Origin of the sequence: Acinetobacter amyesii (assembly GCF_023499985.1) — a bacterium.
Classification (GTDB): Bacteria; Pseudomonadota; Gammaproteobacteria; order Pseudomonadales; family Moraxellaceae; genus Acinetobacter; species Acinetobacter amyesii.
Genome location: NZ_JAMCOU010000025.1, coordinates 1 through 57,671 on the forward strand (window position 1 = coordinate 1; position 57,671 = coordinate 57,671).

The 57,671-nt window shown below is 39.6% G+C and carries 56 protein-coding genes (1 of these 56 running past the window's edge); 23 read left to right on the top strand and 33 right to left on the bottom strand.

The genetic code is table 11. The annotated features are described in order from the left end of the window. Positions 1–539: uracil-DNA glycosylase family protein (locus tag M5F03_RS06180; RefSeq protein ID WP_249707457.1), on the bottom strand; the 539-nt coding region annotated here is incomplete at its 3' end. Between the two features lie 39 nt (positions 540–578). Further along, positions 579–1,295, bottom strand: coding sequence for an SGNH/GDSL hydrolase family protein (locus M5F03_RS06185; RefSeq protein WP_249707459.1), 717 nt, complete (start codon positions 1,293–1,295; stop codon positions 579–581). A 227-nt stretch (positions 1,296–1,522) separates the two neighbouring features. On the opposite strand from M5F03_RS06185, the gene M5F03_RS06190 reads away from it, so the two are divergent. After that, positions 1,523–2,887: an alpha/beta hydrolase-fold protein gene (locus M5F03_RS06190; protein ID WP_249707461.1), complete on the top strand. Its 1,365-nt coding sequence runs from the start codon at positions 1,523–1,525 to the stop codon at positions 2,885–2,887. 64 nt (positions 2,888–2,951) lie between these two features. Here the strand turns inward: M5F03_RS06190 and M5F03_RS06195 are convergent, their stop codons facing one another. The 5 genes from M5F03_RS06195 to M5F03_RS06215 all read right to left on the bottom strand — a co-directional run bounded on the left by M5F03_RS06195 (position 2,952) and on the right by M5F03_RS06215 (position 8,224). After that, on the bottom strand, positions 2,952–3,998 hold the full coding sequence (locus tag M5F03_RS06195) for a fatty acid desaturase (RefSeq protein WP_180023621.1): 1,047 nt from the start codon (positions 3,996–3,998) through the stop codon (positions 2,952–2,954). A 294-nt stretch (positions 3,999–4,292) separates the two neighbouring features. Further along, entirely contained in the window at positions 4,293–5,036 is a 744-nt protein-coding gene (locus M5F03_RS06200) for an SDR family oxidoreductase (RefSeq protein WP_078193819.1), read from the bottom strand. 19 nt (positions 5,037–5,055) lie between these two features. Beyond that, the gene (locus M5F03_RS06205) at positions 5,056–5,754 is read right to left on the bottom strand and encodes a histidine phosphatase family protein (protein WP_249707471.1); all 699 of its coding nucleotides are present in this window, start codon (positions 5,752–5,754) and stop codon (positions 5,056–5,058) included. Continuing rightward, positions 5,751–6,872, bottom strand: coding sequence for a phosphotransferase family protein (locus M5F03_RS06210; RefSeq protein WP_249707481.1), 1,122 nt, complete (start codon positions 6,870–6,872; stop codon positions 5,751–5,753). Before M5F03_RS06210 ends, M5F03_RS06205 begins: the two co-directional genes overlap by 4 nt. Before the next feature lie 110 nt (positions 6,873–6,982). Further along, the gene (locus tag M5F03_RS06215) at positions 6,983–8,224 is read right to left on the bottom strand and encodes an acyl-CoA dehydrogenase family protein (RefSeq protein ID WP_249707483.1); all 1,242 of its coding nucleotides are present in this window, start codon (positions 8,222–8,224) and stop codon (positions 6,983–6,985) included. A 93-nt stretch (positions 8,225–8,317) separates the two neighbouring features. On the opposite strand from M5F03_RS06215, the gene M5F03_RS06220 reads away from it, so the two are divergent. The 5 genes from M5F03_RS06220 to M5F03_RS06240 all read left to right on the top strand — a co-directional run bounded on the left by M5F03_RS06220 (position 8,318) and on the right by M5F03_RS06240 (position 12,740). Further along, positions 8,318–9,235 carry a LysR family transcriptional regulator gene (locus M5F03_RS06220; protein WP_249707485.1) on the top strand — a complete coding sequence of 306 codons (918 nt, stop codon included), beginning with the start codon at positions 8,318–8,320 and terminating at the stop codon, positions 9,233–9,235. 217 nt (positions 9,236–9,452) lie between these two features. Further along, the gene (locus tag M5F03_RS06225) at positions 9,453–10,007 is read left to right on the top strand and encodes a thermonuclease family protein (protein WP_078190973.1); all 555 of its coding nucleotides are present in this window, start codon (positions 9,453–9,455) and stop codon (positions 10,005–10,007) included. 139 nt (positions 10,008–10,146) lie between these two features. After that, positions 10,147–10,920: a DUF805 domain-containing protein gene (locus M5F03_RS06230; RefSeq protein ID WP_249707487.1), complete on the top strand. Its 774-nt coding sequence runs from the start codon at positions 10,147–10,149 to the stop codon at positions 10,918–10,920. 190 nt (positions 10,921–11,110) lie between these two features. Then, entirely contained in the window at positions 11,111–11,557 is a 447-nt protein-coding gene (locus tag M5F03_RS06235; protein ID WP_249707489.1) for a MarR family winged helix-turn-helix transcriptional regulator, read from the top strand. Next, positions 11,541–12,740 (top strand): MFS transporter, encoded by a 1,200-nt coding sequence (locus M5F03_RS06240; RefSeq protein ID WP_372491127.1) that lies wholly within the window; start codon positions 11,541–11,543, stop codon positions 12,738–12,740. Before M5F03_RS06235 ends, M5F03_RS06240 begins: the two co-directional genes overlap by 17 nt. 7 nt (positions 12,741–12,747) lie before the next feature. Here M5F03_RS06240 and M5F03_RS06245 read toward each other — a convergent pair whose 3' ends face one another. Continuing rightward, a complete protein-coding gene (locus M5F03_RS06245) occupies positions 12,748–13,734 on the bottom strand; it encodes a GlxA family transcriptional regulator (RefSeq protein WP_249707493.1) in 987 nt (328 codons plus the stop codon). A 122-nt stretch (positions 13,735–13,856) separates the two neighbouring features. On the opposite strand from M5F03_RS06245, the gene M5F03_RS06250 reads away from it, so the two are divergent. Beyond that, a complete protein-coding gene (locus M5F03_RS06250) occupies positions 13,857–15,644 on the top strand; it encodes an acyl-CoA dehydrogenase (RefSeq protein WP_249707495.1) in 1,788 nt (595 codons plus the stop codon). Positions 15,645–15,799: 155 nt separating this feature from the next. Here M5F03_RS06250 and M5F03_RS06255 read toward each other — a convergent pair whose 3' ends face one another. The 5 genes from M5F03_RS06255 to M5F03_RS06275 form a co-directional block, all read right to left on the bottom strand. Continuing rightward, positions 15,800–16,402, bottom strand: coding sequence for a nitroreductase family protein (locus tag M5F03_RS06255; RefSeq protein ID WP_249707497.1), 603 nt, complete (start codon positions 16,400–16,402; stop codon positions 15,800–15,802). A 203-nt stretch (positions 16,403–16,605) separates the two neighbouring features. After that, the gene (locus M5F03_RS06260; RefSeq protein ID WP_111884342.1) at positions 16,606–17,097 is read right to left on the bottom strand and encodes a hypothetical protein; all 492 of its coding nucleotides are present in this window, start codon (positions 17,095–17,097) and stop codon (positions 16,606–16,608) included. Between the two features lie 361 nt (positions 17,098–17,458). Further along, positions 17,459–18,853, bottom strand: coding sequence for a class II fumarate hydratase (fumC, locus tag M5F03_RS06265; RefSeq protein WP_180110934.1), 1,395 nt, complete (start codon positions 18,851–18,853; stop codon positions 17,459–17,461). Between the two features lie 199 nt (positions 18,854–19,052). Further along, the gene (locus tag M5F03_RS06270) at positions 19,053–20,060 is read right to left on the bottom strand and encodes an SDR family NAD(P)-dependent oxidoreductase (protein WP_249707499.1); all 1,008 of its coding nucleotides are present in this window, start codon (positions 20,058–20,060) and stop codon (positions 19,053–19,055) included. A gap of 515 nt (positions 20,061–20,575) precedes the next feature. Then, complete coding sequence (locus M5F03_RS06275; RefSeq protein ID WP_249707501.1) at positions 20,576–21,172, bottom strand: phosphatase PAP2 family protein; 597 nt, start codon at positions 21,170–21,172, stop codon at positions 20,576–20,578. Positions 21,173–21,484: 312 nt separating this feature from the next. Between M5F03_RS06275 and tusD the strand changes: the two genes are divergently transcribed. From tusD to M5F03_RS06295, 4 genes are read left to right on the top strand one after another with little or no spacing between them, the layout of a single operon-like run. Beyond that, positions 21,485–21,853: a sulfurtransferase complex subunit TusD gene (gene tusD / locus M5F03_RS06280; protein WP_180127681.1), complete on the top strand. Its 369-nt coding sequence runs from the start codon at positions 21,485–21,487 to the stop codon at positions 21,851–21,853. 45 nt (positions 21,854–21,898) lie between these two features. Further along, positions 21,899–22,249, top strand: a complete 351-nt coding sequence (locus M5F03_RS06285; protein ID WP_078193833.1) for a hypothetical protein — start codon at positions 21,899–21,901, stop codon at positions 22,247–22,249. A gap of 13 nt (positions 22,250–22,262) precedes the next feature. Then, positions 22,263–22,550 carry a DsrH/TusB family sulfur metabolism protein gene (locus tag M5F03_RS06290; protein WP_180127683.1) on the top strand — a complete coding sequence of 96 codons (288 nt, stop codon included), beginning with the start codon at positions 22,263–22,265 and terminating at the stop codon, positions 22,548–22,550. A gap of 48 nt (positions 22,551–22,598) precedes the next feature. Then, on the top strand, positions 22,599–22,910 hold the full coding sequence (locus tag M5F03_RS06295; RefSeq protein ID WP_111884335.1) for a TusE/DsrC/DsvC family sulfur relay protein: 312 nt from the start codon (positions 22,599–22,601) through the stop codon (positions 22,908–22,910). A gap of 82 nt (positions 22,911–22,992) precedes the next feature. Here the strand turns inward: M5F03_RS06295 and M5F03_RS06300 are convergent, their stop codons facing one another. Together M5F03_RS06300 and M5F03_RS06305 are read right to left on the bottom strand one after the other, a co-directional pair. Then, positions 22,993–23,472, bottom strand: a complete 480-nt coding sequence (locus M5F03_RS06300; RefSeq protein ID WP_078191046.1) for a winged helix-turn-helix transcriptional regulator — start codon at positions 23,470–23,472, stop codon at positions 22,993–22,995. Positions 23,473–23,621: 149 nt separating this feature from the next. Beyond that, a complete protein-coding gene (locus tag M5F03_RS06305) occupies positions 23,622–24,521 on the bottom strand; it encodes a LysR family transcriptional regulator (protein ID WP_249707503.1) in 900 nt (299 codons plus the stop codon). A gap of 97 nt (positions 24,522–24,618) precedes the next feature. On the opposite strand from M5F03_RS06305, the gene M5F03_RS06310 reads away from it, so the two are divergent. Both M5F03_RS06310 and M5F03_RS06315 read left to right on the top strand, forming a co-directional pair. Further along, positions 24,619–25,071, top strand: coding sequence for a CidA/LrgA family protein (locus M5F03_RS06310; protein ID WP_168378650.1), 453 nt, complete (start codon positions 24,619–24,621; stop codon positions 25,069–25,071). Next, positions 25,068–25,778, top strand: a complete 711-nt coding sequence (locus M5F03_RS06315; protein WP_180078902.1) for an LrgB family protein — start codon at positions 25,068–25,070, stop codon at positions 25,776–25,778. Before M5F03_RS06310 ends, M5F03_RS06315 begins: the two co-directional genes overlap by 4 nt. Before the next feature lie 67 nt (positions 25,779–25,845). Here the strand turns inward: M5F03_RS06315 and M5F03_RS06320 are convergent, their stop codons facing one another. From M5F03_RS06320 to M5F03_RS06390, 15 genes are all read right to left on the bottom strand, one after another. Continuing rightward, positions 25,846–26,592, bottom strand: coding sequence for an adenosylcobinamide-GDP ribazoletransferase (locus M5F03_RS06320; RefSeq protein WP_249707505.1), 747 nt, complete (start codon positions 26,590–26,592; stop codon positions 25,846–25,848). Further along, positions 26,589–27,212: a histidine phosphatase family protein gene (locus M5F03_RS06325; RefSeq protein WP_249707507.1), complete on the bottom strand. Its 624-nt coding sequence runs from the start codon at positions 27,210–27,212 to the stop codon at positions 26,589–26,591. Before M5F03_RS06325 ends, M5F03_RS06320 begins: the two co-directional genes overlap by 4 nt. After that, entirely contained in the window at positions 27,213–28,265 is a 1,053-nt protein-coding gene (gene cobT / locus M5F03_RS06330; RefSeq protein WP_249707509.1) for a nicotinate-nucleotide--dimethylbenzimidazole phosphoribosyltransferase, read from the bottom strand. Further along, positions 28,262–28,783 (bottom strand): bifunctional adenosylcobinamide kinase/adenosylcobinamide-phosphate guanylyltransferase, encoded by a 522-nt coding sequence (gene cobU, locus M5F03_RS06335; protein WP_249707511.1) that lies wholly within the window; start codon positions 28,781–28,783, stop codon positions 28,262–28,264. Before cobU ends, cobT begins: the two co-directional genes overlap by 4 nt. Continuing rightward, entirely contained in the window at positions 28,780–29,454 is a 675-nt protein-coding gene (locus M5F03_RS06340) for a 2'-5' RNA ligase family protein (protein ID WP_233945348.1), read from the bottom strand. The genes cobU and M5F03_RS06340 overlap by 4 nt, the downstream gene beginning before the upstream one ends. 190 nt (positions 29,455–29,644) lie before the next feature. Further along, positions 29,645–31,816 (bottom strand): bifunctional mannitol-1-phosphate dehydrogenase/phosphatase, encoded by a 2,172-nt coding sequence (mtlD, locus tag M5F03_RS06345; protein ID WP_249707516.1) that lies wholly within the window; start codon positions 31,814–31,816, stop codon positions 29,645–29,647. A gap of 235 nt (positions 31,817–32,051) precedes the next feature. Further along, the gene (locus tag M5F03_RS06350) at positions 32,052–33,272 is read right to left on the bottom strand and encodes an MFS transporter (protein WP_249707518.1); all 1,221 of its coding nucleotides are present in this window, start codon (positions 33,270–33,272) and stop codon (positions 32,052–32,054) included. Between the two features lie 111 nt (positions 33,273–33,383). After that, on the bottom strand, positions 33,384–35,651 hold the full coding sequence (locus M5F03_RS06355; protein ID WP_249707520.1) for a TonB-dependent receptor: 2,268 nt from the start codon (positions 35,649–35,651) through the stop codon (positions 33,384–33,386). 15 nt (positions 35,652–35,666) lie between these two features. Further along, positions 35,667–36,938, bottom strand: coding sequence for an MFS transporter (locus M5F03_RS06360; protein WP_249707571.1), 1,272 nt, complete (start codon positions 36,936–36,938; stop codon positions 35,667–35,669). Beyond that, positions 36,914–37,306: a hypothetical protein gene (locus M5F03_RS06365; RefSeq protein ID WP_078190999.1), complete on the bottom strand. Its 393-nt coding sequence runs from the start codon at positions 37,304–37,306 to the stop codon at positions 36,914–36,916. The genes M5F03_RS06360 and M5F03_RS06365 overlap by 25 nt, the downstream gene beginning before the upstream one ends. After that, complete coding sequence (locus M5F03_RS06370; RefSeq protein WP_180078913.1) at positions 37,303–37,935, bottom strand: GNAT family N-acetyltransferase; 633 nt, start codon at positions 37,933–37,935, stop codon at positions 37,303–37,305. The genes M5F03_RS06365 and M5F03_RS06370 overlap by 4 nt, the downstream gene beginning before the upstream one ends. A gap of 54 nt (positions 37,936–37,989) precedes the next feature. Further along, complete coding sequence (locus tag M5F03_RS06375; RefSeq protein WP_249707522.1) at positions 37,990–39,825, bottom strand: IucA/IucC family protein; 1,836 nt, start codon at positions 39,823–39,825, stop codon at positions 37,990–37,992. Next, on the bottom strand, positions 39,825–41,282 hold the full coding sequence (locus tag M5F03_RS06380; RefSeq protein ID WP_308199813.1) for a lysine N(6)-hydroxylase/L-ornithine N(5)-oxygenase family protein: 1,458 nt from the start codon (positions 41,280–41,282) through the stop codon (positions 39,825–39,827). Before M5F03_RS06380 ends, M5F03_RS06375 begins: the two co-directional genes overlap by 1 nt. Then, on the bottom strand, positions 41,275–43,059 hold the full coding sequence (locus M5F03_RS06385; RefSeq protein WP_249707524.1) for an IucA/IucC family protein: 1,785 nt from the start codon (positions 43,057–43,059) through the stop codon (positions 41,275–41,277). The genes M5F03_RS06380 and M5F03_RS06385 overlap by 8 nt, the downstream gene beginning before the upstream one ends. Positions 43,060–43,643: 584 nt before the next feature. Further along, complete coding sequence (locus M5F03_RS06390) at positions 43,644–43,913, bottom strand: hypothetical protein (RefSeq protein WP_180023592.1); 270 nt, start codon at positions 43,911–43,913, stop codon at positions 43,644–43,646. Positions 43,914–44,269: 356 nt separating this feature from the next. On the opposite strand from M5F03_RS06390, the gene M5F03_RS06395 reads away from it, so the two are divergent. Continuing rightward, positions 44,270–44,761, top strand: a complete 492-nt coding sequence (locus tag M5F03_RS06395; protein WP_180107185.1) for a hypothetical protein — start codon at positions 44,270–44,272, stop codon at positions 44,759–44,761. A 113-nt stretch (positions 44,762–44,874) separates the two neighbouring features. Here the strand turns inward: M5F03_RS06395 and ybaK are convergent, their stop codons facing one another. Then, positions 44,875–45,342, bottom strand: coding sequence for a Cys-tRNA(Pro) deacylase (ybaK, locus tag M5F03_RS06400; protein ID WP_180023982.1), 468 nt, complete (start codon positions 45,340–45,342; stop codon positions 44,875–44,877). Positions 45,343–45,496: 154 nt separating this feature from the next. Here ybaK and M5F03_RS06405 point away from each other — a divergent pair, with 154 nt between their 5' ends. The 7 genes from M5F03_RS06405 (at position 45,497) to M5F03_RS06435 (ending at position 52,370) form a co-directional block, all read left to right on the top strand. After that, positions 45,497–46,399, top strand: a complete 903-nt coding sequence (locus M5F03_RS06405) for an acyl-CoA thioesterase (protein WP_249707526.1) — start codon at positions 45,497–45,499, stop codon at positions 46,397–46,399. Positions 46,400–46,480: 81 nt separating this feature from the next. Then, positions 46,481–47,116, top strand: a complete 636-nt coding sequence (locus M5F03_RS06410; protein ID WP_249707528.1) for a CDP-alcohol phosphatidyltransferase family protein — start codon at positions 46,481–46,483, stop codon at positions 47,114–47,116. Between the two features lie 47 nt (positions 47,117–47,163). Then, complete coding sequence (locus M5F03_RS06415; protein WP_249707530.1) at positions 47,164–48,918, top strand: bifunctional alpha/beta hydrolase/class I SAM-dependent methyltransferase; 1,755 nt, start codon at positions 47,164–47,166, stop codon at positions 48,916–48,918. A gap of 18 nt (positions 48,919–48,936) precedes the next feature. Next, a complete protein-coding gene (locus M5F03_RS06420; protein ID WP_249707532.1) occupies positions 48,937–50,289 on the top strand; it encodes a phosphatase PAP2/dual specificity phosphatase family protein in 1,353 nt (450 codons plus the stop codon). Then, positions 50,286–50,714 (top strand): hypothetical protein, encoded by a 429-nt coding sequence (locus M5F03_RS06425; RefSeq protein WP_249707534.1) that lies wholly within the window; start codon positions 50,286–50,288, stop codon positions 50,712–50,714. The genes M5F03_RS06420 and M5F03_RS06425 overlap by 4 nt, the downstream gene beginning before the upstream one ends. Before the next feature lie 61 nt (positions 50,715–50,775). Next, positions 50,776–51,426, top strand: coding sequence for a lysophospholipid acyltransferase family protein (locus M5F03_RS06430; RefSeq protein WP_180035759.1), 651 nt, complete (start codon positions 50,776–50,778; stop codon positions 51,424–51,426). Continuing rightward, positions 51,426–52,370 (top strand): phosphatidate cytidylyltransferase, encoded by a 945-nt coding sequence (locus M5F03_RS06435; RefSeq protein WP_078191012.1) that lies wholly within the window; start codon positions 51,426–51,428, stop codon positions 52,368–52,370. The genes M5F03_RS06430 and M5F03_RS06435 overlap by 1 nt, the downstream gene beginning before the upstream one ends. A 461-nt stretch (positions 52,371–52,831) precedes the next feature. Here the strand turns inward: M5F03_RS06435 and M5F03_RS06440 are convergent, their stop codons facing one another. Then, positions 52,832–54,037, bottom strand: coding sequence for an alkane 1-monooxygenase (locus M5F03_RS06440; protein ID WP_249707536.1), 1,206 nt, complete (start codon positions 54,035–54,037; stop codon positions 52,832–52,834). 181 nt (positions 54,038–54,218) lie between these two features. On the opposite strand from M5F03_RS06440, the gene M5F03_RS06445 reads away from it, so the two are divergent. Continuing rightward, on the top strand, positions 54,219–55,169 hold the full coding sequence (locus M5F03_RS06445) for an AraC family transcriptional regulator (RefSeq protein ID WP_249707538.1): 951 nt from the start codon (positions 54,219–54,221) through the stop codon (positions 55,167–55,169). A 370-nt stretch (positions 55,170–55,539) separates the two neighbouring features. Here M5F03_RS06445 and lpxB read toward each other — a convergent pair whose 3' ends face one another. Continuing rightward, on the bottom strand, positions 55,540–56,712 hold the full coding sequence (gene lpxB, locus M5F03_RS06450) for a lipid-A-disaccharide synthase (RefSeq protein WP_249707540.1): 1,173 nt from the start codon (positions 56,710–56,712) through the stop codon (positions 55,540–55,542). Positions 56,713–57,465: 753 nt separating this feature from the next. On the opposite strand from lpxB, the gene M5F03_RS06455 reads away from it, so the two are divergent. Beyond that, positions 57,466–57,671, top strand: the beginning of a protein-coding gene (locus M5F03_RS06455) for a sulfite exporter TauE/SafE family protein (RefSeq protein ID WP_078193863.1). It continues 691 nt past the right edge of the window; the window shows 206 of its 897 coding nt (coding positions 1–206); the start codon lies at positions 57,466–57,468; its stop codon lies beyond the right edge, outside the window.

The window sequence follows — 57,671 nt, forward strand, 5'->3', positions numbered from 1 at the left end:
GTCCTAGATGAAGACGGCATACGGTATAAAGTCAAATCTCTGCCTGTAAATTCGGTACGAACAGCATGCCCAATGTGTGGTTTTTCCGTATTTTCTGGCATCGAGAGCATCAAAGTATCAGTCGCTTTGTCTCCCGTCGTCATAATACTGTGGCAATTCGGCATCTGTGTAAGCAGCTTCGCAATGTCGGTTGGCTGATAGATATGTAAAAACTTGTCTGATGCATTGCCTTTCAAACGAATCACTTGATAGGCCGTATCAAAAATGCCTATGCCTGTTTCATTTAAAAAATCTCGAATGAGCTGTTCTTTAAAAGTTTTGCCCTCTAGATTGAGAAAATGATTTTTATCCTGAAAAAAACATAGGCCAAAGATTTTCCACATGTCATTTTGGAAATTTGGATAGTAAAAATCCATTTTCCAACGTGTTTTGGGTGGCGGAAAACTCCCTAGCATCAAGAGTTTCCCATTTGATGGCAAAAATGGCGCTAAAGGATGCGTTTCGATTTGCGGACTCGCGTCGGAAATGTCTTTGCTCATGTAAATTTAACTTCGCCCAGTGGTTGAATCATAAAATGTCTATGAAAATTGTTCAGTGATGTGTTTTGCTATTTTTTCAGCCCATAACTGATAAATTTCTTTACTCGGGTGAAAGCCGTCTTTGGCCATTTGTAAATTTTTCTCACGATACTCGTGTAAATCGTATTGAATTAATCTCATATTCGCTTGAGTATTAACATAATTTTTTAAAATCGCATTCATCTTTTGCGAATATTGTCCAAACAACCATGACAATGGAAATGGTAAAGCTGGAAACGCATCCATTGGTGGCACACCTGAAATGATCAATAGCTGTGGATGAAACTTTTCCTCGACAGCTTGATATAAACGCTGCTGGAGCTTCAACCACTGCTCTGGCTGTTTTAATGTTGTAACATCATTTACTCCAACAGAGCTGATCACGACATCAAAGTTCTGCGTAGTGACATTGTCCAAAGCATTGATGATTTGCTGGCTATTATGCCCCGTTGTGGCTTCAAGGCAAAAGTGAACTTGATAATCAGGCGATAAAATTTTAAGCAATTGTCCTAATAGCGCATCCGACTGATGCTCGACGCCGACACCTGCTGCTGCTGAATCACCTAGTATTAATAGCGATAATGGTCTATTACCCTGACCACTCATCCCACAACGTTCTCCCATCGGTTCTGCTAAACGTGGGGTATTTTTTTTCACACGGTAACCTTGGATCAGTAATGCAGGTAACAGCAGCAGTGTTGATACTTTGAGTAGCATAATATTTAGCAATGATTGAGAGCTTGTCGACTGCATTATTTTAATTAGTTTAAAAAACAAAGCATTGACTCTATTGTTATTTTTCTACATTTTCTTTTTTTAAAAGCACCATTCTGCGGCATATTGCTAGTTTTTTATATTAATAATGATTATCATTTATCTGATTTCATTCTACCTATTTTATTATTTCAATGAAAAAACTTTCCCCACTTTTTTTAACTTGCTCTATGAGCGTTGCTGTTTCTTCTGCTTTTGCCCAAACTCAAAACTTACCCGCTTTAACCGATACAACAGAAAAAAAACATTTCCCCTATGCTGCTGCATGTGAAGATGTCAAAGCGCGAAGCCAAATATTATTAAACCTACAACATCAGTTAAATCAAAATCCAAAACAACATGCTCAAATTCTTGAAGATTTTTGGAAGCGTGTAGAGCTTATAGGTACACCAATCATTGAAAACTATGATGAACAACATAGCCGCATAGTTTTCTTATGGAAAGGTGCGCAGCATAATGTACGCCTTATTGGTGGCCCGAGTAATGACCATGAATGGTTAACACGCCTACCAAATACCGATATTTGGTTTAAAGAATCCATCATTGATCATCGTTATATTGGCAGTTATAGCTTTGCTGTCGACTTACCGAACTTAGAAGGTTATCTGTCAAATTATTGTCCGCATCTGAATCCTAAACTTAAAGAATCAAGAACGCAGCGTCGTGCTGTGATACAAGTACAACGCATTGATCCTTTCAACAAAAACACTTATCTCGCAAGTGATGACACATCAGGCTTGCGTAATGAAAATTTAGTGGCGCTTAAAGATGCCCCGCCTTTTATTGATCCAAAACAATATCCAAATGTGAACCCGCCCCAATTACAAGAGTTTGCTTTAGACAGCAAAATTTTGAATAACTCACGTAAAATCCAAATTTACCAATCTAAAGCTAAGAAAAATCAAAGCTATATCACCGCTATATTTTTTGATGGTCAGCAATATAACGAGTTGCTGAATGTTCCAAAGGCATTAGATATATTAGTTGAGCAAGGTCAGTTATCGCCAATTCAAGTCATATTTGTTTCTCCACCGAACGATCAGGAACGACCGAAAGAATTAACACCCAATGCAAAATTTTCAGCTTTTTTTAGTGATGAACTGATGCCTTGGATTCAAAAAAATGCACCTGCAAAAGTCGATTCGAAGAAAACGGTACTACTTGGGTCAAGTCTTGGCGGTTTAAGTTCAGCTTATTTAGCCTTAGAAAATCCAAATCAAATTAGTCATGTCGTACCGTTATCTGGATCATTTTGGTGGCAAAATGCGCCGACAGACCTCCCTAATGGCATGAGTAAAATCATTCGTGATAAAACCTCACAACCTAAACAGCATTGGTTTATTACTGCCAATAGTTATGAAAGCTCTCGAAATAATAATGAACTGAGTATTTTAGAGACTTCACCTATTGTTGCAGCCGATTTAAAAAATAAAGGTCATGATGTGCATTACCAATCATATATCGGCGGACATTCCTACGCGGTATGGCAAGTTGCCTTGCAAGATGCGCTCAAGCATTTTTTTGCACACAAGTAATTTATAAAAGTTTAGATCATAAAAAAGCCCTCAATTGAGGGCTTTTTTTGAAGCTATTACTGATTTAATTCCAGCGATTTATGCGTTTAAAGGTTCCAAAATCATTGAAACGTACACCAACCTCACGCATGACTTGGTGTGCAGTTTTTGCGGTTAGATGACGAATATAAAACGGCTCTTTGACCACAAAATGGTGGATGGCATGGGTCGAACCAAAGTTAAAGCAAAATAATTGCATTGGGAACAACCACCACGGATTTAACACCTGAGTTTGTTTAATGACATCGCGTGGGTCAATATCACCATAATAATGCATATTTGAGCTGATAAATTGTAAGCAGAAAGAACGTATAAAGTTCGGAATAATCCAAATCACAGCTAAAAAATTAATCGTTGGAATTAATTTCACTAAATTGACTGACCAACTAATACTTTGTCCTAACATTGGAGCAATACCATTCACCACATGATAAATGACAAATACATACCAAATGCCGTAATAAACAAAACTTAAAGGGAAAAATCCAGTCAATTGAGAGAACAATGCCGTTTTACGTTCTTTTTCAGGTTGTTTTTCAATGAATGTCCTAATCATCTTGAACATTTGAAATGGGCGCAAATAAACCGTCATCAATTGATCGCTAATGACCAATATACGACGTAAACCCCACGGCATGCCATTACTAATGCCCCGTTCTTCCAAGTCGTATTCTGAACCTGAATACTTATGATGATTGAGGTGCAAACGACGACGTGCCCAAGGACTAATAGTATTCGGACGTGCTAACCAAACCAAGGCCAACATGAGATGGTGAGCCCACGGCGTCTTTTTAAAATACATATAATGAATCAGGTCATGTTCTAATTCATGTGTCAGTGAAGCAAACATCGCCACTAAAATCACACAAGCCCATGCCGGTAAAATGCCAACAGCAAACGCCCAAGCTGAACCCAACATTCCCAGTAGCGCAAAAATAAGGATGGCTGCGCCTATAAAGTTTTGATGTTTTAAAATGGGATATTGCTGACGTAAGTCTTCACCAGCTTTCGTTACGACAGTTCTGACTTTGTTAATTCGCTGTTGATCTGTCATATCGGAAGACATAGACATAGTACAAACCTAAAAATTAATGAACAGTTGTACATTAAAGCAAATTAAAAAAAAGGAAATCGCTATTTTGAGAACAAATCATCGTCTGTTCAAATATTCAACATTTTATTTATTTTCAATATCTTATTTATAAATAATCTGAGTATTTACTCCATTTTTTCTTTGCAAAATCGGTTGCTTTTAATGTCTTTTCATCACAGGTTTTATGTATTCCTTTTTAACCTACAGAGGATGGCGAATATCATTTGAGAATAAAAAAGCCCCAATATTGGAGCTTTTTTATTATATAAAGAATTAACCTAATTTATTCACGATCTTCAACGGCAATACTTTCATCGCAAGACCTAAAGGCAACCACGGCCATTGTGGTACATAAGCTTTAACTGGTGCTTTCTCAATGGCTTTTGCTAAAAGATGTGAACCAGTTTTTTCATCGACTTCAAATGGTAGTTTTTTCGCACCTTCATTGATCTCCGTACGAATATAACCAGGGAAAATAGTCGTCACTTTAATTGGGGTATCAATCAGCTCTGCACGAATACCTTCAGCTAGAGCAGCAACGCCTGCTTTACTCGCACCATAAGCCGTTAAATGTTTAGGCATGCCGCGCATAGCACTCATCGAAGAAATCACCACCAAATGCCCTGCATTTTGGCTACGGAAAATTTCAACCGCAGCTTCACATTGCGCTAATGCAGAGATAAAGTTAGTTTCAACTGTGGCACGGTTAATTTCAAAATTGCCTTTACCAATACGACGACCTTCACCGACACCTGCGTTGACAATAACACGATCAATACTGCCAAAATCTGCTTTAAAGGCACGGAATACTTCAAACACTTGATCGTAATTTGTGACATCGAGGGTTTTCGCAATCACTTTGATGCCATATTGGCTTTCTAGTTCATTTTTTAGCGTTTCTAGACGCTCTAAACGACGTGCGCAAATGGCTAAGTTGTAGCCTTTTTGTGCAAACTCGCGTGCCATTCCTGCACCAATCCCTGAGCTTGCACCTGTAATTAAAATTGTTTTAGCCATGATAATTCCTTTGTTTATCTTAGATCCAAGTTAATAAATTTGGATCAACTGCTTTTATAAAATGATGTTCATTTAAACTGAGTAATTGCGGTTCATTTCCAACCAAACGCAGTGTTGTCATACTGGTATTGGCAATGGCCCAATTAAGTGCAAATGTTTTTTCAGGACTCAGCCCTAAAATTTTACCTACGGCAACCGAGATCACTCCACCTGAACTAAACACAACGGCATAACGCGGTTTGGTTTCAGCCAGTTGAGTGCATAACTTTTCTAGCGCTGTTTCGACTCGATTTTTAAAATGTGGCCAAGATTCATCGTATTCATGATGAAATTCTCCGCCTGTCCAACGCTCAATGGCACCTTCAAAAATTTTGGATAAATAAGCACGCGGGTTTTCATGCTTAGATACATCTTCTTTTAATAAATGCGGCTGGTTAAATCGAGGTTCATACTGAGCAAAAACTTGCTGATGATAAAATTCATTCCATGCGTTATCTGTATCAACTTGTGCTTCTGGAAAGCATTCAGCCAATGCAAGATTGGCTGTTTGTTGATGACGTTGCATGGAGCCTGCAACTACATAAGGACTTTCTTTTAAAATACGGTCAAAATACTGTCCCAGCACCTTAGCCTGTAGCTCACCATTGGGAGAAAGCTTGTCATAGCTTTCAGCGCCAAAAGAAGCCTGACCGTGCCGAATTAAATATATCGTGGTCATTTCCCTAAAATATCCTTCATTTTTTCAATATATTTTTGTGCCACGTCATTGGCTTCAAGTTTTTGCAAACCGATAAGTTTTAAGGCACGAATATGCAAAGCATGGATCACAATCCAAAAATCTTTAAATGCCGGATTATTGGTTTGTTTATGGTAGTAGCGGTAATAAATTTGCTGTGCAATTACTGCTAAACGGAAAATGCCGAACACTTCATAAAATGTCCAGTTGTCTGTTTGTAGACCAGTTTTTTCTAAGTAATATTCAACAACTTCTTTACGGCTAAACATGCCTTTCAAGTTGGTCGGCTGACGGCGTGTGGCTTTAAAAATTGCGTTATCGCCACTTTCAACCCAATACGCCAAAGCCGAACCTAAGTCCATCAATGGATCACCAAGCGTTGCCATTTCCCAATCCAATACGCCAATCACTTGGGTAGGATCATTTGGATCTAAAATCACGTTATCAAAACGCCAATCGTTATGAATTACACAGGTTTTAGAGTCAGCAGGAATATTGTCTTTGAGCCAATTACGGACATATTTAAAAGAAGGAACATTTAAGGTTTTGGCTTTTTCATAGCGTGCGTCCCAACCCTCCACTTGACGACGACAGTATCCGTCGCCCTTACCTATTTTTTCTAAAGCGGTACCTTCATAAGGCACTTGATGCAGTTCAATTAATTTGTTGATGACGTTGGTACATAACGCTCGAACTTGAGTTTCATCAAAATTAATTTCTTTGGGTAAGTTTGCACGTGGAATGATGCCTTCTACGCGCTTCATTACGTAGAAATCACAGCCAATCACTGATTCGTCCTGACATAGTGCCACCATTTCAGGGAGCACAGGATAAAATTCAGATAATGCTTTCTGTACGTTATATTCACGTGCCATATCATGTGCAGACTTGGCTTTGGTGCCTTTCGGTGGACGACGTAAGATTAAATCAGCATTGTCGTATTTTAAGCGATAAGTCCAATTTGATGCACCACCTGAATATTGAGTGACTTCTACAGGCCCTTCTATTTCAACGCCATGTTCAATCAACCAATTTCCTACAGCACGTACATCCAGTTCTTCACCCTCACGAACTGAACCGCCTACATCAATCACTGACATGCTTTTCTTCCTAAACTTGAATCTATCATGATGATAAAAATATAATTTTCTATAGTTTTATAGCATGGACAACTCGGGGTTGCCATGCCAAATATGTGACTACAACTTGTTTATTTTTTACGACGGCTGCTGTAACCGCGCTTCGCCAATTCTAATTTAGCAATCATGCCTTTATGTACTTCATCAGGGCCATCAGCTAGACGCAGTGAACGTGCTTGGGCAAAGAAACCCGTGAGCGGTGTATCTCGAGAAACCCCAGCACCACCGTGAATTTGAATCGCCATATCGACAACTTTTTCTAAGACACTCGGCGCAACTACTTTAATTGCAGAAATCTCGGTTAATGCAGCCATATTCCCTAGACTATCCATTTTATATGCTGCATAAAGGGTCAGTAAACGTGCCTGATCAATCGCAACACGTGCTTCTGCTACGCGTTCTAAATTGCCACCGAGTTTTAAAATTTCTTTACCAAACGCAGTACGGCTCATACCGCGGTCAATCATCAGTTCTAGCGATTTTTCAGCAGCACCAATACAACGCATACAATGATGAATACGGCCTGGGCCTAAACGACCTTGTGCAATTTCAAAACCTTGACCTCCACCGCCAATAAAGTTTGCAACAGGAACACGCACATTTGTGAAGCTAATTTCACCATGTCCATGTGGTGCATCGTAGTCGCCAAAGACCGGAAGCATACGTTCTATTTTGACTCCATCCGTATCTGCTGGAACTAAAACCATAGAATGCTGATGGTGACGGTCTTTGCTTTCATCTGGTGTATGTGCCATAAAAATAATAATTTTGGCATTTGGATCACCTAAACCTGAAGACCACCATTTACGTCCATTCAACACAATTTCGTCGCCTTCAACGACAGCTGTAGCTTCCATATTGGTGGCATCACTTGAAGCAACAGCAGGTTCTGTCATACAAAACACCGAACGGATTTTGCCGTCTAGTAATGGTGTTAACCACTGCTGCTTTTGTTGTTCCGTGCCATAGCGCCAAATCACTTCCATATTGCCGCTGTCTGGTGCATTGCAATTGAATACCGTGGGTGCAAGTAAACTACGGCCTGAAAGTTCTGCGATGTGTGCATATTCTTGTACAGATAAGCCTTGCCCAAGTTCAGGACAAGGTAAGAACATATTCCATAAGCCTGCAGCTTTGGCTTTATCCTTTAAAACCTCTAACTGTGCTGGCCATTGCCATTTGGTCCAATCACCACCTTGGTTCAACTCATGAACTTCTGCCCAAAACTCAGTTTCTACAGGCTCAATTTCATCTTTAATAAATTTTTTTGTTCTTTCAATATAATCTTGTGCACGTGCTGAAAGTTCAAACATGACAACATCCTTTAAATATTATGTTCTTTACGCTTTACAACACCATAACCTGAAATCTAATATGAACAAAATGATTTAATTCAATAGATAAACATGAATAGTATTCATAAAAACACCGTCATCGATATGGGTGTGTTTCACCGTATGGATATCAATTTATATCCACTTTATATCGCAATTTATGAACAAAAAAGCATTTCAAAAGCTGCAAAAATTTTGTGTATTACTCAGTCTGCAGCGAGTCATGCACTTCAACGTTTAAGACAACATTTACAAGATGACTTATTTGTACGTGCTGGGGCAAAAATGCTTCCGACACCATTTGCCGAGCAGATTTATCCTGTAATTAAAAATGCGCTTATTGCGATTCAAAGTATTTCTATCCAAAAACAACAATTTACTCCTTCAATGGTACAGAGCTTAAAAATTGCGGTACATGATGAAATTGAACCGATTATTTTTCCCAAGTTAGTTGAACATTTTCAACAGCAACAGTTTCAGATCCAATTTTCCAGTATTAAATTAGACCGCAAAACCATTGTGGCTGACCTTGCTGCACAGCAAATTGATTTTGCGATTGACCTTGAGCAAAACTTTGGTGAAAAAATAAATTTTCAAACTTTAGTAGAAGATCAATTCGTGGTTTGTAGTCAACATCCTAAGATGGATGAACATATTTACCTGTCTGCACCACACATTGGGGTTTCTTCACGACGTGCAGGAGTATTAGTCGAGGATATTTATTTAAACCGTAAAAAACACTCTAGAGAGATTTTTTTACGCTGTCAGCATTACTCTACTGCGCTACAAATTTTGGCACAGCAACCCAAGGCAATATTGACGATTCCACAAAATATTTTGACGCATTTACAGGTTGCTCCCGAACTGAATATTTTTGATGTACCTGTCTACTTACCGAAAATTAAACTAGGGATGTATTGGCATAATGATTTGGAATTAAATTCACGGCATGTTTTTTTGCGAAGCGAAATTTCTAAAATTTTTACTTAGGCTATTTTATGATGGTATATCAATTTGCTTAGGCTATTTAAATGGGTTTAGATTGAATTCTGGGTGATGAAACTTGCTGTATATTTATAGATCAAATGCTGATTATTTAAGGTATTTTTAACTGACCGTCGGTTTATTCGACAGCCATAAATCATGAGTTCTTATAAAATCTAAATTCCTGTTTTTATGCGATATGAGCTCGTTCATATCATTGTGTATGCTTTCAAATCTCTCCGCGAATTGGCTCATGGCGTTAGGTGCAGTATTGTGCCTGATCACAGTCTATGTTCTCTATAAAGTCACTATATTCTTAAAGGATTTTTTTCAACCTTTTAAGAAAGGAAAGTCTTACCTCTGCCGTGTATCTGATATTAGTGATGGCGACACCCTCACCTGCTATCGGATGAATCTGAGACGTTCTAAAACCAAACTTCGCTTTGCTTATGTTGATGCGCCAGAATCGACACAAGCCTACGGTAAAGAGTCTGCACGCCTGATCAAATCTATGGTTTACAAGAAATTTGTTCGCGTAAAAATCACTGATGTAGACCGTTATGGCCGCTGCGTTGGGGTCATTTATCGCTATCGTAAATGTATGAATGAAGAGATGGTAAAACGTGGGGCTGCGTGGGTATACGAAGAATACATCCGTGACCAAAAGCATTTGAACTATATGATGAATTTACAAAGCAAAGCACGTAAACAAAAGAAAGGTTTGTGGAAAGCCAGTCGTCCAATGCGCCCTAAAGAGTATCGTAAATTACATAAATAACAGACCACATTACAGCATGGCAAAGGAATATTTGATGACTTAGCCATGTCTAATATTTGACCTTTTTTTACTTCGCTATACAATAATGCTGCCCTTTTGGGCATAGAAAATAAATTAGATAATTAAAATTGGAATAATAATGACTGAACTTACTTCAAGCGAATTGAATCCGTTTCAACAAGATCAAAATATTCAGCCTCAAATTCAAAAAGCCGATCATCCCCTGTCTCCTGAAGGACGTTTTGGCCGCCTGTCTTATTTAGCGTGGTTATTTATCATTAGTATGATTTATACCTGCCTATTAGGCATCAGCGTCGCGCTGGGACTTTTTGCATTTTTCAATTCAGCAGAACGTAGTATTGAAGCACTTTTTAATTCATTCTTAGGACTCAGTGCGATCGCTCTGATTGTCGTTTCCATCGTTGCAATGTTTGTCGCAATGATCTGCATTACGATTCGTCGTTTACATGATCTAAATAAAAGTGGTTGGCTCTGTTTAATTTTTCTCATCCCACTGGTCGGTACCATCTTTAGCATTTATGTGATGGCTGCAAAAGGCACCGAAGGTGAAAATAAATTTGGTATTAAGCGTCCAACGGAACAAACAGAGAAAGTTATTGGGTCACTGTATCTGATCTTGATGATTGTTTATTTATTGGTCATGATCCCATTGATGTTCAATATGCAAAGTATGATGAACAATTTAGAACAAGCGCAATTACAAGAACAAGCGATGATGTCTGATAGTGAACCTGAATTAACGGATGAACAACTTGCGGCTTATTTAGAGCAAGCTGAATCAGAAGGTGAAGAACTTGCTTATGCAGATGGTGAAAGTGTAGAAATTTCAGAAAATGCAGACAGCTCAGCAGAAGATGCTGCAATTGCTGCTGCAGAAGCTTCTGTAGAATAAACTCGCATTGTTTAAGTTATCAATTCAACGATATGCATTGAACGATAAGCTTTAAATGAAATGTTATACAAGAAAACCTGTGTGCGCGCAGGTTTTTTTATACCTGTTTTTTATGCTTTGAGTTGTTCACTTGAATTGAAAATAAATTAGGCGTACAGTTGCGATAATTTAGTTACCCTAGTTAACTATCATGAATACCTCATTAGGTTTCCGCTCTTCACTTCTGCGCTGTGCGCGTCTCATAAGTGATGAAATCAACACGATTTTATTGCCCTATCAATTGAACTATTCGCTTTGGCAAGTCATGTTTGTCATCCGTGAAAAAACCGCTTGTACATCTATTGAAATGGCTGAATATTTAAACGTATCCAAGCCATCCATCACTAAGCGTGTCAAAATTCTTGCGCAGATGGATATTTTGAGTCACGTACAAACTGACGATAAACGTCAAAAGAAAATGAAGCTCAGCGAGACTGGACGTGAGTTATTTCAGCAATGTGCAAAAGACATAGATGCCTTTGAGCAGCGCCTGATCGCGCCATTAGCTAGCCAAGATATCCAACGCTCCATTCAAATTTTACACCGTGTCATGCAAGAACTTGAACAAAACACTGTAGGTGATGATCATGCACGATAAAGCACCACTTTGGACTCGAAATTTTATTTTAGTCAACGCCATTAACTTCCAATTGGTTTTAACCTTTTATCTCTTGGTTGTGGTGATCGTGGGCTATGCGGTGGCTGAATTAGGTGCGACAACTGCTCAAGCCGGTCTAGTTTCAGGCTTGTTCATTGTCGGCACATTGGTCGGGCGTTTATTGGTAGGCAAGTTCCTAGAACGCTTTGGACGTAAAACGACACTGATCGTTGGTTTAATTGGCTTTTTAGTCTTTTCTGGTTTTTACTTCATTCAGTTTGGCGTCGGCATGTTGCTTTTCATACGCTTTATGCATGGCTTTATGATGGGTATGGCATCAACAGTGCTGGGTACCTTAATTGCCCAAATCTTACCAGCGACACGTCGCGGTGAAGGCATTGGCTACTACAGCATGAGTAGTACTTTAGGTACAGCTATTGGGCCATTTCTTGCCATTTGGATGATGTTACACATTGGTTATCACGCGATTTTTATCGTTTCTACGATTATCGCATTGAGCTGCCTATTGGTTGCTTTGCTGATTCAAGTGCCCGATTTACCCAAAATCAATAAACCTTTCGATACTGTTGAAGCCGTCAAAAAACCGAGTTGGATTGCTCAATTTGTAGAACCTAAAGCATTACCGATATCATTCATCATGCTTTTCGCTTCAATCTGCTATTCAGGTGTTTTATCTTTCATTAACTTCTATGCCAAAGAAATCGATTTGGCTGAAACAGCCTCGTTTTTCTTTTTGATGTATGCCATTGCGATTTTAATTTCTCGCCCATTTACAGGCCCGTTGATGGATCGTAAAGGTGAAAATATTGTGATCTACCCTGCTTTTGTGATTATGGGCGTAGCATTGGTACTGCTCAGCATCACACAGAGTTCATGGATGCTTTTACTTTGTGCCGGCTTACTTGGACTTGGTTATGGCAATATTCAGTCGGTCTGCCAAACAGTTGCCGTGAAAAGTGCACCGCTTGAACGTATGGGCTTTGCCACTTCGACTTTCTTTATCTTTTTGGATGCCGGCTTAGGCTTTGGACCATACTTTATCGGTAAATTGCTCGACCATATTGGCTACTCACAATTGTATTTGTATAGCGCATTTGCTGCCTTTGCATGTATTGGTGCCTACTATATTTTACATGGTCGTTATGCCGTTCGAACCGCTTAAACTGTATTTAAACATCAAATCGTCGGCTGAAACGTCGACGATATTCTAAGGGGCTCAGCCCCGTTTTTTTTTGAAATAACCGTCGAAATGAGCTTGGGTCACTATAGCCAACATCTCGCATAATCAGATCTAAAGCATGTCCCGTTTCTTCTAAACGCTTTCGTGCAGCTTCAATCCGTATCGATTGTAAGTATTGATTCGGTGGAATATCCAAAGCCGCTTTAAAATGTCGAATCAATGTCCTCGTTGTCACATTAAACTGCGCCGCAAGTTCATCTAAGACTATATTTTCATGATAATGCTGTTCCAACCAATCTTGAACTTTTTGCACTAAACCATCCTGATGCGGTTTAGATATTTTCAATAATGAATAGGACAACTGACTGTCACGACGATAATCCAGTACAAATGATTTTGCCGTATGGATTGCCGTTTCAAAACCATAAAAACGTTCGATTAGGTGCAGTCCCAAATCAAACCATGCTAAGCCACCTCCAGCACAGTAAATATTTTGATCATGGCTAATGAGCTGATCTGCATTCAGTTTCACCAAAGGATAGCGTTCACTAAACATTTGCTGAAAGCCCCAATGCGTCGTTGCCTGCTTACCATCTAAAAGCCCTGCTTCCGCCAGAAAAAAATTACCCGTACAATTTCCTGCGATCAGTCCGCTCTGCAATTGCCGAGTTTTTAATAACTCGATCAGCGCTGAATTTTGCGCTAAAACATCTAAAATCGCCGCGCCTATCGTTGGAACAATGATGATATCTGCATCTGTTATTTCAGAAAATGCTAAATCTGCATAAAGCTTGATGCCATTAATACATTGCACAGCTTGACCATGTTGTGAGGCAATTTTAACCTGAAATAGCCGCTGCACATTTTGTTTTTGAATCCGGTTCCAACTGACTCCCGCCATTGCAAAGAGATCAACAACCCCAGTAATCGCAGAAGCCAAAGCACCATCAAATGCTAAAATTATGATTTTCTTCATTTAAAGTTCAAATTATCAAAATGTCATTTTTGACTTATTAAGTGTCATTATTGACAATTCTATATCTAAAAATCAACTGCTAGGCTTAAGCCATAAAATTCGACCCGATTAGAGATTGATCAATGGCGCAGTTAATCAATGACAAAGATTTAAATTTTTTGCTATTTGACGTGTTTAAAGCGCAAGACTTAACGCATTACCCACGTTTTGCTGAGCATGATGCTGAAACCTTCAAAAGCATCCTAGAAACTGCACAAGGTATTGCTCAAGACTTTTTTGCACCCCATAACGCAACAGCCGATCAAAACGAACCTACGTTTGATGGTCAACAGGTTAAAACTATTACAGAAGTCAAAACGGCATGGAAGCAATTTGCAGATGCCGGCCTACTTTGTGCGCAGCATGATTATGATGCAGGCGGTATGCAACTTCCGACTTTGATCAACATGGCTGCTAATGCCTATTTCATGTCAGCAAATCCATCGTCAGTGGCTTATTCATTTCTAACCGCTGCGGCTGCAAATGTAATTCAAGCTTTCGGTACGACTGAACAAAAAGATAGGTTTGTACCGCATATGTTCAGTGGTCGCTTTGCTGGAACGATGGCCATGACTGAACCTGATGTGGGTTCATCTTTGGGTGATTTGACCACAAAAGCCATACCACAAGCCGATGGTACTTACCTCATCAAAGGCCAAAAGATGTTTATTTCAGGAGGTGACCAAGACATCACTGAAAATATTGTCCATTTGGTCCTTGCTCGCATCCAAGATGCACCTCAGGGCGTGAAAGGTATATCGCTATTTATTGTTCCGAAGTTTAAAACCCTGAGCGATGGTTCACTTGCAGGCGCCAATGACGTTCAACTGGCTGGCTTATTACATAAAATGGGCTACCGAGGTACAACATCGACTGTGCTGAGCTTTGGTGAAAAAGATCAATGTACTGGCTATCTGATTGGTGAAGCAGGTGCTGGTCTTAAATATATGTTTAAGATGATGAATGAAGCACGAGTCGGTGTCGGCTTAGGTGCAGCCATGATTGGATACCGTGGCTATTTAGAGTCACTCGAATATGCCAAAAACCGTCCACAAGGTCGCTTAGTATCAGATAAAAATCCTGCCGCTAAACCTGTCAATATTATTCAACATACAGATGTTAAACGGATGCTTTTGGCACAAAAATCCTATGTGGAAGGCGCACTTGCATTATGCCTATTTGCTGCACGTTTAATTGATGAACATCAAGCCGCTAACAATGAAGACAGCGCGTTGTTATTAGATTTGATTATCCCTGTCGTCAAATCATTCCCTTCCGCCTATGGACCAAAAGCCAATGATTTAGCCATTCAAGTTTTAGGTGGTGCGGGCTATACCCGTGAATATCCACTTGAACAATGCTATCGCGACAATCGCTTAAATCCGATCCATGAAGGTACATTTGGGATTCAGTCTTTGGATTTATTGGGTCGTAAGCTTTGGCAGCACAACAGCAAAGGTTTGATGCTGTTATTACAACGTATGCAAAATACGATTGATCAAGCTCAACATCCAAAAACGGAAGCGCTTGCAGCGATTTTTTCAGCGCATTTAAACACGGTGAAGAAAACCACACAAAGTTTGGGACAAGTCCTCGCCCAAGGTCGTGTCGATCAGGCGCTGGGTAATTCTGCATTGTATCTAGACATGATGGGCAAAGTCATCATTTCATGGCTATGGCTTGAAATGGCCAATCAAGCCCTTGTGAAATTTGAACATTCAGATTTAGCTGAAGATCAACAATTCTTAGCCGGTAAATTACAAGCCGCGCAATATTTTATCCGCTGGGAATTACCTGAAATAGAACATCAAGCCAAGTTATTGCTAGAACTTGATGATACTTGCCTCAACATGCAAGAAAGTTGGTTCTAGCCACCCGTTTAGCTCAGTCCTCAATGGGCTAATCTGGACAAGATTTTCACGGATGAAAATCTTGTCCAACCCTATCTATTTCAATAAAAACTACAAAAAAAAAGGAACTTAGTTTTCGTTCCTTTTTTATCAGGATTGAGTGCTATACGCTGCAATTATTGGAAGACTTTAAAACGAGCAGCATCATCCATATAACCTTTTTCTTTCGCTTCACCTTCCACTGAACCAAAAACCAATTGAGCACGAAGTTTCCAATGCGCAGGAATGTCCCATTCAGCATGCACTTGTTCATCCACAATTGGGTTGTAATGCTGTAGTGATGCGCCTAAACCTTCGGTATGCAATGCGGTCCAAGTCGCAAATTGGGCAATGGCAGTTGAATGTTCGGCCCAAAGCGGAAAGTTTTCTGCATAAGAAGGAAACTGTGATTGTAGGCCACTGACCACATCCAAATCTTCAAAGAACAGAACTGTACCTAAACCTGCTGCAAAACTTGCCATTTTAACCGTCGTCTTCGCAGCATTTTCTTCATCTTTCGCATAAGATTTTAATTTGTCAGCGACTAAGCCCCAAAATTTTTCGCTTTCAGCATTAAATAAAATAACAGCACGAGAAGATTGTGAGTTGAATGAAGATGGGCTTTGTTTAATCGCTGTTTGGATCAAATCAGTTAAATATTCTGTGCTTTGGCTTACATTGTCCCCAATAGCATAAATAGTGCGACGTTTGCGAATCAGGTCAATAAACTGATTTGACATATAAAATGGTCCTTTAAAATAAAATGTGCAGATGATTCAGAAACATTTGGAATGATAAGTATCGCGACTTTCCAAATGTTGGAATGCTTCTCTTGCTTGATGGGTCACTATGAAACAGTCACTTGTCGAAGTAAATCTGAAGTTCTGCTGTACATATAAAAAATCCTCCTAAGCGGAGGATTTTTCGACTAACTTTTTGACGTTTAGAATTTTGCTTCTAGCACATTCGCTGACACTTTGTTTTTCCAAAGCTCACGTAAAGTCGGTAGATAGAATTTTTCACCTAACTCAACCAACTCTGCATCAATCAAACCATGAACTTCGTGCATGAATAAATAATCAAGTTCAACAGTTTGTAATTTTGACTGTGCTTTTTTATATTCTTTGCGCTTTTGCTGTGCTTTTTTTACCAAGTTATCTGCATAAGCACGGTCTTTATATTGCGCAATAGCATTCAAACGCAGTTCGATTACGCCCCAACCACTGAGTAGTAATTTGAATTTTTCAAAATCTGCCGTTGTTGATTCCCAGCTCATTTCTTCTAGATTTTCATTTTCAGGCAAAACTGGTAGCAAAAGCTCCATAACACTTGGGAAAATCTTTTTAAAATTCAAAACAAATTTAACAGGATGCTCGCCCGGATAGTCTTTAAATTGAACGTTCTTTTGAACATCTGTCAAATAGATGGTGAGCATTGGGGGAAATCCTTAAATAAAACACTGTCTTGCAAATATTTATTCAAACAAATGTCAAATAGCAACGAAAACAGAAAAAGAAAGGCATTTTAACAAGTGTGCCAATGAATTCAAAGCCCAATCCAATGAATTACTCGCTTCATACTCCGGCCTTGCTGCATTTTGTTCGTTGCCCTATTTTTAATAAACAGTCCTGTTTATATACATACATTTCAAGATGACTATGATTCAAAAAAATATGTGTTAGCCAGTATTTAGCGATAAAAAATAATTAAAAAGTTATCCAATAAAAAGAGAGGCTGAGTTGAGTCAGCCTCTCAAATTATTTTCAAACACTCTAATTGAATGATCTCAAAACTATTTATTTGGTATTGGGTGAAACCATTTGCTCAGGACGAACCACTTCATCAAATTGCTCTGCAGTGACTAAACCGAGTTCTACCGCAACTTGCTTTAGAGTTTTTCCTTCTTTATATGCAGTTTTAGCAACTTTTGCAGCATTTTCATAACCAATTACAGGGTTGAGCGCCGTAACTAACATTAATGAATCATGTAAGAAATGGTCGATTTTTTCACGGTTTGGCTCAATGCCTACTGCACAGTGGTCATTAAAACTATTACATGCATCGCCGAGGAGTTGAATAGATTGCAATAAGTTAAAGGCAATAACAGGCATAAACACGTTTAATTCAAAGTTACCCGATGCCCCCGCAACATTAATAGTTGTATCATTTCCAAGTACTTGAGCAACCACCATTGTCATGGCTTCACTTTGAGTTGGATTGACCTTACCAGGCATGATGCTTGAGCCTGGTTCATTTTCTGGAATGCGTAGCTCACCAAAACCACAGCGTGGGCCACTGGCTAACCAGCGCACGTCATTGGCGATTTTATTTAAACTTACAGCAAGTGTTTTTAACGCCCCCGATGCAAATACAGCAGCATCACGTCCTGCAAGTGCTTCAAATTTATTGGGTGCAGTTACAAATGGCAAACCCGTTTGCTTCGCAAGTTCTGCTGCTGCTTTTACAGCATATTCAGGATGTGCGTTGAGACCTGTACCCACCGCTGTTCCGCCTAGTGGTAATTCATACAGCCCTTCTAAAGCTTGATTTAAACGCTTCAAACCATGATCGAGCTGTGAAACATAGCCACTAAACTCTTGGCCTAATGTTAAAGGCGTTGCATCCTGTAAATGTGTACGGCCAATTTTAACAATATCTTTAAATTCTTTAGATTTCGCTTCTAAGGTATTACGAAGTTTCGTTACAGCAGGAATTAAAAGCTCATTGATTTGTAGGCTTGCAGCCACATGAATTGCAGTTGGGAATGAATCGTTGGTCGATTGAGCACGATTGACATGATCATTGGGATGGACAGGTTTTTGTGAGCCCAACGGATTACCCAGTTTTTGATTGGCAATATTGGCAATTACCTCATTACAGTTCATGTTACTTTGCGTACCAGAACCAGTTTGCCAAACTACCAGTGGGAATTGTGCATCCCATTGACCTGAGATCACTTCTTCGGCTGCATTGACGATATAACCAGAAAGTTCCTGAGGGATTTGACCCAATGCTGCGTTAGTAATCGCTGCTGATTTTTTCACGAGACCCATTGCACGAATCATTGGACGTGGTAAACGTTCACCACCAATTTTAAAGTTTTGCAAACTACGCTGTGTTTGTGCACCCCACATCGCATCGCTAGGTACTTCAACATCGCCCATTGTGTCATGTTCAATACGTGTTTGCATAAATGACCTCATATCCTTATCTATAAAACTTGAACGTCTATGCAGAATTAAACTCTGCTGATAAATACAGTTTAGGTAACTTGCCTAGATTTGTAAATAATAACCATTATCAATTATAAGTGGTTTATTTGATAATCTTTATCGTGTTTTTATAAAGAAAATCATGCACGACGATTACATTTACCCAATACAAGACGAGTTAATTCCCTCTTAATGTTTGTTGATAGAAGCGCCATTCATCTTCTAGCATTTTCTTTAAATCTTGTTCAGGCTGCCAATCAAAAGTACTTTTCGCTTTCTGTGTACTTGCCCCAAGCTGGTCATATTCATGGCTTGGATAAAAAGTAGATTCGACCGTCTTAATCTCCGCCTGTGTCACTTCTGAAAGCGTATCTAATAGTTGCTGTATCGAAACCAACTCACCTGAAATATTAAAGGCCTCACAGGCAAACTGTTGCTGTGACAACCATTGCAAACATTGCCATACCGCCTTACAACAGTCGAGTACATGCAAGAAACTCCGTTCCACAGTACCATCTTCAGTTTTGGCTTGTTTGCGAAGTTCGATAAAGTCTCGTTGTAAAGCCCCGACTTGCATCGCAAGCGGCACAATATTTTTTGGCAATGGCGCAACAAACTCACCTAAAACTGCATGTTCGAATGCACCTGCGACGTTTCCTAAACGCAAAATCGCAATTTTCCACTCATTATCAGTACGTGCCGTATCCCGTATAATTTCTTCCACCATTTGTTGAGATTTCACATAGGGATTTGGATAGGTAAAATTGATTTCTGTGTCTTCTGTTAATTCTGCCGACGACTGTCCATATACCGCTAAACTTGATAAATGGATCAGTGTTCGTACACCTGTTCGCTGCATAGCACGCAGCAAACTCATGATACAACTGACATTATCATTATAATATTCAAGTGGTTTAAGGACGGATTCTTCCAATGACTTAAAGCCTGCCGTATGAATGACAGCATCGACGTTATATTGTTCAAATACTTTATTGAGTGCGGGAGTATTGCGAATATCGAGTTTGACAAAAGGGACATACATGCCTGAAATAAATTCAAGTCGTTCAAGTGTTTGTAAATTTGCATTGGATAAATTATCCACAATAATGACTTCTTGACCTTGAGCCATTAAACTCAAGACTATATGTGAGCCTATAAAGCCTAAACCACCAGTCACTAAAATCATTGTTTAGATACTCCTTATAGTTATCAAGCTTTTACAAATCTTTGGCATCATCTTGGTGTCGTCACCAACTATCTACAGATCTAAATTTTGAAACTTCGCCTCAGCATTTTTCATGAGCCGAATAATCTGCAAGAGCATTCTAGTTTTATCTTACTGCTTTAGAATTTTGACTGTGTTGCAGTTATGGATATTAACTGTATTTGATTTACGACAAATGACCTCGCTAGCGATCCAATTTGAAGACATCACAATTATTCGTGGCATTTGAGTGAACGCGTTTAGAAGAAGATATTTAAAAATAGTCGCACGGCAAACATATTACACAGCAACAAAATATTAGAGATGATCTTATCGAATGAGCAAATTGAATTGAGCAGTCTGACTATTTTTTTGAGGTATAGGATCTGGATGTGAATGCCAGATGAATCATCAGAAATATTCATCTGGCAAGATGTTGCCAATGTAACTGTAACAGCAGCAAAAGTTTGAAATCGCAAATATCTAAGGAACTTAATTTAGCGGATATAGCCTTTTTTGATCATGGCTGAGAATAGGAACTCGTAAACTTTTAAGATCAGGCTCACCAAATATGACCCATATTTTCGCCATAAAGACAGTCCAACAAAATTAAGCAAAACAGCAATGATCAACGCGCCTGCCATATCCATTGGATAATGCACACCCAAATAGACTCTCGACCACGCCACAAGAAAAGCGAAAGCTAGAAATACATAGCCGACAGCTTTTTGCTTTGAAAAAATATAAGAAAATGCAATCGTACTAAAAAACAGCATGTGATCACTCGGGAATGATCCATTCGGTGAATGTTCTATAATCGTGCGTCCAACGTCCAAGACAAAGGGTCTAGGATAGTAAAAGAAACTTGAAATCACTTGGCTGATAAGAAAAGCGACGATAGTAAACACAGTAGCTTTAACGATTTGTTTTTTGGTGTCAAAATTGCCTTTAAACCAAGCCAAAAACATCAAAAGAATCACGATATAAAATAGATCATTGGCTATAAATATGGCGAAAGAAATGGTGAAATCCAAAGCATTGTCCGAAGCATTGATTGAATTAAATAAACTTAAATTAAATTTCTCTATATTCATGAGTTGGTTTAAAAAATGAAAAGATCATAGCACTCTGTAAAATCAAAAATTGCGTTTTATTCATATAAAGATTTTTCAGTATGTAACCGCACAGTTTATTTATGAAAAGTGATGGCTTGAGGCTGAATCCAAAATAAACCCAAGGTATACCTATAGCTATATTTGAAGAAAAATTGGCAATGACTTCGCCGCCTAAATAAGCAAAACTGTGCAAATATTCAGATCATTGAGTAAATCATTGTATACTAGCTTTTTCTTCTGAACTCAGAACAAACTGTCGATCTAGACCGTTTATTCATTTAGTGAATTTCGATGAGTACTCTATTACTAATTACCTCCTCACCTACTTCGATATTGGCTTGGCATGCTTTAGGTCTTGCACAAGCGTTGAAGCAGAAAGGCGAAAACTTTCGGGTTTTTTTCTATCAAGATGGTGTAAATGTCGCAAATGCCCTGCAATGGGTGCCAGATGATCAGCGCAAACTCAGCAGTGAATGGCAAAAACTAGGCATTCGTTTACCTGTTTGCGTAAGTGCAGCGCTCGCACGTGGGATCACAGATCAGGAAAATGCACACCGTCACAATATTCAGCAACATAATCTAGCTGAGCATTTTGAACTTGTGGGCTTAGGTGAACTTGCCGATGCCGTACAAACTGCAGACCGTTTATTGCAATTCTAAGTATTTTGATTGCCGCGCATTTGTAGCATTGAAAAGGAAAATTACGTGAAATCTGTACTGGTTGTTTTAACCCATGCAAATCTTGCAAGCTTACAAGTACATGAAAGTCTTTCTGCGACCATGGTGCTTGCAACCTTCGGCTGTGACGTTAAAGTGTTGCTCAAAGATGCTGCGCTGAGCTTACTTCAAGCCGAACAAGAGTTTAGTCAACTCAAGCATGCATTTAAACTCGCATCCAACATGGTTGATAGCTTTGAATTTTATGATCTCACCCCGATTTATATTGAACAAAAAAATTCACAGCATCCATTTGTGATCAACAGTGAACAAGAGCTTGAGTTTGTTCAATTTAATACCGAATTAATTCAACAATTTGATCATGTGTTGTATTGGTAAAAGAGGAATGATGATGTCAAATTCTACGCTGTATTTAGTCCAAGCCAGCTATGCCAATACCCTACAGCACATCCAGCAGTTAGCCAGTTTAATCAACCCTGAAGATGCGATCATCTTGATGGGTGAAGCAGTCTTACATATTGCACATGAACAAATACAGCAATTTGGCACATGTTATGTACTCGAAAATGATGCTGAAATTTTAGGTAAAACTATGAATTATAGTCATATGAAAGTGATCGACTATGCCGCTTTTGCTGATCTATGCCTAAAATTTAAACGATGTATTTCACTCAAATAATTTGAGTAAAAGCGATCCATTTCTACAATCTTCTCTTTTGGAATGAATATGAATCTTGAATTAGACCAAGATGGCCATTTGGTGGATTACACTATTTGGAATGAAGCTGTTGCCCAAGAACTGGCTAAAAGTTTAGAGCTTGAGTTAAGCCCTTGGCATTTTGAAGTTTTACAAGCTGTACGACAGTTTTATCAACAGTTTGGGCACTCACCGGCAACTCGCCCACTCATTAAATTTTTAATGAAAACGGTGAGCGCTGATATTAATAATGCGGTGTTACAAGACAAATTTAATACGGGCTTGGTCGCTCGACATTTAAGCCGTTTAGCGGGCATCCCTAAACCTGCAAATTGTTTGTGATTTTAAAGCAATCTAAATACCGCTTAGGCTATTTTGACTAAATAGATGCAAATCAGCATCTTGAAGAAAGCCATAAAACAGCTTAGGCAGGTTTTAATTGGTTGAGAGCGATGTAATAGGCTTGGGTAAATATCGGTTTGACCTGTTTGGCTTGGATCGGCTCGGCACAACATGAGCACACTAAAACCGGTTTAAATTTTTGCCCACATGCCTGATGTACATATTCAACTGGAGATCCCAAGCCCTGATCCATATATTGATCGGCCCAATGGGTCATAGCTAAAAGGATTGGATACAAGTCTAAGCCTTTTTGCGTCAGTCGATATTCAAAACGTTCCTGACGCTCGACATAAGCAACTTTGGTTAAAATACCTTCTTCAACCAAACGCTTTAATCGGTCAGATAACACATGACGCGTCACACCGAGATTTTGTTGAAAGTCATCAAAACGTCGAATGCCCATAAATGCATTACGGATAATCAACATGGTCCAACGATCCCCTAGCACTGAAAGTGCACGAGCGATTGAACACGGTTGTTGACCAATATCATCCCATTTCATTTTATGAACCATCAAAAATAACGACCAACACCCAATTTAATTCATGCCTGTTGATTTTGCAAAATCCTTTTCAATAATCTTTGATGTACAAATCATAAATCCACCATCGTTTCAACGCATTCATTTTATCTGCTTGATCTGTAAATGAACTAAAAATGTATTTTGTCTTTATTGTCCTCAATTATTTCTAGCCATGCACGCGTTGCGGGACTCATGGCAACAGTGGTATTCCAGGCCATACTGAGTTTCCAGTCTAGGTTTGGATTTTCTAATTCAGCCATATGGTATTTTGCCGCATCAAGTTGTTCACAATAAATTTTAGGCAGGAGTGCAATCCCGACATTTGAATCTACCATTTTGGCGATGAAGTCCCACTGGCTACTTTTACACACTACATTGGGCTCAAATCCGACGTAATTTGCCGCCTGTATAATGATGTCATTGAGTGTGAAGGTATCGTCATACAATAAAAAGGATTCTTCTTTTAATTCAATCAACGAAACGTTTTTTCGCTTACGCCACTGTGAGTTTTTTTTAGATAATAAACATAAAGGTGACTCCATCACTGGAATACCACTTAACACCGGTTTCAAGTGACCCAAAATAATTCCCACATCGACCTGTTTTTTTAAAATAGCACTTTCAATACCCGTTGCCCCTACCTCAAAAAAGCTCAATTCAATATTCGGGTATTTTTTATGAAACAGCGCGATTAACTGACTAAACATCACCGATGCCAATGGCGGTAAACCTAGAGTCAATTTACCTTGTTTTAAGGCACGAACTTGGGTGACTGTATCAAGCATCCGTTGTTGTTCATTCAATATCACTAAAGCATGCTGATAAATCTGCTCTCCCATATAGGTGAGCTGCGCTTCCCTTTTACGCCCTGCTTCACCTTTATGAAATAAAGGCACGCCGATCTCATCTTCTAACTGACGAATTAATTTACTAATGGTCGGCTGAGTGACAAAAAGCGCTTCTGCTGCATGACTAAAACTCTGTTTTTGTACGATGGTCACAAAGACTTTTAGGCTTTTAATGTCCATTATTATTCCATTCAAGCATAATTAATAATTAATTATTCATAATTATACAGGTTATGCACTTTTAAAATAGCGTCATCTCCTATTCTGCTGTCGTCTCATGGATACGTTTCCACAATCTACTTCCAAATTTACCCAGTTTCTCAAGACCTTAGCGCAGCTAAGTTTATTGATATTGATCTGGTGGATTGGCTCTTGCATTCAATCATGGTTTAACTTGCCGATCTCTGCTGGCGTGATTGGTTTATTGCTCCTTTTAGCCGCATTGTTGAGTGGTTTATTTAAAATGCAGTGGGTCAAACAAGGCTCAGATTTTATTTTGGCTGAACTGGTTCTATTCTTTATCCCCTGTGTAGTTGGATTAATTAAATATCAAGATTTATTACTCAGCTCTGGCTGGCAGTTAATTTTAGCCGTGGTACTGGGTACCGTCTGTGTCATGGTGTTTACAGCATTTACGGTTTATTGGGGCTTTAAACTCGAGGCAAAACTTAAAGCGAAATACCAAACTTCGTCAGATCATAATGTCAACACAGCAGGTAAAACCTTATGAACGATTTTGGGTTGAACAGCATCTCTGTATTGTTTTTCGTCCTGACCCTTGTCGGTTATATTTTGGCGAAAAAGCTACATCGTAAGTTACCGTATATGGTTCTTTCCCCTGCACTATTCGTCCCGTTTGTGCTGATAATACTCATGCTTTGCTTTCATATTTCATATGACACCTATATGCAAGAAAGCCAATGGATTGTATGGATGCTCGGCCCTGCCACTGTGGCCTTTGCTATTCCCATCTATGAATATCGACAAATTATCCGTCAGCATGCGCTGAGCATTAGTTTGGGCATCGTGATTGGTATGTTAGCAGGGATTATTAGTGCTTTTTATTTGGCACAGTTGTTTCAATTTGACCAAGAAACGTCTTATAGCTTAATGGCACGTTCCATTTCTACGCCCTTTGCCATGGAACTTACCTCGAATATTGGAGGTTCAGTAGAATTGGTGATTCTATTTACCATGATTACTGGGATTGCCGGCGTGGCTATGGCTGACCTAGTTTTGGCTGGGCTTAAATTGCATTCACGCTTTGCACAAGGTGCGGCTCTTGGCAATGCTGCACACGGATTTGGTACAAGTAAAGCATTATCACGTCATAAAGAAGAAGGTGTTGCAGCCTGCTTGAGCATGGTACTTGCTGGAGTATTTATGGTATTGCTTGGGCCATCGCTTATTCATTTAGTCATTTATCTGTTGGGATAAAATAAAAAGCCCAGTGCAGTATCTGGGCTTTTTTTAAATCAGGAGTTAAGTCATTTCACTGTAAAAACTAAGCAATTACATAATGTAGTGCTATGACAAACGCTAAAAGACTCGACACCTCTGTGATTTCAATCGCAGCACCAATTGTATCTCCAGTCACACCACCTATACGCTGAATAAATTTCCATCGCAAATACAATAAAGTACAAATAAATGTAAGAATACTGACCACTCCAAGCCAGCTAAAATACAAACATGCACTTAGGCAGAGTATAAAAACCATGTATGCCGACTTGCGTCGAATAGTTTCTGCTATCGATGAGCCTAAGCCTTTTTCACGAACATACTGAGTTGTTAAAAACAAAAATAAAGGGGCTAAACGACCCAACATTGGAAATACAATCAATGCCAAATACATTTGCTGTTGTAGCAAAACATAAAGTGCCGACCATTTGAGTAAGCAAATCACGACGAGGCTCAACACACCGATCGGCCCACATGCAGGGTCTTTCATGATGTTAAGTGTACGCTCGGCATCACCAAAGCCACCGACCCATGCATCTGCCGTATCGGCTAAACCATCTAGATGTAATCCACCTGTGAGCCAAATCCAGACTACAAGCAAAATACTAGTGAGTAAGACGATCGGCAGGCTGTGAAATATAAAAGCAAGCAAGGCGAGAATGCCACCGATCAGCAATCCCACCGCAGGATAAAACAGTAAAGACTGTCCATTTTGCTGTTTCGATGGCATCGCTTTAAGTTGAATAGGGAAAGTCGTGAGAAACTGTAGAGCAATCCAAAAAGGTGTCATTCACTTTGCCCCAAAAGACGAATATTTGTACGATTTTGAACAATGAATGAATTTAATTGTCCCAATTCGGCAGTCATTTTTAATAAATCATCTAAATGACTTTGCTGTGCCATACATTTTAATAATTTAATCACGCCACCATGGGAAACCAATAAAACGCGGTGCCAATGATGCTGTTGAGCCTGCAAGACTAGCTCATCTAGACCGCTTAATATCCGTTGTTGAAATTGCTGAAGACTTTCTGCATTCGGCGGCGTAAATGTGCTTGGACTTTGCCAAAACTGTGCGAGTAACTCTGGGGTGTTTTCATAGATATGCTTGGTTGATACCGCTTCCCAGTCGCCAAAATGAATTTCTTGAAACTTCGCATTTTCAAACATTGGACATTTGAGTTGTTGAGACAAATCTAAAGCAAATAAACGGCAGCGCTGTAAGTCAGAAGTAATGATGACATCCCAGCTCGCTAAACCGTGTGTATGTATGACGTTCAATACATCATCTATGGTCTGCTGCATCTGCTGCCAACCTTTTTGCGTCAAAGCATCATCTGTAGAGCCACGTAAGGTATGGCTTAGTTCAGTCTCACCATGACGCAATATATCTAAACGGAAATGTTCCATTTAAACTTTTTCACCAATCACAGCAGCTTGTGCAAAAGTCGCCATGTTGTTATGTAAACGACATGCCAAACGAATTAAACCCAATGCCGCACCGGCACCGCTGCCTTCACCTAAACGTAAATTCAACTTTAAGAGTGGTTCAGCTTCAAGGGCTTGAAGTAAACGCTGGTGCCCATATTCAGCCGATTGATGACCAAAAAGCATCCATTCACGTACAGCAGGATTTAAACGAACAGCGACCAAGGCAGAAACCGTACTAATAAATCCATCCACGACCATTGCTAGCCCCAATTGCGCACAGCGAATGTATGCTCCAACCATCGCGGCAATTTCTAAGCCACCAACAGCACATAGGGCTTTAAAGACATCTTGGCCGACATAGGCCTGATGTAAAGCTAAAGCTTGATCAATCACTTGTTTCTTATGTGCCAATTGTTCAGCACGAATACCTGTACCAACACCTGTCAGTTTTTCGGCCGGCTCATTAAATAAAAAACATGCAACAGCAGAGGCCGAGCAGGTATTGCCAATGCCCATTTCCCCTGCGACATAAATTGACGCACCTGCAGCGATAGCATCTTCAACACTTTTACGGCCAAGATTCATCGCTTCAATACATTGTGATTCGCTCATCGCAACAGTTTTAGCAAAATTTGCTGTACCCGCTGCAATACAGTAGCGCTCTACCCCTGCATATTCATAAGCTTCGCCTACAGAGCCACAGTCAATCACTTGTAGTTTGGCTTGATACTCACGTGCAATGACACTAATACATGCACCACCGGTCGTGAAGTTTTGTAGCATTTGGCGTGTGACAACTTGTGGGTAGGCCGAAATATTTTCTTCCATCACGCCATGATCACCTGCAAAGATGGTAATCCATGGGAAATCGATATTGGGCTGATCTGTGTTTTGTAATGATGCAAGTTGCACCGCTACATTTTCAAGTTCTGAAAGCGAGCCCGTAGGTTTAGTTAGCTGTAACTGGTGATTTACCGCCTGTTGCTTAGCTTCGATACTCGGATTTTGACAGGGTTCTTGCCACCAGTTCATGCTTTATCTCCTTTTAAGATCATTGGAAAACCTGCAACACAAAACACCACATGGTCAGCAATTTGACCAATTTGTTGATGTAAGCGCCCAGATTCATCGACGAATTTTCGACTGATTTGCCCCATGGGAACAACGCCCAGTCCAGTTTCGTTACTGACTATAATAATGTCTGACTTTAATGTTGGCAGCACCTTAAGTAATTTTTGGCATTGATGCTGTTGAAAGTCTGCTTGTTCATGCAGCAATAAATTACTCATCCACAGCGTTAAACAATCGATAAGAATGGTTTGATGCGCTTGGTCTATTTCAAATAAGCGGTCGGCTAAATACAAAGGTTCTTCAATCAGGCCCCAATGCTCAGGACGGTCGGCTTGATGATGCTGAATTCGCTCCTGCATTTCCTCATCATAGGCTTGTGCTGTAGCCACATAGATGACGGCTTGAGCACTTTCTTTGGCTTTTTGTTCTGCAAGTCGGCTCTTACCTGAACGTGCCCCACCCAAAATGAAATGAATCATGACTGTGCCATCTCTATATTTTGTCTAAACTGATGTTGATAATAAGGACTCAACACCCCTTGTAATACTTGAGCCTGATAATGACCAAAAGTCAGCTGCTCGCTTTCAAAATCAAAGCTGTGCTGTTCAATTTGTTGGATTCTTTCAAAAATATCATCGCTATTCCATGCCTGTTTATACAAGCCCAATGTGATATGCGGACAATATTCGATTGGTGCAATTTCATTCGAACTTAAATTCAAAGCTTGACGTAGATGGTCTAACTTACGCTCTACATCCACAATTTCAATAAACAGCGCGCTTTGAAAGCTATTGATCTGACCTGTACATAACCGAATATTAGATAGCGATAACTGTCGAAGTTGTTGTTGGTGCAGTGCCAATTCATCTGCTGAGAAATTATCATTCCATCGTTGTTCAGAATGATCGAATAATTGGGTTTTATTCAGCTCTTGAAAAAAACCACAAATAAACACGGTAATATGAAATTGGCGCGTATTCGGCGTGTATAAAAGATCTGAAAACTGCGCTCGAAGTGCTGTAAGATATGCCAATAATTCAGGATCCTGTATTTCTATATACCACAAAGCATAGTGATGACGACCTTGATGCCAATCGGGATAATCCTGATTGAGCGTAGGTACGACTTGCGTTGAAGGTTTTAGAAACACAGATAAATCACTTTAAATTCAATCTGCTTTATTAAAGCATGAATCAAAACAGACTTTGCCCAATTTTGATTTAGTAATATTCAGTTAGAACTGAAATTCATTCATCTAAAGCTTCTTTGTAAGAAAAAAATGCCGAGTCATACTCAGCATTTTGATTCAATATATATTGCGCACAGATAAGCATTATATTTTAGGCAAATTTCGCAGTATCTTTCTGATCTTGCGTTACAGCATGGTTTTTCCAAGATGTAAACTGCTCTGTGGACTGATCAGAAAAATGCTGCAACTGTATCATTACATTGGCCTCAATCTGTTCAATACGTTCCAGTTGTTCAAGCTCGTTGGTCTTTTTCAGTTCTGAAAATTGCAACCGGATAAAGTTGATAGCCTGATCCATCGAACATTGATTAACACTCACGGCATACATCAAACCATAGACAATACCTTGCTGTAGGTGCGTTGTCTCCAGTCCATATTTCACATTGGTCGCCAACGAGCCCAACACTCGTTCATTAATTGCAAGTTTACGTAAAGGATCTCGTGCCACACGCGCACACGGATCTTTATACGCATGTTCACAAGAGTTTATAAAGCTTTCTGCCAGTCGTGTTAAATCAAAAGCACGATTTGGTAAGCGCAGTGCTAAACCAGCCTTCACCTCGTCAATGAGTTCATGCATAAATTGATCAACACGATGATCTGCAAGTGCCACACCTATGGTTTGATGATTGAACAGTGCAGATTGCCAAGCCAACATGGCATGTACGCCATTCCATAAGCGATTTTTGATTAGCTGAATATCTTCAATATGATCGACCAAAATCATTTGACGCATTTTTTCTAACAAAGGACTGTTATTTTCTACATAGATCGGCATGTCAGATTCTGCGTTAAATAAAATTAAATCCATGCTTTGCAATATATGACTTGGGTGGAAATTTCGGCGCATATCCTCAACATATAAAGTGGCTTGACGTTCCTGATCAGGATTTAATTTCGTCGCATCTTCTAAGTCTAATTGAGCATCCACTTCAACTTCATCTAATTGAAATTGTTTGAAGATATTATATTTTATACGGAGCTGACGATATAAGTTTTGGTCACTTAACTTAGATACCATGCGGTTGACCACGGTATCGCAAAAATAGTGTTGTTGCATGATTTTCTCTGCAACAACCGCTCCAGCAAGCTCAGTTAAAGCCTGTTTTAAATGTGACATTAATAATTGTTTTGCTCCGACTTTGTTCAAAATGATCAGCATCGTTAGAGGTTCGATGGCTTTCTCATCATGTGTAATATGTCGTGCATACAGGCCTTGTGCAATGGTTTTGGCCTCTTCTGCAATCGCTTTTTCAGGCAAACAGATGGCAACCAAACTTGACTCTGTGTACATCTCTTGCATCTGCTGAATATTTTCAGCATCAATGACTGCCATGTTTTCAATGCGTTCGTCATAAGACAATTGACCATAGCGAATACAATAGGTACCAAATGCATTGACCGCAGAGCGATATAAAGGGTTACGTGTCGAAGCATAGATTTTTTTCGGGCGAGTATAACCATCCCAATGCGACAAAATTTGTGCTAAATAACCACCACCAATCGCCCCAAAACCATGAATACCGACAGTGAGCTGATTAAGGGTTTGTGGAAAAGCCTCTTGCACATGCGGCATCTCTAAATGCGCAGTGAACGGGTCAAGTTCCGTCAAACAGTCATACATACATTCATAATAATATTTGGCTTTGGACAGCATGTTTTGATTGGGCGATTTAATATCTTTAAACAGTACGGTAATACCGCCAGCCTCAAAGGCCGAAGTCACACCATTTTCCGAGTCTTCAAACATCAAACAATCAGCAGGATTTAAATTCAGCTTTGCGGCAGCACGCATGAATATTTCAGGATGTGGCTTACCATTTTCAACTTCATCGCCACAGACTAAGACATCAAAGAACTTATACACATTGGCATTGATGAGATATTCTTCTGCGATTGCACGGCGACTCGATGTTGCCACGGCCATCCTCAGTCCTGACTTGCGTAAGCGTTCTAATACTTGAACCAAGCCTTTTTTGATCGGTACACCAAACTGACGAACATGCTCCAGTTCTAATTCATCTGCGCGTTTGCGAATATCTGCGTATGGAATGTTTTCATCATATTCGGCTTGGGCCAATCGATGCGCGCTTTGTGCACTTAGCCCCAAACAATTCATCAGATATGATTCGGAAAACTCAACACCGGTCAATTCAAGAGATGCCTGTTTCAATGTTTGAAACCGTAAACGTTCAGTATCAAACATTGTTCCATCCATATCAAAAATGGCGCCCAAAACCAAATCATTATTAAATTTAAGCATTTAACCTCCGTTATTTTTTATGTGAAAAGAATAACGGAGAAAACTATTGATTCAGTACTTTGAGAATTAATGAAACAATTGTGATTATTTTTTAATCAAATCGCTTGCTCTAAACATCTTTTTTGTAAGATCAATCACCGATCAAGTAACATCATGTAATCAAAACCCACTATTGTCAGGATAGTCCTATCTTCACACCGACCTATTGAAGTAAGTATACAAGTCTCTGCATATTTCACTCAGTTACTCGCTTCACGGTTTGAATTTTGGTTTGAAATAAAAAGAATACGATTAAACCAAGCATCACTAAAAATAAAAAATAATACGGAAATTCTTTGTGCCATTGATATAAACCCGTACTAATCAGTGGCCCAACAACAAAGCTCAAAGCCTGAGTGGCTGTACACCAACTTGCCACCTTGGTCTGTAACGCACTGGGCGCCGTTTGCGCTGCACCCGTTGTAAATGCAGGGATTAAACACGCAACCGATATACCATATAACAGGTACGTGGCTTGAAATATCCGTAATTCATTGGTGAAAACCGAAATCAGCAAGGCTACTGCCATGCTAAACAGCCCAACCCACAGTAAGCGATATACGGACCAATTTAAATACTTAGAAATCAGCGTTTGCATAATCACCAAAGCAATACCTACGACGAGAGAACATTCTGCAAAATGCACTGCGCCTTCTGCAGCAGTCATATTAAAGCGGTCTTGAATATAAAACCCGGCCGTTAAATTTACGGTCACGATGGCAAGATAGAGACTGAATCCCAACATTAACCATGGATAGCATTGCTGAATGCTCAAATCTGTAGATGGTGACTCATGCTTTTCTGTCACTGGCTTTTCAACGCTATGCTGTTCGGTATGTCGGTCAAAGCTGAACACCAAGACCACAGAAATCAACGCTAAAATAATGATTGCTGCCCAAAGCGGCGTCATGATTCCACCAAAGCCCAACAGTAAGGTTGTTAGAAATGGCCCTATGATTACGCCTGCACTGTTTAATGCACCGAATTTTGACATTGCTTGTGAACGCTGCTGCTCATTGCTAAATCGGGTCATCACATAAGTTTGTAAGGCAATCTGTGGCATCGCCATAAATACCCCAGTGGCTGCACGTGAAAGCATTAGTAAACTAAACAACAGCAACATCCCTATCTGCACAGAAAGGCCATACATCAACACTGCAGTAAATAGCCCCCATGTCACAGCCATGCCCACAAAACCGATACTCAAGAGTTGATAAATCGAAAACTTGGATTGATTTTTTGAAATGAAAATGGCACCGACAGCCATCAGCAGCGCACCGACGGAAACCATCGCACCGCCTTGTAGTTCAGAAAGTTTTAACTCACGAACCAATGGCGCCAACAGCGGCAATATCATCGAGAAACTTGCACCATTGGCAAGACTGGCAGCAATAAACAGTTTGTTATTTCGATCCATTATTTTTGTTATCCATTTTTAATGGCTACGTTATAAACAATAGAGGTGACTTAAGCCACCTCTATTTTGTAAGTCACGATACCGTGCTTTAAACCCGATTCAGGATTTAAATTAGTATTTCACCGTATAACTTAAACCGTAGGTACGACCTTGAGCAGCTAGGCTAGAAATTGGGCCATAGACAGTTTCAACCGACTGGCTGTATACCGACTTATAATCCGTATTCCACACGTTGTAGACACCAAAGCCCACATTACCCGGTCCTACTTTTGCATTGGCAATCACGTCCATCGTTGCAAAGCCTTTAATTGCCGCTGCTGGAGCAGATCCATATTTCACAGCGTCTTTTTGGGCTTTGTCTGTACCGCCAATCGCTAAAGCTTGAACACGCAGGCTCATGTCATTATCAAATTGCCATTCTGAAAATGCTGTTCCTTTTAAAGGTGCCACACGAATGGCATCTAATTCTTGCCAGTCACCTTGGGTATTTTTAAATTGGCCCGTGGTATATGCAACTGTGCCGCCAACCGTCCAATTCGGTTGAACTTCATAACTGGCATTGGCTTCGACACCATAGATACGTTCATCGGTATCAATAACATCAATGGTGTAATTCGGCGCACCGAATTTCAGGCTCTTGTCTGAGTCATTATAAAAAGCCGTCACACCGGCATTTAAACTATCGGCATTTTGTACACGCCAACCGAGCTCATAGTTATTGACTTTAATCGGGTCAATGGTTTGGCTATTAATCACAGAATTTGCTGGCACATCACGCAGCATACGTTGCACATCGGGCAAGTTTGAACCTTGTGAGAAATTGGCAAACACTTGCTGTGCATCTGTTAAGTGATACACCGCGCCAACATTAAACAGCGTTGCATCATGTTTTACTTTGCCGCCATTCAGTGTTTTCGCCACATAGCCTGGGGTTAAATCTGCGGTGATGGCTTCCATATAAGGCACAGATGAATCGACATCGCTTTCTACACGTTCATGGCGAATGCCAGCTTGTAAGCCAAGTTGGTCGGTTAATTCATATTGCGCTTGGGCAAATACGCCAAGTTTTTCTGTTTCAACATCTGGGCCAAAGGCATAGTAGTTAAACGGCTGATAACTCAAACCATTACTTTGAATAAAGGTTGCGCTGTCATACATTTGGATATTTTGTTGATCTTTTTCATTTTCATAGTCCACACCATAGGTTAAACCCAGTTCACGACCATTTAAGTTAAGATCTTTTTGTAGAGCAACACGCGCGCCTAAAACATCGATATCGGTTTCTGACTGATACACCAAGAAGAGTTCAGGGGCCATTTGACGTGCAGATGGGAACCACCGTGCCTTTTCATTTCGATAATAGGTTTCAGCATTTAGACGGTGGCCTAAAATATCTTGATTTTCATATTGTGCGTTGACGCTATAACGTTCAGTTTGTGGTTGTTCAGCAAGTTGTAAGCCCTTTACTGCATTTAATGACAACGGCAGCTTGCCACCCACGGGCTGTGAGCGCAGCGCATTTAAATTTGGACCATAGTCTGGACCATAGTCACTATCTTGCTCATCATTATAATATTGCGCACCGAAACTCAGCGTTTGACCATCGGCAATTTTCCAACTGACACGACCATTTAGATCTAAGGTGTCGGTATCTTGACGGTCTGTTTGCGCAATCTCAGGCCCAATACGATTGCCATGGCTATCTTGTATTTCACCACGTTTGGTATAGCTAGCACCTAAAGTTCCGCGTAAATTGCCTTGATTAAAGTTCATGGTTTGAGCAGCTTCATAAGCTAACGCATCGGACTTAAAATTATTACCAGAAGTGACACCGACTTTTGTTTCAAAACTCAGCGGCTCAGATCCACCTCGTTTGGTGATGATATTGATAATACCGCCTGTCGCACCTGAACCATAAATACTACTTGCACCTGAGACCACTTCAATTCGTTCAATCATCGACGGGCTAATACTCGCCAGTTGTCGAGATCCATCACGATATCCCGTTTGCGGCACACCATCGATCATGTATTGCACCACACGTCCACGCATGGTCATCCCATAGTTAGACGTTGTACCACTCGATGGAGTCAGTGATGGCACCAATAAACCGACAATATCGGCTGTGCTTTTACCTGCATTGGCTTGTTTTTCAATTTCTTCTTTAGGAATGCTGTACACCGTACCCGCAATATCGGCAATGCTTTTCGCAGAACGGGTTGCCGTCACAACAATCGGTGCCATTTTAGTGGCTTCTGCAGTTTGTGTTTCAACTGCTGTATTTTGTGCAGTGTCTGTCGTGACGTCTTGCGCATAAAGCTGAGTGCAAATTGCTAAGCTGAGACAAGTCAGTTGCATCGGTAGAGCTAAACGTTTCATATTCTTTTCCATTTCTTAGAGTTCCGATTGAGTCGGAAGAGTTTGAGTTTTTAAATTTTGTGTTTTTAAAACAATGCGTTGACTAAGTAAGACACTGATTACTGAGCCGATTGCCAATACCAAGTAAAAATGTCCATAGCCTAATGATTTTGCGAGAAAACCTGAAAATGCGCCGCCAATGAAGTACACAAGCAATTCAAAGCAAACTAATATAGTGAAATCGGTACCCGCCTGTTCTTTAGAACTGGTCTGCATGAAATAAGCATAGAGTGATGTCATGGCGATATAACGAATGGCTAGCATCAACACGACAAATACACCTAAAAGCAGATGCCATTGATTCAACCATCCCAATACAACGGCTGCCCCAATGACGGCATATAGCAATGTACGTAACCATCCTGCCCAGACCAACAATTGCGTCGCTTTGATTTTTTTCAGCAATACAGCTGCACTAACAGCTGCAATCAGGCCGACACCGGCACCGACCACAGACATCAACACCCCAATCTGAGACAGTGACCATTTTTGATCGATCAACATGGGATTGAGCATCGCCATTGCGGGTGCTTCAACCACGCGATAACAAACAATGAGTAGCAAGGCCCAACGAATCTCTGGTCGTTTAAACGCTTGTCGTAAGCTTGGTTTGGCTTTGGCAATTTGAGTTTGAGGCTTTTCTTGAATAAAAAACACCGCAAACATGGTTAAAAATGTCAGCAGCGCTAAAGTTGTGAGCGCTGACTGCCAACCCCAATATTGGTAAATCCATAAAGTCGCAGCGCCACCGAGCATACTACCGACGGCCACCCCAATACTTTGTGCCATACTGCCCAGACGGTAATTGCCTTCGGTAAATTTCTCTACCGTATAACCATCAATCGCAATATCTTGCGTTGCCGCAAACGTTGAAATCCATAAACCAACAATGACAAATAAAGTCAGCCCATAAGAAAACTGCGTAAAGGCTAAAACCAGTACCCCCAGTACCAATGCGATTTGCGTAAACAACAACCATGTTTTACGTTTACCGAGTTTTTTGACATAGAGCTGATCGATCCAAGGCGCCCAAAAAAACTTGAATGCCCATGGAATGTAAAGCAGCGATAACATGCCAATCCAGCGTAAATCTACCCCTTGATGTCGTAAAATAGCAGGCAAAGCCACATTGTAAAAATACAAAGGCAATGCATGTGCTAAGTACAAAATGATCACGACGCTCAAACTCAGGACTGAAATTTGAGATGGTGAAATTGCATGATTTAATTTTCTTGAGTGTTGTTGCATATCCACCTCTGCACTGCCCATTGCAGCGCATCAGACTGTTCTAATGAAACGTAATAAGGCACACGCCACGCTGCATGCAGCGCGGGTGTATTTAAACGTTTGAAGTCATCTGGATCTTGCGCAATACGCACCAGACCCAAACAATATTGAAAAAAGAGATGTTTAAACTTCTTGTACCAAACGGCCTGTATTTGCCGATATTCTTCAGGAAATGTCGTTCCCTCAGCCGTTTGCATTACCAAAACAAAGGGCTGACTTTTCAGAAAAAAGCGCTCAACTTGAGTCAACCATTGTTCAAACTCTTCCACTGAAACATGCGCTGAAAAGCGCATGTCCAGTATGTGCATGTGGGTGCAGCGATAACTCATGACACCGCCTTAGCTAGTTGCTGATGCTGAAATGCCTTGGAGTCGTTTAAGTAATGACCGAATTTTGCATAAAAAGTTTCTCTAAAGCAGTAATACAACATGGCAGTCTTTTCAGGCATTGGGATTAGGCGCTGCGCTTCATAGCACATGTCTTCAACCACAACGGCATAAGGCTTCACACTATGATCAGGTTCTCCCACAATCTTGGCTGATGCGGCATTTTCGAAGATATAAAAACTCAATAAACGCATGACGGGACGTAAATAGCCTTTACCAAAAACGGACTTTTCACCAAATAACAAATGCCAACCTAGATCCAGCTCGTCACCGTCGTAGTACAAACCTAAACGATCCCGTTTTCCCTCGTAAATCTCTGTGTAGCCCACATCTTTACCGTTTACCCCTACAATCAAAATTCGGTGATGATCATCTGCCAGCATTTTTTCGTAATACACTTTTAGTTCAGTTTCTGACTTATTGAGCTGCCATTGTGGAATCACATGCGGTTCATGCATCCATTTATGAACCAAAGCCATATCTTCTGGATATTGCATTTGTCGTAAGTAGTATTGCGTCTCATTCTCATGGTATTCATAAAAATCAGGTAGTTGTCGTGATAACGTTGTCATGATGTCGTCCTTTAAATTTGTTTAATCTTTTCTGTTCTTAGCTCAAAAATCTGCTTATGACGCAATACGGTTGGTTGTCGTTTTCTGTTCGGCGGTATGCTGTTGTTCTGCCCAGTGATTTAACGTGCTTGGACTCACAGGATTTGCAATTTGATCTAAAAATACAGGTACTGGTCGTTCTGCTTCGTCGTTATAACTGGTGGTAAACAGTCGAACGCGGTTCAGACAAATTTTCTCGAAACGTGGACGGAACATACTGAATTTTTCAATACGATCTGCCAATTCAGGATGTGCTTGATGAAATTCGTCGATCACGCTGGAGATGGTTTGCCAAAACTCAAGTTCTGTATGCTCTGGATAATCTTCAAGGAAGACATTACAGATATAGCGGTAATGCACCATGAATAAACCTGTAAAGATAAAGTGACTAAGTTCTTCAGCAGGATGGCGCAGTAAAATTTGCCCTTCAGGTGGTAAATTTTCGAGTTCAGGAAAATCTTCATCAACTAAATTGACATCATCAATAAAGTCCTTCAGCACCATTTTTTTCGGTAAGCCATTTTCATGGATCAACATGGTGTTTTCACCGTGCGGAGAAAAAGCTAAACCATATTTGTATAAGCAAATTAGTAGCGGTGTTACACAAACTTCGGCAAATCGTTTCAGCCATTGCAAAGGCGTCAAACCTGAAGCCTGAATCAACACGGATAAAATAGATTGACCGTTTATGTCTCGATGTAACAATGCGGCTTGGGAAAGTGCCATCTCATGTTCACCAATACATGGCTCTACACTTTCACGCCATAAACACCCAAACAATTCTTTAAATTGGTAAGGCGCACCGTCTATCTGATCAAAACATGGCTGTTGCAAAGTTAAACTTGCAACTTCACCCAAAAATGCTACCTGTGTTTTTTGCAGGTCTACATCATGATATTGAATGTCCTTCAGCCAAGCGGTTACCGCAGGTGCAGCCAAATTTCGTTTTGAAGGCAAACCTCGATAGACCGCCGTATTAAAGATACTGACAGGTAACTTCACATAATGACGTTCAGGATGACTGGTATTGCATAAGGTACGAATGGATTGCATTGGCACATAATCATCTTGTCCAATGTCCAGCTCTACAATGCGCTGATCGACGATTTCATTGGCATAGGTCGGGATTAACCACTGATGCCACTGCCATGCATGTACAGGAATAAAGTAATACTCAGCAGCATCTAAGGCTTTGTCCGCTAATTGCTGTTGAAAATCATGTAATTGTCCTGAGTCTAATTCATGGCGATATAAGCTTTGCGCATCCCAAGCCTCGGTAGAACGAAACTTAGCTAAATCACGATGAACAGCTAACCACAGAACTTTAACCGTTGGAGAAATCTCTGGTGCGGAGCTTAAATAATCATCATAGCCAAAGCCCATACGGCCTTTACTCATAATAAGCCATGGGTGTCCACGTAACATGCCTTCAATTTGATAGTGTGGCGCTGACAAGACAGCATGACTCAGCAATCGCTGTTCATCAAAAACATGGGCTTCTGCTAACCATGTATTGTTCATTTCTTTAATCAAATATGCCTTGGTAAATGGTTTCACCTCAGCTTGATTTGAAAAAGCGCGAATAAATTCATGCAGATTCCATGCGGGCTCTGTTGTCGATTCACTTAACTCTCGAACACTCCCTTCAACAATACGCCAGTGCCCAAGCAGAAACTGAGTCGCTTCAAATTGATAGGTTTTGTCATCCAGTTTAAGTTGCCAAGTGTTATTTTCCACTTGCTGAATCTGAATAATTTCTTCATATAAAAACTCAGCAATTGCCATTTCAATCAGTCTTTGCCCTGCACGGCGCCACTGCGTTTGATTTATCTGTAATTTTGCAAATGTCATTATAATTTCTCGAGTTTAACCGCATTCTGTTCTTGCTTATTCGGCATAGTCGTATTGCGGTTCATTGCATAGTTGGCAATGGTTTTTTTTACGGATAAAGATCTTTGGATATTGGTTGGCGCTGATTTCTTCACAATGCCCATACTGTGCATTTCAGTATTTTCACTGGGTGAAAAATGTTGGAAACTTTGAGCTTGATCACCTAAATCGTATAAGTTAAAACCCAATAATTGATTGGCAATGATCGCTGCACGGTGAGCACCCAACCCTAAATCAGGAGTCCCGACACCGTGACTGTGCATTTCCTGATTTTGAACAAAGATTTCCCCAACAGCGTCATGCTGTACGCGGTAGTCCTGACTAATTTTCCAGCGACCGAATTCATCACATTGAATCAGCGGTTTTAGATATTTGAGATATTGCCACTCTGGACTGTGATATCCCGTTGAAGCCACGACAAAGTCCGCATCCAGATAGAATTGTTCTGCCGTGACTTTATGCTGAAACTGCAAACGGATGCCCGCACCATGAGGCTCGGCATCGACCAAACCCACCTGAGCATGTAAATGCGTCTGTTGAATATTTTGACCAATACTCCGGTGATACAGTTTTTGGTAAATATCACGGATGGTTTTTGCACTGATGCCCTTATATAACAAACCTTGTTGTTTCAGTTGTTCGGCTTTATTTTCAGGACTTAGTTGATAAAAGTGCGTAGTATAATCCGGACTAAAATGCTCTAAACCCAGCGGCGCATATTCCATCGGGAAAAAACCATTAGAACGGGTCAGCCAATGCAATTTAAACTGCGCTGTTGTCGTCTGATCCTGCAAATATTGACGATCAAACAGATCCATAAAGACTTCGGCCGAAGACTGGCCTGATCCCAGTACAACCACATTCCCTTTCAAGTGATTTAACGCTGCATTGCAATAATTTGCAGAATGTAAGCAGCGCTCCGGATATTGCTGTTGTATGTCTTTTAGACACTGTGGTAAATGCGGAATATTGCCCGAACCAATGACCAAATTTCGACATTGATAACGTCTAAAACGTCCATCTTGTTCAACCATGACTTCAAAGCCTTGCTCTTGGGCATAAATGGCTTTTACGGTTGATTGATATTGAATATGCTCTAGTTGGTCTGCAACCCATTGACAATAATGGTTATATTCACGTCTAGGAATCTGAGCTTGTTCTAAAAAATAGAATTTGTATAAACGCTGCTGCGCCTTTAAGTAATTTAAAAAACTAAAAGGACTGGTTGGATCGACCATGGAAACCAGATCGGCCATAAACGGCACTTGCAGTACTGTATTGGGCAATTGCATACCCGCATGCCAGTCGAACTGTGGTTTCTTTTCAAAAAATTGATACTGCAAATGATTTTGCTTATGTAGCAAACTCGCCAAACTAAGGTTAAATGGCCCTAAGCCTATCCCAATAAAATCAAGCATATTGCACATCCTTCTGTTCCACACATAAAGGATTTGGCAACTGTACATAAACCGATTGCTGATCGACTGGGGCAATCAATTCATCCAGCTCATACAAGCGCGTCAACAGATTACCCTTATACGGCAAGGTCGGCTGATACAGTAATGAAGGAATCAATGAACTTTCTGGATATGCCCGATGTAAGTCCAAAAGTTCATTTTGCAATATCGATATCAACACTTGCTCTGTGACATATCCAGTTGCACCAATTGCATTGATAATGCCGAATAAAGTATTACCAAAGAAATAATAGCTAAAGCGCTCATCGACAAAGGCTTTGGAACCCACGGCATGCGCTTTTTCTTGCAACTCTGGAAATACGCTTAAGACTTCACCTGCAAGTTCTTCAATATAGTAAAAGCCTTGATTGTCGCGCAGCCATAGATATTTAGGCATTGCATGTTCAAGCTCAAGTAAGACATTTTGCTGATGTGATTCAAAAGCCATTCCGTATTGATGGTACATATACATCAGTGGTTTCAGACTAATTGCCAAAAATTGTTTAAACCAATTGATCGCAATGGCGCTTTGATCAAGTTCAGGTTGTTGTTTTGCTATTTGTTCAAATAAGGCATTAAAACGGCTTTTCGGCTGTGCTGGATGATCTTGGCATAATGATGCAATACAACTCACCTGCTGCTTTTCACTAAAAGGCTGATCACGGAAGATGCAAATAGTTTCATCGACGATTTCATCATCTATGTTCAATGCCATCCATGCAGGATCATTCACCGCTTTGAGCGTTGGGCATTGTTTTAAAATACGTTCACCGAGACTTGAATGCCAAAGTCGATGGGTCATTTCACCACGGTGGCATTCTTTGGCAAGATTAACTCGGATTGAATTGGTGATCATTACAGATAGTGATGGTTTCAACATCCACGGCGCTGCAAAACTTGCCATAGTGCGTACCGAAGTTGTTGGTGAAAATGCCCAACCTTTCTCGCCAAAATCGATAATTTTTAATTTGGTTTTTAAGTTTTTAAACCATGCTTTTGACTGTAAATAACGTGCTTGCCAAGGATGCAAAGGCAATAACTTATAATGTGAATAGGCATTCAGTAGTGCTTGATCAGTTTCTGATAAATGCCATTGCAATTCGCTTTTCAATTGCGCTGATACAGCTTGCTCTAAAGCTGAACTTTCTTGAATATATTCTGGAGCTACCAACCAATAATGCAGTTGGCTGAGACCTTTGGCTTCTGGCGAATACCTTTCCCAATCTTCATGCACAAAACCGACCCGACTTTTCGGTGCAGGATGCATGCTGTGCCCTAAAATTAAAGCTTGTTCCGATTCAATGAAACTTTGTTCCGCTTGGACCAAAGCCTCAAAATCATGTTCACGTAGTGTCAAAAATTGAATAAGCGCTTCACGACTTTCGATCCAACGTTCTAATAATGATGAAGCATCCAGTGTATGACCTGACTCTTGTACGAGCTGTTCAAGTAATAAACTCGCGATCGCGGTGATACTAAATGACTGTTTCTGTCCCTTGTTAAAGACGTGTGGGAGATCTGCAAGACGATGTCTACCAACAAGGCTGACATAAGATAGTGGTACAAATAACTGTGATTGAATGCAATCTAAAGGGATGCATAACAACGTCAAGCCTTGGCTAAACGTCAATTGTGATGAATTCTGTTGATACTTTTCCAGTAAAATACCTTTACCGGTTTCTTGTGAGTATGCATTGACAAGATGCTGCATCGCCAAGCGATTAGCAAGCTCTTTCATCTGACCATATCCTCTATTTTTAAGCTTTTCCAAGCTTTGTCATGTAATTATGTTTCTTTAACTGTGCAAATAATGCTTAGTACGCTGGCCAGCGTGAAACCATGTTAATGATAATCATTATTGTTAATAATTGCATTTTTGTGAAAATTTGCTACAGGATTGCAAATTTGGTCTTATCTCTATGTATTTAAAAATTAATTTTTTTAATATAAACTTTTCTGTTTTTATTTATACAATTTTCTGAAATGGAACTAAATGATAATTTTCTCATTTAGCATTGAACAAATAAATCATATTGCTTATTTTTTAGCCGAATTATCACATTGTGCAACTTAAACTAAAAACCCATGTCTTTTACATGGGTTTTTATATTCTGCTTTTAACCAAGCTTTTATTTAAATCAAGGAACGAAATGTGCAGTTAAATTTTAATCATTGAAGACTTTACTAACACCATACTGGCCATACATCCTTATTGCCAATTAGCATGTATTTCATAACAAACACCTACTGATTTCTGATCTATATCTTCTATTCAGACTGGTTATACAGCATGAATTATGTACTCCAATGATTTGGTTGAAATCAATCAATTGATTTAACAACCCAATCCAAAAATTTGTGCTTATCAAAAAAGTCTGGCGCAGCATTCGCAAATATACTTTTTTCTCTGTTATTAAAGATTCCTTTGTAATAAAAAGACCTATCTGCGGTAAATTTTGACTCATCCCCTTCATGCAATTCTCTAAAGAAGATCGATAACTGCATAAATCGACTTTTAGAAGCTAAACCATGTTTTTCTAATACAAAATTATAGATTTGCTCAATAATCGCTTTAGTATTTGAATAAGGCATTTTGTTGTCTCTTTATTAGATCGCTCTTTCAAATTACAGCTTTTAAATTAAAATACAACTGTTTTGTTCGGATTTTAAATACCTATTTTTTATAAGTATTTTTATAATTAAACACCTTTAAGTGCTATTAATGAATCAACCTCTAAACATGAAGTTTTACTAAATTCTACTTCTGCGACTACATACATTTTCGTTATTAAAAGCTAAATCTGTAACAACAAAAGTGTAGTCTTAGCTAGTACTTCCAAATTAAAAATAATCAGTTGGAGTGAATTGATCAGTATTAATATGCGCAAAATACGTATTAACCAAGATTAAAATGTTAAAAGTTTTAGCTGAACAAGGAATTCACCTAGATGCATAACAAAATTTTAAAGTTTATAAGTTTTCTCATTTTTAGCAGTATTTTAACAACAGGATGTAAATCTTCACCGTCTCCTCAACAAGAATTAGATGTACAGGCAAATTTTTTCCCGTCTATGTTGAGAATTGATGGAAATCTCTTTGCCTTAGCGAATCAAACACCTCCTAATGATTTAACTATGGAATTATTTAAATCAACACTACTCAAAGCAACTATGTTGAGAAAATACGAAGTTGAAGCCAAAAATAATTTTAGTTTAGAAAAAAATAGAAATCCAATTGAGCTGAATTCAATGTGTTTGATGACAAAATTTCTTCTAAATAAATCATATATTCAAAAAGCTAATCTCAATCCTGAATTTTATGAAGATATTTATAGTTGGATTAAAACAAAGAATAGTTCTTGGGAAAACTTACTTAAAGAGACTAAACCCGGAGAGTTCGAATATTCATGTGTGATTTCTCCTTCAAATATCCCCAATTAAGATGCGACATCGAACCACAAAGCCGCTCAATGCGGCTTCTGTTATTTTATAGATTGTGAAGTGGAAGGTATTCCCTCTAAATTCACTTAAATTTAAGTAGTGAAAAACCGCACTTAAACATCAATCACATCAGCAAAATTTGCACCCAAGACTTTTGCTAAATCTTCGGGTTTTAAACCAATATCCAAACCACGCTTACCACCACTCACATAGATTTTAGCTAAGTGCTGCGCAGAAGCATCGATCACAGTTTTTAAGCGTTTTTTCTGTCCAACTGGACTAATACCACCAACCAAATAACCGGTTAAACGCTCTGCATCTTTTGGGTCAGCCATTTTGAGTTTTTTACAGCCAAATGCTGTGGCCACTTTTTTCAAATTTAGCTGATATTCAACTGGCAATACGGCAACAAAGTAATTTTTATCGTCCGTAACCATTAATGTTTTAAACACTTCTTCGACCGTTAAACCAAGTTTTTCCGCAGCTTCTAAACCAAAACTTTTTGCTTCTGGGTCATGATCATATTCATGAATTGTAAAGTCGATTTTATTAGATTTTAAGAGTTTACATGCAGGTGTCATTGCTTTATCGTCATTCCATTCGGACAACTAGGAAAACTTAATTATAAGCCTATTCTCGAAAGACCGGCGAAGACTTTTATATTTTTCATGAACATGACTTGTGCAATAAGTTTGAGTTGAATACATTTAAACAAAGCAAAAATTTTAAAAAAATATGACAACGCTGACTCAAGACCTCATCCAATTATTATCTGTAGTACCCAAAGATCAGGGCTACTTTTTAGCACAAAGTAAACCTCTGTTTGGTGACCATATTTTTGGTGGACAATTACTTGCTCAGAGCATAGTCAGTGCATCCTTTACCTGCACACTCCCACTCCACTCTTTACATGCCAACTTTATTTCTGCGGGTCTTGCAAATCATCCCGTATTATTTAAAGTCGAAAATTTACGTGATAGCCATAGTTTTTCTACACGACAAGTGACCGCCATACAGCATGGCAAACCAATATATATGGTGATGTTGTCCTATATGAAAAACGAAACAGGTATGGAGTATCAAATACCTGAACCAGATCTGATCCAACAGTTTCCACCAAGTATGCTTAAAGAAGAGCAATTCTATAAAGCGCAAATCCAATCATCTATTTCACCTGAATATCTATCCACATTTTTACAGCCTTTTCAGCTCATATCTAAACCAATTGAATACGTGCTGACAGATTTGCCACCGTCCGGTCAAGCTTCTGTCTTAAATCAAAATCAATATGCAGAATATTTAAAACTCCATGATGCCTTAGATGCCCAATTTGACCAACTTCATATACATCAAGCCATTGCAGCATACTATTCAGACTATAATTTATATTCTGCGGCGCTCAAAACACATGGTTTAAATTATCTGTCTCCTGAACTCATCGCAACCAGCCTTGATCATTCGATGTATTTTCATCATACCTTTAGGGTAGATAATTGGGTATTCTATGACATGAATACTACCCGAACCTCGCAATCACGTGGGCTTAGTCATGGGCAAATGTGGCAAGATGGAAAATTAGTCGCAAGTACTACACAAGAAAATTTAATGCGTTATACAGGCGAATCGTCAGCCTTGTGACAATCTTTAACATTCAAATTCTTGTTAAGTGAAGCATCAAGCGTATAAAATTCATGCAAATCATACCGCTATAACAATAATATGCCTTCGATCTACCAACTTAAACCTGCATTTCAAAACCTGCTTCGACCTTTGGTTAAATCACTTCATCATCTTGGTATTACAGCAAATCAAGTAACACTACTAGCAATGTTCATTTCGCTAGCTGTGGCATTTTTTATTTATATCTATTTCTCTCACAACGGTATTGGCATTTTACTGTTGATTTTCCCCGTGTGGATGCTTATTCGAATGGGCTTCAATGCCATAGATGGCATGCTGGCACGTGAGTTCAACCAACAATCCAAACTCGGTGCTTTTTATAATGAATTATGTGATGTGATTTCTGACTCATCACTCTATTTTAGTTTAATTTGTTTTGCTTTTATTCAAGCCGAACTGCTAATTTTGACCTGTTTTCTCGCCATACTTGCTGAATATACAGGTGTGATGGCGCTATTAGTGGGTCAAGAACGTCGCTACGATGGTCCAATGGGAAAAAGTGACCGTGCTTTTGTATTTAGTATCATCTGTATCGTGATCGTGACTTCTTCTATATTTAACTTCGGTTTAAATACATTGTCTCTTATTTGCAATAGTATTTTGATTATTATCATCTTTTTATTATTTATCACGATTTATAACCGCATTAAAAATAGCATTATCAACCCACAATAAATTTCAGTTTAGATCGTCAGTCGATTTATTATTTTGAGAACAACACAATGTATAACAATACTCAGCATACCTTTACGAGCCATGATGGAACATCCTTGTTTTATCAACATTGGGAAAATAGCAGTTTAAAAAGCAACCGTAAGAAAAAAGCGGTGATCTTATTTCATCGTGGCCATGAACATTCGGGACGAATGGCGCATTTGGTCAATGAATTGAATTTGCCTGATTTTGATTTTTTCGCTTGGGATTCGCGAGGTCACGGCAATACCCCAGGTGAACGTGGTGATGCACCTAGCTTTTCTGCATGCGTTCAGGACATTCAATATTTTATTCAGCATATTGAACAAACTTACCAAATTCGATCAGAAAATATAGCAATTGTAGCTCAAAGCGTTGGTGCTGTTTTAGCCGCGACATGGGTGCATGATTATGCCCCTAAAATCCGTGCTTTATGCCTTGCCTCGCCTGCATTTGACATCAAACTCTATGTGCCTTTTGCAAAACCCGGCTTAACACTCATAAATAAATTCGCTGGCAACTTTTTTATTAATAGTTATGTCAAAGCCAAAATGTTGACACACGATACTGCACGTGCGCAAAGTTATGATACTGACCCAAAAATCGCTCGGGCCATTTCAGTCCGAATGCTGCTGGGGCTATACGCAGCTTCAGATCGACTCGTTAAAGATGCACAAAATATTTTTGTTCCTACACAGATTTTATGTTCAGGATCTGACTTCGTGGTGCATCAAAAACCGCAATTGTCGTTTTATCAAAAACTCCCTCATCCAATGAAGGAATTTCACGTCTTAGATGGTTTTTATCATGATACTTTGGGTGAAAAACATCGCAAAATCGCCACAGATAAAATCCATCGCTTTATTCAACAATGTTTTAAACAACCGTATTCAGCACCTAAACTTTTAGATGCCGATAAAATTGGCCCAAGCTGTGCTGTAGCAGAAACCTTAAGTTCAACGCTTCCAAAACACTCTTTAAAACATGCATTTTGGAGCTTAACCAAACAAAATCTTAAAATTGGTAGTCTCTTTTCCAAGGGCTTAAAAATTGGTGAAGAGACAGGATATGACTCTGGCAGCACCTTAGATTTTGTCTATCGTGATCAATCAGAAAGCCAAAATGCACTGGGTAAAATCATCGATCGACAGTATTTAAATGCGATCGGTTGGCGTGGTATTCGCGTTAGAAAACAAAATATTGAAGCGCTATTAACGAAATATGCTTCTAAGTTACATGATGCCCAACAAGCGGTACGGATTATGGATATTGCAGCGGGCCATGGCCGATATATTTTAGATGCTGTACAAAAACTGCCTGAGCAGCCTGAATCCATCCTGCTTAGAGACTATAGCTCGATCAATGTACAAGCGGGTCAAGTAATGATTGAGCAAAGAGGTTTAAGCCAGATTGCCAAATTTGTAGAAGCGGATGCATTTGATACCACATCACTAGCCAGTGTTGAACCTAAACCTACTCTAGCCGTGGTCTCAGGTTTATACGAATTATTTAGTGATAATGATTTACTTAGACAGTCCTTATCAGGCTTGAGTCAGGCCATTGAGAAAGATGGTTATCTCATCTACACGGGTCAAATTTGGCATCCGCAACAAGAGTTTATCGCCCGTGCCCTGACCTCACATCGCCAAGGAGATGCGTGGGTCATGCGTTTACGCTCACAAGCCGAGATGGATGCCTTGGTTGAGCAAGCAGGATTCAAGAAAATCGATCAAGTTATTGATGAGTTTGGTATTTTCACCGTTTCCGTTGCACAAAAAATTTAAGCTTGGACGGTCAATCTTATGCATAAACTGGATCCAGAAACAGGAACTTGGAAATACGGCCTACTGTGTTTGGCATTTCTGGCACCTTTTTTCTTCTTAAGTTATGGTTTTGCCAATCAATACGCTGCGGGTTTAGCGTCTGTACCTGTTATCGTCTTTGAATGGGAAAAATATATTCCACTTTGGCCATGGAGTATTGTGCCTTATTGGTCGATTGATCTGTTCTATGGATTGTCTTTATTACTTTGTTGGAATAAGTTTGAATTAAAACAACATGTCCTGCGACTATTTTCGGCACAAATCCTTTCAATTAGCTGCTTTTTAATTTTCCCGCTACGTTTTAGCTTTGAACGCCCCGAACTCACAGGTTTTTTCGGCCTATGGTTTGATGTCTTGATGGGCTTTGATAAACCGTTTAATCAAGCACCTTCCCTGCACATTGTGCTACTGGTGATACTTTGGGATTCTTTCCGTCGGCATAGCACAGGTAAGCTAAAATATCTGGTAGATGGTTGGTCCTTTTTGATTGGTCTCTCAGTTCTAACCACTTGGCAGCACCATTTTATAGATATCCCAACAGGTTTATTAGTCGGTGCCTTATGTTTATGGCTATTCCCGATGGCTGGCTCTGCGCCATGGGTTCAAAATAAACAAAGTCGGCTAAGCTTAAAGCACATTAAAATCGGGATCCTTTATCTGTTTGCTGCTTTATTTTGTAGCGCAATCGCACATGCAAAAGGTTGGTGGCTTTGGCTACTCTATCCTGCGAGCAGTCTACTTTTAGTTTCGTTTGCATATTTATTCAATCGACCCCATTTTTTTCAAAAACTCAGTCATGGTGATATGACTATTGCTGCAAAAATGCTGTTCGCACCCTACCTTATATTTGCTTGGATCAATAGCCGAATCTGGACCTATCGCCATCCTGAAGATTCTAAAATCATCAAAATCAATCAGAGTTATATTTATTTAGGTCGCTATCCGTCCAAACAGGTCATGCAACAATATGATGCTTTACTCGATTGTTGCGCAGAATTGCCCACTTATCCAAAGTGCTCTTATGCCCAAAACTTGAGTTTAGACCTAATTCCTTTACAGGCCAATCAGCTACATCATGCTGTAGAGTCTTTAGAACTATTCTTGAAATCTAATAACAATGATGAAGCACAAAACATCTTGGTCTTCTGTGCTTTGGGATATTCACGAAGTAGTGCTGTAGTTGCCGCATTATTATTGAAACAACATCCTGAATATTCAGTCGAAGATGTTTTACGGATTATTCGCCATAACCGTCCTTGGGTCGTGCTAAAAGCACCTCAAATAAAACATTTAAATACTTATCGTTTGAAACTTAAAGGACTTGCACCATGAATTTACAACTTGTGGTGCTATCAAAGTTGTTGCAATCTACCACAGGGTTGCTCATCTCAGCTTATGTGGCAGCGATTCTCACACTCTCGCTCATCATCCAGTTTGGCAATGTGATGCTATTCGATTTGCTATATATATTAATTTGTCTAGTTTTGCTCGGAATACAACATTATTTAAGCCTGAGAATCAAATTTGATTCGGCACTTTTAGCCACTGTCGCTGAATACAGCCAAACTCAAAACCTTGAACAAACCACCAAGGAGCTGGACTTAAGTTTAATTAACCTAAAATTAATGCCTGCAAATAAATGTGGCCGCGCATGGGAACTACGTGAGTTAGGTTGTCTGGCTTTATTTAAATGGCAAATCGTAGTCCTTTGCTTGCAATACATCGCATTCATCTGCATATTTTTACTGTATAAATAATTCACAATAATTTGAATCTATGCCAAATCCATTAGACACTTTAGGGAATGCTCACTCACCAATGAAAGGTAATTTTTTAAGCCGTTCAATTGCTCGCTATATTGCCTTTCTCACTCGTCGTGGTGCGCGGCTGCTCACGGGTGCGCGGAGTCTATGGGTCGGGTGCAAACCGGTTATGAAACAGCGTATTTATTATGCAAATCATAATAGCCATATCGACTTTATTTTACTTTGGTCATCACTGCCGACAGATCTCAGACGGAGGACCCGTCCTGTAGCAGCATCAGATTATTGGCTAAAAGATGGCTTTCGACGTTTTCTCATTCAAGACACGTTTACTGGCGTCACTATTCAACGAAATCGTGAGCAAAATCAAGATCCATTAGAACCGATCAAAACCGTATTAGCACAAGGTGACTCGATTATTTTCTTTCCTGAAGGTACTCGAAATTTAAATGATGACGTTGAATTATTAGAGTTTAAAAGCGGTTTATTCCATCTCAAAAATCAATTTCCTGATGTTGAAATCGTACCAGTGTGGATCTCTAATTTAAAACGTGTCATGCCTAAAGGCGCGCTTATACCATTGCCATTATTATCTACCGTTATTTTTGGCAAACCTTTAGAAGCCCATAATGAACACAGTAAAACTGAGTTTTTAAACTACGCTCAGGAAGAATTACTCAAATTAAAAGCATTGGAGTATCAATAATGGAATTCACCAATGCGCAAATGACCTATGTATTGTTTGGTATCTTTGCAGTTATTTTGATTATTGCCTCAACCATTGGCTCAATACTAAAATTTAAAGCGGGTTATGCACCAGCACCGGTCATCGACAATTTAAATGCGCGGATCAATGCATGGTGGGTCATGTTGTTGGTACTTGGTGTAGCAATTTCATTAGGCAAAATTGCCTTTGTGATCCTGTTTGCGTTGATTTCACTCTTTGCTTTACGTGAATTTATCAGTTTACTCCCAACCCGTCGCGGTGATTATCTTCCGTTGCTGATCGCTTTTTATTTTGTCATCCCTTACCAGTATTACTTGGTGTATATCGACTGGTACGGGCTATATTCTATTTTTATTCCGCTGTATGTATTTCTTCTTATCCCAATCGCTACACTCAAAGCCGAAGATACCACGCGATTTTTAGAACGCAGTTCAAAAATTCAATGGGGGCTGATGATCAGCGTATTCTGTATTTCGCATGTGCCTGCGCTATTAAACCTCAAACTTCCCGGATTTGAGGGTGAAAAAATTTGGCTAGCAATCTGGCTGATCATGGTGGTACAAGCCTCCGATGTCTTGCAATATGTCTGTGGCAAGCTATTTGGAAAGCACAAAGTCGCACCGATACTTTCACCATCTAAGACTGTTGAGGGGTTAATCGGAGGCATTGCTTTAGCTACTGCTCTAGGTGTTGCCATGTCATGGCTTACACCCTTCAGCTATCTACAGGCTGCATGTATTGGATTTATTGTTTGCATATTTGGCTTCTTTGGTGGTCTTGTCATGTCAGCCATTAAACGCGATCGTGGTGTAAAAGATTGGGGACAGCTCATCCAAGGCCATGGTGGCATGCTCGACCGAATTGATTCAATCTGCTTTTCTGCACCGATTTTTTTCCACATTTTGCGCTATTGGTGGTCTTAAAAAGTGACTAAGTTTCAAATAGAAAATTTGGGATTTTAATTGATGTTACGTATGTAGAATTAATTTCACATTTTAAAAATAATTTTTAAGTTTATGCGACGGTGTCTTACATCTAAAGATTGAATAAAGGTATTAGCCTTCGGCTGGAGATACTCTTACGAAGCGTTGTTTCTTATTCGGCAAAATGAGAAGCGAAGCTTCGCAAGGAAACCATCTTGCGGTGCAATGCACCTCACCGACAAAACTCGTTCACTAGCGTCAAATTATTCAAAGAATCGCAGAAACATTTTTGATTACAATAAGTCTTGTCTCAAACAATTGCGGATAACGTTACCGTGTATCGTTCTTTTATTTGAATCAACGTGCGCTTCTGATGTTACTACGTAGCATCGGTTAAAAATACGCACAATAAAAAAATCCCAAGCAAACAAGCTTGGGATTCTTCTCATCAGGTATTCGATTTAAACGTCTGAGACCGCAAACTTTTTAAAAATACTTGCACGACGTTTAGGATGAATATGGGCTTTAGTTAAATCACCTTGATAGTGATCATAGACACGTTTATCCATCATCTTAAACCAAATAGAGGGTACTAAAGCAGGAATTAGCATAGTGGCATAGCCGCTAGGCAACTCTGGCGCTTCATCAAAATGTCTTAATGCCTGAAATGGACGAGTCGGATAAGCATGATGATCTGAATGTCGTTGTAATTGATACAAAAATAGATTGGTCACAATATTATTGTTATTCCAACTATGTTCAGGCATGGTTCGCGCATAACTTCCATCCGGTTTTTGCTCACGCTTCAGGCCATAATGTTCAATATAATTAATAATTTCAAAAAGGCTGATTCCATAAAAGGCCTGTGTAACTAAATACGGTGTCACACCTTTACCAAACATTTTCAGCATCGAGGCATGAAAACCTGCACTCATCGCCCAACCATGAAACAGTTCATTTTCCTTCGAAAAGAAACTTAAACCTTTACGTTTTAAACGTTGTTTCTCAATCTGCACCGCCGATTTAATTCCACCAAATACAGTGCGTGGCCAAAACTCATAAAAAGTTTCGCCCATTTTTGAAGATGCAGGATCTTCAGGCGTTGCCGCACGTTTATGGTGCCCATAAGGATGTTCAATGCGGAAATGGCTATAACCTAATGGTGCGAGAGTCGCATGTGCCCAATAATGGTCTTTTTTATGTGGTCGATGGCAGAGTTCATGAGCTGTATTTACGCCAACACCATTGATGGCACCCATCGAAATCCCAAGTAGAACTTGATCTAATATTGAAACATCTTTACGGGTAACCACATAGCCAGCAAAAGCATTCGCTGCCATTTGCAGTGGGATAAATAATTTGACGATACGATCATAATAAGGATCATTCACTAAAACTTTAATGTCATCATCTGTCGGGTTATTGGCATCATCACCGATCAGTGCATCCAGTGCAGGAATAATGACATGCAGTAGAAGCGGCCCGCCCATGGCAAATAGTTTTTTTGTCGGTTTTGGACCAAAATGATAACCCGCCAAGATCCCCATACCAATGACTGGTAAACCTGGACTCAATAGCCAACCATAACGTTTTTTATCTATAACACTACCGATTTTGCTTTCTAACTGAGCGAGCTGCTGTTCATTTAATTTTACTGGTGCATTCATGCGCTAGACTTCCCTATTTACTTCTTCTGTGTTTATATTCGTAAAATATGGGCAGCCATAACAGTTTTAAGCGTCCAAAAAAACTATGTGATCGTCTTTGGCATTTAAGGATAAATGTTGACCTTTAAACACATAGTGACCATCTATAAATAGAAAATTAATATGAGTAAATATTTGAAATATGGATGCTTTAAGTAAAATTTTTGATGATATTCATCTCCATCGATCTGAATATATTTATTTGAAATCACAGCATCCTTGGGCTTTTCATTTTCAAGATCACAATGCCATGGTTGCGTATGTAGTGATTCAAGGTCAGTGTGTTGTACATATAGATCAAGAGCAGGTCTTACTCGAAGCTGGCGATCTTTGCCTTATTCCGTCAGGGCAAAACCACCACTGCAAATCAATACAGTCTGATATCTTGGTCGAATCAATAAACATCACACCACTGTTTCAAGAGCAACGAAATAAAACCATTGAATTAAATTCTGCCGAATCTCACGAAGCAGAAGAATTATTTGTACTAGCGATCCGTGGACATGTCGACAGCATTATGGCAAAGCCTTTAGTGAATGCCCTCCCCACGCTGTTACATACACCACACATTATGAGCAGTACCGCACCGGAATGGTTGCAAATTGGCTTACATTTTCTGGCCGTTGAAGCGCATCAGATCCGTCCAGGCCGCGACAAAATTTTGGATCATTTGGTGAGTATTTTATTTATCGAATGTGTGCGTGATTATATTGCAGCCTTGTCAGATTCAAGCAGTTGGTTGCATGCCTTGAGTCATCCTGAATTATCCAACGCTTTGGCCGCGATTCATGAACAACCACAGCATGCTTGGACCGTCGAAAGCTTGGCAGAACAATGTTGCATGTCACGTTCTAAATTTGCCAGTTTATTCACTCAAATGCTCGGTGAATCTCCACTCGCCTATTTGCAGCAACATCGTTTGCGACTGGCGACACAGCACTTACAAATGGGGCAACTGACTATTCAGCAAATTGCCCATCGTATCGGTTACTCATCTGAAACAGCATTTAGCCAAACTTTTAAAAAGTTTTATGATCTAACACCGAGCCAGTATCGACAGCAGCATCAACTCGCAAAAACTGAGTCACCTTAGAGGTTTATTTAACTGACGTTACGCACATAAAAGTAATTTTGCATTTTTAAAATGATTTTTAATTTTATTCGACGGAGTCTTACATCTAGGGATTGAATAAAGGGATTAGCCTTCGGCTGGAGGTACTCTTACGAAACGTTGTTTCTCATTCGGCAAAATGAGAAGCGAAGCTTCGCAAGGAAACCATCTTACGGTGCAATGCACCTCACCGACAAAACTCGTTCAATAGCGTCAAATTACTCAAAGTATCGCAAAAACTTTTTTGATTAGAAGTAGTCCTGCGTCGAACAGTTGCGGATGACGTTACCGTGTATCATACTTTTATTTAAATTAAATTACGCTCCTGATGTTACTGCGTAACATCAGTTATTTAATTTAAAAGCTTTAAAATCGCTTCCACAGGGTTTTCACTGTTGCCTGAAAGCAGTTGTTTATGCATGGTGATGTGCTGCATCACTTGAATTTGCGATTTTTCAACATCCATCAAGCTTTCAATTTCTGCTGCTAATTTTTCAGGTGTTGCATCATGTTGAATAAGTTCCTGAATCACCTTTTTGCCCGCAATAATATTTGGCAATGAATAATACGGAATTTTGATCAGCAATTTCACCACATGGTAGGTCAGCCAATTTAACTTATAAAAAGTCACCATTGGACGGTGTAAAAGCATCGCTTCTAAAGTCGCTGTACCCGAAGCCAAAGCGACAATATTCGATGCGTTCATCACCTGACGGCCAATTTTAGATTCGGTATCGGTGTTTTCCATCAAGCGAACTTTGGCTTGTAATGCTTCAGGGTACTGCTTGAGCAACAATTCGATTTGCTGTTTACGTGCATCATTAATTGCAGGAATCAGGAACACATAGTCTGGATGCTGCTCCGTCAAAATCTGTGCGGCGGACAGTACCAAAGGCCCCAAACGCTCAATTTCACCGCGACGGCTGCCCGGAAGTAATGCAATGTGTTTTTGATGCTCATCTAAGCCTAACTCGTGTTTAGCCGCAACGAGTGGATTATCTAAAGGCAACTGACTTGCCAATGGGTGTCCGACAAATGCAGCCGGAACTTGCCATTTTTGAAAAAATGCTTTTTCGAAAGGAAATAAACAAAGGACTAAATCGATACTCGCCTTGATGCCATGCACACGGCCTTGTCGCCATGCCCACACTGAAGGGCTGACATATTGCACTGTTTTAATTGGTAGCTGTTTTTGCTTCATGCTCTTAGATAAACGCAAATTAAAATCCGGTGCATCTATCCCTACAAAAACATCGACAGGGTTTTTAGTCCATTTTTCAACCAGACCATCACGTACAGCAAAGAGTTTTTTAATATCTTTTAAGACTTCAACGATCCCCATCACCGATAAAATATCCATCGGATAATAGCTGTTAAAGCCTTCTGCAATCATTTGCGGACCACCGATGCCTTCAAATTCCGCATCGATCCCTTGCTCTCGAAAACTACGGATAAGCTTGGCGCCTAATGTATCCCCGGATACTTCCCCAACCACGATGCCAATTTTAAGTTTCCGATTTTGCAAAAGTCTGTCCTTTTAACTCAATTTTCTTTAGCTATAGATTCTATACGAGTCCTTCACAAAGTTAATAGATTTCCTGAAAAAAGCTGCACAGCTCTAATTCACCATTTTAGAAATATTTCTCACTGTGCTTAGCTACTAACTAAAATTTTTTATACCAATGGTTCTGATTTCTACCGTATTTACTCTTAAACAATTTACGAAATAGTACTGCGGTTTTAAAACCCGTGCTTTCCGCAAGTTTATCAACTGAATAATCTGTCAATTCGAGCAATTCAGCCCCACATCGCAGTCTTTAATTATTTGACCAAGTGACAATAGGTCGTTCTGACGCATGTTTAAAATGTCTAGTTAGTGTCCTTCTACTCATATTCGAATAATGGCGAAACCTTATCTTTTTAAGGAGTATAAATTTTGCAGGAATGGACTTTAAGTTCACAGTCGCATATATCGATAAATAACTAATTAAAGACTAGGAAAATAAACCTACGGTGCGTTTTTTGGTATTAGATATGCATTTCAGATAGTCATCACCTTATATTCTAAATACATGATTTCACTGCAGCATAATCTCCATTTGAACTATCAACCAGTTGAGAAAGCCGAAATCAATAACTTAGCTTATATAAAATTTATTAATTTCCAAATTAAATTATTCTTTATCTATTTTTTTCACAAGTAAATCACTAATCGAGACAACGACTTATATTAATTAGTCATAAGATATGCACGTTTTTCGATATTTGGCATTCAGCGATGGTCGGTCCTTTAGAGTTCATTCTGGCAGGTGTAATTGTAGGTTTCTGCGTAGGTATTACCGGTGTTGGTGGTGGTTCATTGATGACCCCGATCCTGATCAGCCTGTATAAAATTGAACCCCACATTGCGATCGGTACAGATCTACTGTATGCCGCAATTTCAAAATTTTGTGGTTCTTTAGTCCATGCCCGTAAAATGAATAT

Coding starts and splice junctions, on each gene's coding strand:
- M5F03_RS06290 (WP_180127683.1), top strand. CDS start 22,263: ATGTCAAATTCTACGCTGTATTTAGTCCAAGCCAGCTATGCCAATACC.
- fumC (WP_180110934.1), bottom strand. CDS start 18,853: ATGCAAACACGTATTGAACATGACACAATGGGCGATGTTGAAGTACCT.
- tusD (WP_180127681.1), top strand. CDS start 21,485: ATGAGTACTCTATTACTAATTACCTCCTCACCTACTTCGATATTGGCT.
- M5F03_RS06430 (WP_180035759.1), top strand. CDS start 50,776: ATGAAAGGTAATTTTTTAAGCCGTTCAATTGCTCGCTATATTGCCTTT.
- M5F03_RS06260 (WP_111884342.1), bottom strand. CDS start 17,097: ATGCTCACCATCTATTTGACAGATGTTCAAAAGAACGTTCAATTTAAA.
- M5F03_RS06255 (WP_249707497.1), bottom strand. CDS start 16,402: ATGTCAAATCAGTTTATTGACCTGATTCGCAAACGTCGCACTATTTAT.
- M5F03_RS06245 (WP_249707493.1), bottom strand. CDS start 13,734: ATGAAGAAAATCATAATTTTAGCATTTGATGGTGCTTTGGCTTCTGCG.
- mtlD (WP_249707516.1), bottom strand. CDS start 31,816: ATGCTTAAATTTAATAATGATTTGGTTTTGGGCGCCATTTTTGATATG.
- M5F03_RS06415 (WP_249707530.1), top strand. CDS start 47,164: ATGTATAACAATACTCAGCATACCTTTACGAGCCATGATGGAACATCC.
- M5F03_RS06405 (WP_249707526.1), top strand. CDS start 45,497: ATGACAACGCTGACTCAAGACCTCATCCAATTATTATCTGTAGTACCC.
- M5F03_RS06220 (WP_249707485.1), top strand. CDS start 8,318: ATGAATAGTATTCATAAAAACACCGTCATCGATATGGGTGTGTTTCAC.
- M5F03_RS06190 (WP_249707461.1), top strand. CDS start 1,523: ATGAGCGTTGCTGTTTCTTCTGCTTTTGCCCAAACTCAAAACTTACCC.
- M5F03_RS06185 (WP_249707459.1), bottom strand. CDS start 1,295: ATGCTACTCAAAGTATCAACACTGCTGCTGTTACCTGCATTACTGATC.
- M5F03_RS06370 (WP_180078913.1), bottom strand. CDS start 37,935: ATGACAACGTTATCACGACAACTACCTGATTTTTATGAATACCATGAG.
- M5F03_RS06270 (WP_249707499.1), bottom strand. CDS start 20,060: ATGATTTTAGTGACTGGTGGTTTAGGCTTTATAGGCTCACATATAGTC.
- M5F03_RS06295 (WP_111884335.1), top strand. CDS start 22,599: ATGAATCTTGAATTAGACCAAGATGGCCATTTGGTGGATTACACTATT.
- M5F03_RS06395 (WP_180107185.1), top strand. CDS start 44,270: ATGCATAACAAAATTTTAAAGTTTATAAGTTTTCTCATTTTTAGCAGT.
- M5F03_RS06305 (WP_249707503.1), bottom strand. CDS start 24,521: ATGGACATTAAAAGCCTAAAAGTCTTTGTGACCATCGTACAAAAACAG.
- M5F03_RS06375 (WP_249707522.1), bottom strand. CDS start 39,825: ATGACATTTGCAAAATTACAGATAAATCAAACGCAGTGGCGCCGTGCA.
- M5F03_RS06275 (WP_249707501.1), bottom strand. CDS start 21,172: ATGAATATAGAGAAATTTAATTTAAGTTTATTTAATTCAATCAATGCT.
- M5F03_RS06360 (WP_249707571.1), bottom strand. CDS start 36,938: ATGCAACAACACTCAAGAAAATTAAATCATGCAATTTCACCATCTCAA.
- M5F03_RS06250 (WP_249707495.1), top strand. CDS start 13,857: ATGGCGCAGTTAATCAATGACAAAGATTTAAATTTTTTGCTATTTGAC.
- M5F03_RS06215 (WP_249707483.1), bottom strand. CDS start 8,224: ATGTTTGAACTTTCAGCACGTGCACAAGATTATATTGAAAGAACAAAA.
- M5F03_RS06445 (WP_249707538.1), top strand. CDS start 54,219: ATGGATGCTTTAAGTAAAATTTTTGATGATATTCATCTCCATCGATCT.
- M5F03_RS06300 (WP_078191046.1), bottom strand. CDS start 23,472: ATGAAATGGGATGATATTGGTCAACAACCGTGTTCAATCGCTCGTGCA.
- M5F03_RS06420 (WP_249707532.1), top strand. CDS start 48,937: ATGCATAAACTGGATCCAGAAACAGGAACTTGGAAATACGGCCTACTG.
- M5F03_RS06195 (WP_180023621.1), bottom strand. CDS start 3,998: ATGTCTATGTCTTCCGATATGACAGATCAACAGCGAATTAACAAAGTC.
- M5F03_RS06230 (WP_249707487.1), top strand. CDS start 10,147: ATGACTGAACTTACTTCAAGCGAATTGAATCCGTTTCAACAAGATCAA.
- M5F03_RS06380 (WP_308199813.1), bottom strand. CDS start 41,282: ATGCTTGATTTTATTGGGATAGGCTTAGGGCCATTTAACCTTAGTTTG.
- M5F03_RS06210 (WP_249707481.1), bottom strand. CDS start 6,872: ATGTCAGTGATTGATGTAGGCGGTTCAGTTCGTGAGGGTGAAGAACTG.
- M5F03_RS06390 (WP_180023592.1), bottom strand. CDS start 43,913: ATGCCTTATTCAAATACTAAAGCGATTATTGAGCAAATCTATAATTTT.
- ybaK (WP_180023982.1), bottom strand. CDS start 45,342: ATGACACCTGCATGTAAACTCTTAAAATCTAATAAAATCGACTTTACA.
- cobT (WP_249707509.1), bottom strand. CDS start 28,265: ATGAACTGGTGGCAAGAACCCTGTCAAAATCCGAGTATCGAAGCTAAG.
- M5F03_RS06240 (WP_372491127.1), top strand. CDS start 11,541: ATGATCATGCACGATAAAGCACCACTTTGGACTCGAAATTTTATTTTA.
- M5F03_RS06350 (WP_249707518.1), bottom strand. CDS start 33,272: ATGGATCGAAATAACAAACTGTTTATTGCTGCCAGTCTTGCCAATGGT.
- M5F03_RS06365 (WP_078190999.1), bottom strand. CDS start 37,306: ATGAGTTATCGCTGCACCCACATGCACATACTGGACATGCGCTTTTCA.
- M5F03_RS06435 (WP_078191012.1), top strand. CDS start 51,426: ATGGAATTCACCAATGCGCAAATGACCTATGTATTGTTTGGTATCTTT.
- M5F03_RS06225 (WP_078190973.1), top strand. CDS start 9,453: ATGCTTTCAAATCTCTCCGCGAATTGGCTCATGGCGTTAGGTGCAGTA.
- cobU (WP_249707511.1), bottom strand. CDS start 28,783: ATGATTCATTTCATTTTGGGTGGGGCACGTTCAGGTAAGAGCCGACTT.
- M5F03_RS06200 (WP_078193819.1), bottom strand. CDS start 5,036: ATGGCTAAAACAATTTTAATTACAGGTGCAAGCTCAGGGATTGGTGCA.
- M5F03_RS06310 (WP_168378650.1), top strand. CDS start 24,619: ATGGATACGTTTCCACAATCTACTTCCAAATTTACCCAGTTTCTCAAG.
- M5F03_RS06315 (WP_180078902.1), top strand. CDS start 25,068: ATGAACGATTTTGGGTTGAACAGCATCTCTGTATTGTTTTTCGTCCTG.
- M5F03_RS06205 (WP_249707471.1), bottom strand. CDS start 5,754: ATGACCACGATATATTTAATTCGGCACGGTCAGGCTTCTTTTGGCGCT.
- M5F03_RS06355 (WP_249707520.1), bottom strand. CDS start 35,651: ATGAAACGTTTAGCTCTACCGATGCAACTGACTTGTCTCAGCTTAGCA.
- M5F03_RS06235 (WP_249707489.1), top strand. CDS start 11,111: ATGAATACCTCATTAGGTTTCCGCTCTTCACTTCTGCGCTGTGCGCGT.
- M5F03_RS06325 (WP_249707507.1), bottom strand. CDS start 27,212: ATGGAACATTTCCGTTTAGATATATTGCGTCATGGTGAGACTGAACTA.
- M5F03_RS06410 (WP_249707528.1), top strand. CDS start 46,481: ATGCCTTCGATCTACCAACTTAAACCTGCATTTCAAAACCTGCTTCGA.
- M5F03_RS06385 (WP_249707524.1), bottom strand. CDS start 43,059: ATGAAAGAGCTTGCTAATCGCTTGGCGATGCAGCATCTTGTCAATGCA.
- M5F03_RS06425 (WP_249707534.1), top strand. CDS start 50,286: ATGAATTTACAACTTGTGGTGCTATCAAAGTTGTTGCAATCTACCACA.
- M5F03_RS06320 (WP_249707505.1), bottom strand. CDS start 26,592: ATGACACCTTTTTGGATTGCTCTACAGTTTCTCACGACTTTCCCTATT.
- M5F03_RS06440 (WP_249707536.1), bottom strand. CDS start 54,037: ATGAATGCACCAGTAAAATTAAATGAACAGCAGCTCGCTCAGTTAGAA.